Raw genomic sequence first — 52,825 nt, forward strand, 5'->3', positions numbered from 1 at the left:
GCCGGCGGGGCCGCGGCGGGCGCCGGTGCCGGCGCAGCATACGCCGGCTGCGGCTGCGGCGGCGGGTTGGGCGCGTTGCGCGTGATCCGGACCGACTCCTCGCCCTCGGCGATCTCAATCTCGTGGACGCCGGACTCGTCGAGCAGCTCGATAAGACGTTTGATCTTGCGAATATCCATAGATCGACGAAACCCTGTATTCAGGCCTGCCCGCCCATGCGCCGGATGGCTGCACGGACCGCAAATTCATAGCCGTCCGCGCCGAGGCCGGTGACCACCCCCTCGGCGATGTCGGACAGAAAAGAGTGTTGCCGGAACGCCTCGCGGGCGTGGACGTTGCTCAAGTGCACCTCGATGAACGGCAGCGCGACAGCGAGCAGCGCGTCGCGCAGACCGACGCTGGTGTGCGTGAGGGCCGCGGGATTGATGACGATGAACTCGACGCCCTCGTCCGCCGCGGCGTGGATTCGATCGATGAGCTCGCCCTCGTGATTGGACTGGGCGCTGTGCAGCTGTACATCGGCCGCATCGCAGATGGACCGCAAGCGGGTTTCGATGTCCTGAAGCGTCAGCCGTCCGTAGCGTTCCGGCTCGCGGGTTCCCAGCCGATTCAGATTGGGCCCGTGGATTAACAGCAGCTTAGGCATCTGACGCGCTCACCCGACTCGCACCGTCCGCGATTCTGACTGAGCGCCGAAAGATTGTCCAGTTTTACGGCGATCGCAACACATTCGCCGCCGTTTCCCCGGGGATGGCTGCGACGTATTGCCCGCGCCGACCGGCGCTGAACCCTGCCGGCCGGCGCGGATTCCAAAGGAGCCGCGGGCCGGCCGATCAGCCGCCGAAGGCTTCGCGGGTGCGCTCAGCGAACGCCTCGGCATCCTTGAAGCCGGCCACCCGATGCTCCGAGCGCTCCTCGCCCTCGCCGTCATAGAAGAGGATGGCCGGAGGCAGATAGACGCCGTACGCCTCCATCAGCTCGCGGTCCGCGTCGCTCATGTCGGTGACGTCGATGCGCACCTTCTCGGCGCCCTCAAGGGCCTCCTGCACCCGCTCATCCGGGAGCGTGCGTTCCTCGAGCTGGACACAGTAGACGCACCACTCGGCCGAGAAGTCGATGACCACCGGCCGGCCATCCTCGCGGGCCTCGGCGAGCAGCGCCTCGAGTTCGTCGAGGGTCTCGACGTGGTGCCACTCCTCCAGCACGCGAGCCCGGGCCTGGGCGTACGGATCGCCGGTGATCCCGACCCAGGGCCGCAGCGGATCGCCGGCACCGGTAGCCGCCCCCAGGACCTGCGCCCCGCCGGCCACCGCCAGCAGAACGGCCAACGTGGCCCCCGCCGCCCGGATGGGCAGCGAACCGCCCCCACCACGGCTGCGCAGCAGGCGCCAGACGAGCCACGCGGCGGCGGCCAGCAGCAGCGCCGCCCAGCCGGCCAGCACCAGCCAGTCCGGCATCAGACGGGCGGACATCCACCAGGCCACCCCCAGGAAGATGAAGCCGAAGACCTGCTTGACCGACTCCATCCACGGCCCGGAGCGCGGCATCCAGCGCCCCGCGGCCGTGCCCACGGCCAGCAGCGGTGCCCCCATACCCAGCGCCATGACATAGAGCGCCCCGGCACCGAGGACCACCTCGCCGGTGTTGCCGATGAACGCCAGCGCGGCTACCAGTGCCGGCCCTGAGCACGCGCCGACAATCAGCGTGGAGAGCACACCCATGGCCGCCACTCCGGCCGTCTGCCCGCCCGGCAACCGGCTGGAAGCGGCCTGCAGCCGGCCCTGCACCGAGGCCGGCATCTGCAGGTTGTAAAGCCCGAACATGGCCAGCGCCAGGGCGACGAACAAGGCACTGAAGGCCACCGTCACCACCGGCCCCTGCAGGTCGGCCTGGATGGCGCGCCCGGAGAGCCCGGCCAGGGCGCCGGCCAGCGCGTAGGTAATCGCCATGCCTTGGACGTAGACGAAGGACAACCAAAGCGCGCGCCCGGTACCGGGCCGGCCTCCGCCGGGCTGACTGCCGACGATCAGCCCCGAGAGGATCGGGATCATCGGGTAGATGCAGGCGGTGAAGGCGAGCAGCAGCCCGGCGACGAAGAATCCCCCGAGGATGGCCCAGAGGTTGCCGCCGCCGAGCAGCGCCTGCAGGTCCCCCATGGGCCCCTGACCACTGCCGGCCCCGCCGGCGGGGCCGCCGGAGCCATCACTGTACTGCACGGCACCGGAGCCGAGGTCGGCCTCCAGGCTGCTTGGCGGGTAGCAGAGGGAATCGGGCTCGTTGCAACCCTGGAACTCGGCGTAGAGCTGCGCCCCCTCGCCGATCGGCTCCGCGGTCTCCAGGTGCACCTGCAGCGTGCCCCGGTAGATGACCACATCGCCGAAGAACTCGTCGGAGAACGACTCGCCGCTCGGGTACGCGACCTCGACGATCTCGTTATCACCGTCGCGCAACTCGAAGTCGAAGGCGTGGCGGTAGAGGTAGTGGTCCTCAGCCACGTCCCAGCGTGCGACCAGGCGATCCTCGCCCACCTGTTCGACGGTGAACGGGAAGATCTCCTGCTGATCCACCATTCCCTGTGCCGGGGCGGCCGCAATCAGCAGACCCAGCGCCAGCCACAGCGCCGCGATCAGACCGCCTCGGTCGTAACGCATCCTGCCCTTCATCGGCTTACACCCTCCTACCGGGTTTCATCGCGTATCCAGTCCAGGAAGCCTGCCAGGCCCTTTTCGATGCCGACCGCGATGACCTCTGGAAGTTCATACGGATGCCGCTCCACAAGCATCCCCTCCAATCGGGTGTAGGCAAAATCCGATGTCTTGATCACCAACAGGCACTCGGTCTCCGCCTGCGCCTCTCCCTCCCAGTAGAAGACGGAGGTCACCCCCGGGACGATGTTGACGCAGGCGGCCAGCCGCGCCTCCACCACCTCGCCGGCGAGCCGGCGGGCGGTCTCCTCATCGGGGCAGGTGCACAGGACGACCAGTTCTCGACTCGACATGGCTGCACCTCCTCGGTCGTTGAACAGGGGTTGAATTCTACCATCGGCGTCCTCATCCACCGGGTACCGGCAGGGAACGTCACCCGAAGCAGGTGTCGGAAGCCCTTGACGGAGAAGAACCGAACGATATGATTAGCACTCACGGTTACCGAGTGCTAACAGCTAGCAGGCCGCGGGAAGCGCGGCGAACCAGATCCCAGAGTCCACGACCAAAGAGAGAGGGAGAGAGGACCGATGAGCATCCGTCCCCTGCACGACCGAGTGGTCATCCAGCGCCTTGAAGAAGAGCGCACTTCCCCGGGCGGCATCGTCATCCCGGACACCGCGGCCGAGAAGCCGATGAAGGGCAAGGTCATCGCTGTCGGCAACGGCAAGATGCTCGACAACGGCGAGCGTCGCCCCGTCGAGGTGAACGTCGGCGACCAGGTCCTGTTCGGCAAGTACGCCGGCACCGAGGTCAAGATCGACGGCCAGGATTACCTGGTGATGCGCGAGGACGACATCATGGCCGTCTTCGAGGGCTGACGCAGCGCCGACTTCCAACGCGCAGCGAGCCAGACACCCGAGACCCGAACACCGAATCGAGCAGAGGAGCCAACCATGGCTGCGAAGGAAATCCGTTTCTCCGATGATGCGCGCCAGCGCATGATGAGCGGCGTCAACCAGCTGGCCAACGCCGTCAAGGTCACCCTCGGCCCGCGCGGCCGTAACGCCGTCCTCGAGAAGAGCTTCGGCGCCCCCACCGTCACCAAGGACGGCGTCTCCGTCGCCAAGGAGATCGAGCTCGAAGACCACTTCGAGAACATGGGCGCGCAGATGCTCAAGGAGGTCTCCTCGCAGACCTCGGACGTCGCCGGTGACGGCACCACCACCGCGACCGTCCTGGCCCAGGCCATCCTGCGCGAGGGCATGAAGTCCCTGGCCGCGGGCATGAGCCCGATGGAGCTCAAGAAGGGCATCGAGAAGGCCACCGAGACGGCCTCCAACTACCTGGCCAACGAGCTGTCCAAGCCCTGCGAGGACGACAACTCCATCGCCCAGGTCGGCACCATCTCCGCGAACTCCGACGAGGCCGTGGGCCGAATCATCGCCGATGCCATGGGCAAGGTCGGCAAGGAAGGCGTGATCACCGTCGAGGAGGGCTCCGGCCTGGAGAACGAGCTGGATGTTGTCGAGGGGATGCAGTTCGACCGCGGCTACCTCTCCCCCTACTTCGTCACCGATCAGCAGACGATGAAGGCGGAGCTCGAGGACGCGGCGATCCTCCTCCACGACAAGAAGATCTCCAACATCCGCGATCTGCTGCCGCTGCTCGAGGGCGTGGCCAAGCAGAACCGGCCGCTGCTGATCATCGCCGAGGAGGTTGAGGGCGAGGCCCTGGCCACGCTGGTGGTCAACAACCTGCGCGGCATCGTCAAGGTCGCCGCGGTCAAGGCGCCCGGCTTCGGTGACCGCCGCAAGGCCATGCTCCAGGACATCGCCATCCTCACCGGCGGCACGGTCATCTCCGACGAGGTCGGCATGACCCTGGAGAACGCCACGGTCGACGACCTGGGCACCGCCAAGAAGGTGCAGATCTCCAAGGAGGAGACCACCATCGTCGGCGGCGCCGGCCGTCACGACGACATCATGGCCCGCGTCGAGCAGATCCGTGCGCAGATGGAGGAGTCCACCTCCGACTACGACAAGGAGAAGCTCCAGGAGCGCGTGGCCAAGCTGGTCGGTGGCGTTGCCGTGATCAAGGTCGGCGCGGCCACCGAGGTCGAGATGAAGGAGAAGAAGGCCCGCGTCGAGGACGCCCTGCACGCCACCCGCGCTGCGGTGGAAGAGGGCATCGTCCCCGGTGGTGGCACGGCCCTGATCCGCGCCCTGGCCGCCCTCGAGGGCCTGAGCGGCGCCAACGAGGAGCAGACCCAGGGCGTCGCGCTGGTCCGCCGTGCCATGGAGGAGCCGCTGCGCCAGCTGGTGACCAACGCCGGCGAGGACGCCTCCGTGATCGTCAACAAGGTCAAGGAGGGCAGCGGCAACCAGGGCTACAACGTCGCCACCGGCGAGTACGTGGACCTGGTGCAGGCCGGTGTCCTCGACCCGACCAAGGTCACCCGCTCGGCCCTGCAGAACGCTGCCTCCGTGGCCGCGCTGATGCTGACCACCGAGGCCATGGTCGCCGACCTGCCGAAGAAGGACGACGAAGGCGGTGGCGGCGACATGGGTGGCATGGGCGGCATGGGGGGCATGGGCGGCATGATGTAAGCCGTCCGGTTCCCGGCGCCCTGACGCCGCAACCGAACCCCCGTCGGGCCTCGCCCGGCGGGGGTTTTTTCATGGCTACGGGGGCAGCTTGCGAGGCGGCCGCCAGCGGCCCAAACTACGCTCCCGAGCCGCCCCATTCACCCGAAAAGAGCACGGATCGCCGGTGAGCGAGAAGAAAAAGCGCCGCAAGGGCAAGAAGAAAAAACCGCCGACCAACATTTTCCACCCCGCCTACTGGCCGACCTGGCTCGGGCTCGGGGTGCTGCGCCTGCTCGCACTGCTGCCCATCCCACTGATCGGCCGGCTCGGGGACGGGCTCGGCATGCTGCTCTGGGCGGTCGTGCCGAGCCGGCGTCACATCGTGCGCACCAATCTGGGCCTGGCCTTCCCAGAGCTGGGCACACGGGGACGGCGCCGCCTGGAACGCGCCCACTTCCGCTCGGCCGCCCGCGGCATGCTGGAGGGCGCACTGGCCTGGTGGGCACCCATCAACCGCCTGGCGCCCTACTACACCATCGATGGCCTGGAGCACCTAGAAGCGGCCCGCGAGGGCGGTCGCGGGGTTATCCTGCTGGGGCCGCACTACACCAGCGTAGAGATGTGCGGGAAGATCATCGGTGCCCACGTGGCAGATTTCTACCCGGTCTACAAGCCGGCCAAGGACCGCGCCTTCAACACCGCCATGGTGCGCGCGCGCCGCACCGGCGTGGTCGATGTGCTGCCCAATACCGACATGCGTCGCATCCTGCGCGTGCTGCGTGAAGGCAACGTCGTCTTCTACGCCCCGGACCAGGACTTCGGCCGCCAGGGTTCGGTCTTCGCGCCGTTCATGGGCGTCGAGACCAGCACCCTAACCATGACCGCGCGCCTGGCGCGGAGCACCGGCGCCCGGGTGGTGCCGCTGCACTGCCGGCGCCTGGCCGGCAACCGCTGGCACGTCTTCCTGGAGCCGGCGCTGGAGCCGTTCCCGACGGGCGACGACGTCGCTGACGCCACGCGGATCAATTCGGTCATCGAGGCTCAGGTGCGCGACGCCCCGGAGCAGTACCTGTGGCTGCACCGCCGTTTCAAGACGCGCCCCGACCCGGACGCCCCCAACCCGTACGCCCGCGCCGGGCGCAGGGACTAGTCGGCCAGGGGCACGGAACGACGGATGGAGGGGTGGCCGGTGAAACCGGCCCAGAGATCGCGGAAGCACTCCCCGTTGACCGGGTGCCGGGCCTCGGGGGCCAGCTCGGCCAGGGGGCGGAGGACAAAATCGAAGCGGAGGATCTCATCCCGGGGCAGGGTCACCGGATCGCCCTCGAGGACTGCATCCCCCCACAGCAGCAGATCCAGATCCAAGGTCCGCGCGGAGAACTTCTCGCCGGCCCGATGCCGGCCGTGGGCATCCTCCAACTCGCGCAGGGTATCCAGGACGTTCTCCAGCGGCTCCTCGGCCCGGAAGCTCGCCACCAGATTGTAGAAGTCCTCGCCCTCGAAACCCACCGCTGCGGTCTCGTAGACGGTGGAGAACACCATGTCCGGCCAGCGCGTGCGCAGCTCCGCCATGGCGGAGCGGATGTTGCGGTCGCGGTCGATGTTACTGCCGATGCTCAGATACGCCTGTCTCAAATCCGCTCGCCTCGCTCGATGGTCACGCCCACATCGTCCGCGCCGCGCAGCGCGCCGGGCTTGCTCACCGAAAGCCGCAGCCACGCCACGCCGAATTCGTCGCGAACGATCTTCGCCACTTCCTCGGCCAGCGTCTCCACGAGCAGGAACTCACTCTCCCCGACGAACCCAATGATCCGCTTGCCGATGGCCTTGTAGTCGAGGGCGTCGTCGATGGAGTCGGTCGCTGCAGCCCGGGCGATATCGGCGGACATCTCTAGGTCGATGCGCACCCGCTGGTGGATGCGCCGCTCCCACTCAAAGATGCCGATAACGGTCTCGACCTGCAGGCCGCGAATGAAGACGGTATCCATGGCCGCCCAGTCTCCGTCCGCAGCTGGCAAGTTGCAAGCCGGCCCGCCGGGGCGCTCCCAGCAACAACCCGCAGTAGGCAGTTCCGGCTAGAAGCCACCCGGCGACGATGGTACGCTTCCGGCCATTTCCGACACCCGGCTGGCAGAAGCGCATGAACCTCCATCCCAAGAGCCTTTACAACTCCGTCGTCCATGAGCGGCACAAGGCGCGCCAGGCGCTCGGCATCCTGCTGCTGATCGTCATCGTCGTCGTCAGCGCCCCCACCGTAGGCTGGCTCTACGCCTTGGGCGCGGTCATCGCCGGCGCCGGGATCGTGTTCCGGCTGTGGGCGGCCGGCTACCTAAGCAAAGACAAGGAACTGGCCCAGGACGGCCCCTACGCCCTGGTCCGCCACCCGCTGTACGTGGGCAACTTTCTGATCATCGGCGGCTTCCTCATGGCTGGCCAGGTCCTGTGGCTGGTTCCGGTCGCCCTCGCCTTCGCCATCCTCTACTACCCGCCGGCGATCCAGAAGGAAGACGCCAAGCTGCGCAAGAAATTCCCCGAGCAGTGGGAGCCGTGGCATGCCAAGACCTCGGCGCTGATCCCCAATCTCAACCCGGATCGCCCGCTGAACGTCACCAGCTGGTCGTTCCGCCAGAGCCTCCAGCCCAACGGCGAGCCGATCATCGCCACGCTGCTGACCATCGGTCTGATCATCATGGGGCTGCGTCTCGGCTGACGCCCCGCAGCCATGGCCGAGCCCCCCGCCGACGCGACGCCCCCGCTCACCGAAGAGCGCATCGCCGCCCTGCTGCGCAGCGGCGGCGATGCGCCTCGGGGGACCACCGCCAATCAGAGTCAGGTCCATATCTTCGCGGACCACGACCCGCCGCTGGTGATCAAGACACCTCGACCCGGGCTGGCGTATGCGGCCAGCCGCTGGGCGATCCGCCGCGAATACCGCATCTACCAGCGCCTGGCGGGCGTACCCGGCATCGCCCACTGCTACGGCCTGTACGCAGGTGCGTGGCTGGTCCTGGCGTACCAGCCGGGGTGGAAGATCCGCTTTCCCTACGTGCGCACACCGGATGCTGCCACCCCACACCCCGCGGTGGTCGGCCTGCGCCGGACCATCGCCGGCATGCACGCGCGCGGCGTGGCCCACGCCGATCTCAAGCGCCACGACAACATCATCCTCACCCCAGAGCACGAGGCGGTGGTGATCGACTTCGGCACCGCCCTGCTGCGCGACCCGGATCGCCGCGGCGGGCCGCTGTGGCGCTGGGCGGCGCAGCAGGACTGGAACGCCTGGGCCCGCTACGGATGGGGCAAGGATCCGGCCCGCATGCCCCCCGCCGTCGCCCGGCTGCAGCGACGAACGGTCATCGAGCGCGTGGCCAAGGGGCTGCGCCAGCTGGGCCGCCTGGGCCGCCTGGGCCGCTGAGACTGGACACCGCCCCGCCCCGGCGCCGAAACTGCGGGCATGGATGCCCTACCCGATTCCCTGCACGAGCTCGCCGAGCGCCACCTGGCCACCCTGCACGAGGCCGGGGCGGTGCCCGACGACGAACGCATCACCGCCAGCCTGCCCCGGGTCGTCGCCGCCAGCGACTTCGTCGCCCAGGCCGTCGCCGAACGGCAGCCGGAGCTGCTCCACGACCTGGCCGAAAGCGGCGACCTATTCACCGCTTACGGCGAGAGCGGACACCGGCAGCGCCTGCGCCCATGCCTCGACGCCGCCACCGAAGAGGCCGAGCTCTACCGCGCCCTGCGTCGCTTCCGGCGCCGCGAGATGGTGCGCATCGCCTACCGCAGCCTGGCCGGCTGGACCGGACTGGAAGAGACCCTGGAGGAGACCAGCGACCTGGCCGAGGCGTGCATCGATCTGACCCTTGGCTGGCTCCACCGCGCCCTGTCCGAGCGCTGGGGCTCCCCGCGCAGCCCCGACGGCGATCCCCAGCACCTGGTGGTGCTGGGCATGGGCAAGCTCGGCGGACGCGAGCTGAACTTCTCCTCGGACATCGATCTGATCTTCGCCTTCCCCGAGACTGGGGAGACCGACGGCAACCGGCCACGCAGCAACGACGAGTTCTTCGTCAAGCTCGGCCGACAGCTCATCGGCGCGCTCAGCGAGATCACTCCCGACGGCCAGCCCTACCGCGTCGACATGCGCCTGCGCCCCAACGGCGACGCCGGCCCCCTGGCCCTGCCTTTCTCCGCCGTCGAGACCTACTACGAAAGCCAGGGGCGGGAGTGGGAGCGCTACGCCATGATCAAGGCGCGCTGCGTCGGTGGGGATTACACCGCCGGCGACGAGCTGACCCGCAGCCTGCGCCCCTTCGTCTACCGCCGCTACCTGGACTACGGGGCCCTCGAGCAGATCCGCGAGATGAAGGCGATGATCGCCCGCGAGGTGCAGCGGCGCGGGACGGCACGCAATATCAAGACCGGCCTGGGCGGAATCCGCGAGGTGGAGTTCGTTACCCAGGCCTTCCAGCTGATCCGCGGCGGCCGCGATCCGGCGCTGCGCTCGCGGCGGCTGATGACCACCCTCGAGACCATCGCCGATCAGCAGCTGCTGCCCGAGCACGCGGTCGAGGAGCTGCGCGGCGGCTACCGGTTCCTGCGCCGGGTCGAAAACGCCGTGCAGATGCTCGCCGACGAGCAGAGCCACACCGTGCCCGAGGACCCCATCGGCCGTACCCGGGTGGCACTGGCCGCCGGTTACGACGACGCCGACACCTTCGAGGCGGAGCTCGAAACGACCCGGCGGCACATCCACGACCACTTCGACCAAGTCTTCGCCGCCCCGCAGGCCGAGGACGCCGAGGGCGACGAGGACCCCGCCGAGTTGCTGTGGAACGGCCACCTGGACCCCGACGAGGCCGCCGAACGGCTTCACGGTCTTGGCTTCCCCGAGCCCGGACACCTCGCCCGACGCCTTGAGCGCCTTCGCGAGGGCGCCGAGGTGCGCGCGCTGTCGGCCCGCGGCCGCCACCGCCTGGACCGGTTGATGCCCCTGGTGATCAACGCCTGCGTGCGCGCCCGCCGCCCGGATCTGGCCCTGGAGCGGATCCTCGACCTGATCGAGACGGTGGCCCGGCGCACCGCCTACCTGGCCCTGCTGGTCGAGCACCCCATGGCGCTCTCGCAGCTGGTCCAGCTCTGCGACGCCTCGGCGTGGGTGGCGCGCTTCCTGGCGGCACACCCGCTGCTGCTCGACGAACTCCTCGACCCCCGCACCCTCTACGAACCCCTCGGGCGCGAGGCCCTGGAAACGGATCTGGACAGCCGCCTGCGGCGCATCGCCGAGGATGACCTCGAGCAACAGATGGAGGCGCTGCGCCAGTTCAAACAGGCCAACCAACTCAAGGTGGCGGCCGCCGATGTCTCCGGCGCCGCACCGCTGATGGTGGTCAGCGACTACCTCACCCAGATCGCCGAGACCGCCTTGGAGCGAGCGGTATCCATCTGCCGCGCCCACCTGGTCCACCGCCACGGCCGGCCCATGTGCACCGATGACGGCAAGCGCCGCGAGGCCGGGTTCGCCGTGGCCGGCTACGGCAAGCTCGGCGGCCTGGAGCTGGGCTACGGATCCGATCTGGATCTGGTCTTCCTCCACGACAGCCGCGGCGAGGCGCAGCATACCGACGGCGAGCGGTCCATCGACAACCAGGTCTTTTTCGCCCGGTTGGCCCAGCGCGTGGTCCACGTCCTCAACACCGTCACCCCCGGGGGCATCGTCTACGAGGTCGACACCCGACTGCGCCCGTCGGGCAATGCCGGACTGATGAGCACCACCCTGGACGCCTTCCGCCAGTATCAGCACGAGGGTGCCTGGACGTGGGAGCACCAGGCCCTGGTGCGGGCCCGCGGCGTCGCCGGCGACCCCGGACCACGCGAGGCGTTCGAGCGGATCCGCGCCGAGGTGCTCTGCCAGGGACGCGACACAGCGGCGTTGCGCGAGGCCGTCGCCGGCATGCGCGAGCGCCAGCGCAAGGAGAAAGGCAGTCGCCGCGCCGGGCGCTTCGACCTCAAGAACGACCGCGGCGGGCTGACCGATATCGAGTTCATCGTCCAGTACGGCGTCCTCGACGCCGCCCACGACCACCCAGAGCTGACCCGCTACCCGGACAACATCCGCTTGCTGCGCGAGCTCGCCCGGGCCGGTCGGCTGGACGAGGCGGACGCCAACCGCCTGGCCGGCGCCTACCGCGCTTACCGGCGCCGCGTCCACCAGCTCGCCCTGCAGGATCAGGACGCCGCGGTCGACAGCGAGGAGCTCGCCGACGAGCGGGCGGCCGTAAGCGGAATCTGGGAGCGGATCATGGAGGGTTAAAGGCGCCTTCGCGCCGGCAGCGGGCGGCATCGGCCGGGCAAGTATGGCAAACTGCGGCGCTGCACCCAGGTCCCGATGACTACCGACGGAGATTCATTCCATGTCCTTCGCCGATCGCGACGGTTCCATCTGGCTCGATGGTGAGATGCTGCCCTGGCGCGAGGCCCGGGTCCACTGCCTGACCCACACCCTGCACTACGGCATGGGCGTCTTCGAGGGGCTGCGGGCCTACACCACCGATCAGGGGCCGGCGATCTTCCGCCTGCACGAGCACACCCGGCGGCTTTTCAACTCCGCCAAGATCCTCGGCATGGAGATCGCCCACACGCCCGAGACGATCAACCAGGCATGCATCGACGCGGTCCGCCGCAACGGCCTGAGCAGCGCCTACATCCGGCCCATGTCGTTCTACGGCTCCGAGGGCATGGGGCTGCACGCCGACGGCCTGCGGACCCACACCATGGTGGCGGCCTGGCACTGGGGCGCCTACCTCGGCGACGAGAGCCGGGAGCGGGGCATCCGCGTGCAGACCAGCTCCTTCACCCGCCACCACGTGAACATCGCCATGTGCCGGGCCAAGGCCAACGGCAACTACATGAACTCGATGCTCGCCGTGCAGGAGGCCGCCCGGGCCGGGTGCGACGAGGCGCTGCTGCTCGACGTGGACGGCTTCGTCTGCGAGGGCTCCGGCGAGAACTTCTTCATGGTCCGCGACGGCGTGCTCCACACCCCGGCGCTCACCTCGGCGCTTGAGGGCATCACCCGGGACACCATCCTGCGCCTGGCCGCCGAGGAGGGCATCGAGGTGCGCGAGCGGCGGATCACCCGCGACGAGGTCTACATCGCCGACGAGGCCTTCTTCACCGGTACCGCCGCCGAGGTCACGCCGATCCGCGAGCTCGACGGCCGCACCATCGGCCCCGGGCACCGCGGACCGATCACCGAGCGGCTGCAGTCGCGCTACTTCGCGGCGGTGGAGGGACGCGACCCGGCACACACCGACTGGCTCACCTTCGTCTGAGCCTGGCAGCGGTCACCGCCATGCCGGAACAGCCGCACTTTGTCTGGCACCAGACCCGCATCCGCCCCGAGGACCGCGCCGCGGCCCTCGGGCAACGGCCCGTGGCGGTCTGGCTGACCGGCCTCTCCGGCTCCGGCAAGTCGACCCTGGCCAACGCCCTGGAGCACGCCCTGCATGAGCGGGGGCGCCACAGCTTCCTGCTCGACGGCGACAACATCCGTCACGGGCTCAATCGGGACCTGGACCTCTCCGCCGCCGGGCGGCAGGAGAACATCCGCCGCATCGGCGAGGTCACCCGCTTGCTGCTCGATGCCGGCCTGATCGTGATCACCGCCTTCATATCGCCTTATCGCGAGGACCGCGCCCGGGTGCGCGAGGCCATCGGCGCCGAACGCTTCCTGGAGGTCCACGTCCGCGCCCCGCTGGCCACCTGCGAGCAGCGCGACCCCAAGGGCCTCTACGCCCGCGCGCGGCGCGGCGAGCTCCAGGGGATGACCGGCATCGACGACCCCTACGAGGCGCCGGACGACCCGGACCTGATCATCGACACCGACCGGGACAGCGTCGAGACCGCCACCGCACACCTCCTGCAGGCCCTCCAGCAGCGCGGGGCGATCTAGCGCCATGGGCTGGGAGGCGTACCTGACGGCCGCCGTCGTCGTCGCCCTGCTGACCACCCTAATCACAACGCGCCTGGCTCCGGACATGGCCTTCCTCGGGGCGGTGACCGTGCTCCTGGTCAGCGGCGTGATCGGGCCCAGGGAGGCCTTCGAGGGCCTCTCCAACCCCGGCGTGCTCACCGTGGCCGCGCTCTACGTGGTGGTGGCCGGCATCCGCGAGACCGGCGGGGTCCAGTGGGTCAGCACCCGCCTGCTGGGTCGCCCGCGCTCCCTGCTCGATGCCCAGCGCCGGCTGACCCTGCCGGTGGCCGGCTTCTCGGCGTTCCTCAACAACACCCCGGTGGTGGCCATGCTCATCCCGGCGGTGGGGGATTGGGCACGCAAGCACAACCTCGCCGAGTCGAAACTCCTCCTGCCGCTGTCCTACGCCGCCATGCTCGGCGGCACCTGCACGCTCATCGGCACCAGCACCAACCTGGTGGTCAACGGCGCGCTGGAGCAACGCACCGGCGAGGGGCTGATGCTCTTCGAACTCGCTTGGGTCGGCATCCCGGTGCTGATCGTCGGGCTGGCCTTTATGTTCGCCACCAGCCGCTGGCTGCTCCCGGATCGCCGACCGGCGGCGGAGACCCTCGAAGATCCGCGCGAGTACACGGTCGAGATGATCGTCGAGCCCAGCGGGCCGCTGGTCGGCCGGACCATCGAACGGGCCGGGTTGCGCCATCTGCCCGGCTGCTACCTGATGGAGATCGACCGCGGCGGCGAGATCCTGCCCGCGGTCTCGCCCCGGGAGAAGCTGCGCGCCGGCGACCGCCTGGTCTTCGTCGGCGTGGTGGACTCGGTGGTGGAGCTGCAGAAGATACGCGGCCTCCAACCGGCCACGGATCAGGTCTTCAAGCTCGACGGCCGCCGCTCCGACCGCCGGCTCGTCGAGGTGGTGGTCTCCGAGACCTGCCCGGTGGCCAACCGGACGGTCCGTGACGGCCGCTTCCGAACCCGCTACGACGCCGTGGTCATTGCCGTCGCCCGCAATGGCGAGCGGGTCGACGGCAAGATCGGTGACATCGTCCTGCGCCCCGGCGACACCCTCCTGATCGAGGCCGGCGAGGGGTTCGTCGAGCGCCAGCGCAACGCCCGCGACTTTCTGCTCGTCCGCGGCATCGAGGGCTCCGCCGTGCCGCGCCACGACCGGGCTTGGCTGGCGCTGGGGATCCTCGGCGTGATGCTCGGGGTCGTCGGCGTCGGATGGCTAAGCATGCTGGAGGGGGCACTGGCTGCCGGCGCCGCGCTGCTGGCCACCCGCTGCATGACGCTCAACGCCGCGCGGCAATCGGTGGACTGGTCCGTGATCCTGACCATCGCCGCCGCTTTCGGCATCGGCGCGGCGATGGACCAGACCGGGCTGGCCGCCGTCATTGCCGGGGGCCTCCTGCAGCTTGCCGGCGAGGTGCCCTGGCTCAACTTGGCAGTTGTCTACCTGGTCACCGTGCTCTTCACCTCCGTGATCACCAACAACGCGGCGGCCGTTCTGATGGTCCCCATCGCCGCGTCCGTCGCCGCGGATCTGAGTGTCAGCGTGGTCCCCTTTGCCGTGGCGATCATGCTAGCCGCCTCGGCGAGCTTCGCCACCCCCATGGGCTACCAGACCAACCTGATGGTTTACGGCCCCGGCGGCTACCACTTTACCGACTACCTGCGCGCCGGCCTGCCGCTGAACCTGGTCACCGGCGCCGTAGCGCTGGCCGTGATCCCGTGGGTGTGGCCCTTCTGAGCCGACCTCACGCCGGCCGCCCTGTCCCAACGCCCGCCGCTCGCTGGTCATATACTGGCCCTATGACCACTCGCAAGATCGGCACCGCTTCGGCCCCTTTGCCGGCGGGCCCCGGTGATGCGGCCCTGCTCAGCGCTTTCAACGACATCCTGGTGCCCGCAGCGGACTGGTTCCAGCCGGACCTGGTGCAGGTCTCGGCCGGCTTCGACGCACACCAGTTCGACCTGGCCCTCAACGCCACCTTCGCCGGCTTCGGCGCCCCGACCGGTGTGGTACAAGGGATCGCCGACCGGCACTGCGAGGGCCGACTGGCCTTTGTGCTGGAGGGGGGCTACCACCTGGAAGCCCTCGCCGGCGGCGTCCGGACCGTCCTGGAGGTGCTCGCCGGCGCCCCGCCCCCGATCCCCAGGGAGTGCGGCCTGCAGGGGGTCTCCGAGGCGGCGGCGTTCCATCTGCCGGGCTTCGCGCAGGACTGAATCCGCTCCTGCGCACCGGGTAATTGGCGGGACTCAGAATAGGCTCAATGAGGCCGTGGCTTTCAGCCACGGAATTCAGCCCCCTTGGAGACCCGCATACTGGGCGGTTTACAGCGGTGCCTTGCGAGCGGTCCCGCATACGACACTCTTCCGGGCTGCCCGGGGGATCGCCCACCACTTGACCCCTCGCCCGCCAGAGGCGCGTTAGCGCCCAGACCGACGCGTGGTTGCCGAGTAAAAGAGCAATGTCCCTTCCAGTGCGAGCAGGCAATCCCAAGGGTTAGTGGTAAGATCCCCGGAGTACCCCGCACCCTGGTTTGGGCCTCCAGCCATATCCGGGGCAAACTGACCTGGCAATTGGTCTGTCTGGGCATCCGGGACGCTAGCTCCAAGCAGGGCCGCATCCAGCGCTGTGTCGTGGACTCGCTTGTGCAGGCAATCCACGACCATCTGCCCAAAGCCGAAGAGGTAGCTACCGCTTCCCTCATTGCCGCCCGTCTCGAGCAACGGCGGAAAACGGCGCCAGTCAGCGGTCAGCGTGTAGCACGCATCCAACCACTGCACGAGCTCTTCGGGAAGCTCTGCACGGCAGAGACGCAGTAGCTCCAGCTTGCGATCGTCGCCGGGCTTTTCTGAAAACCCGTACCGCTTCAATAAGGCACGGACGTCCTGAATAGATTGGCGGAAGAATTCCAGGCGGGCGTCCTCGGTTGCCTCGATCGTTTCCAGGATCTTCCGCGCTCCCGATTCCGCCGACCCGGGGTAGAAGCCCGAACGGGCGCCCCAGGGGGCGAGCAGCGGCGTCGGCCGATATTCCTCCAGAAAGAACCGCTTCAGTTCCTCCGCATCCAGCCGGCTCTCCAGGACGAACTGCTCGTTCTGCCAGCAGCCGCGGGCCTCCGGATCCGCCTGCTCGACGACCAGGCGCAGAATGCCCAGGGCCTTGAGGTAACTCGCCAGAGGGACCGGCGTGCAGCCGGAGAGGACAAGGCTATGCTCCCTCGAGACAGAGATCCCGTCATAACCCGAAGACGGTTCGTTGACACTCCGTGAGGTACTTGCCTCCGTTGTGCTCGCGCGGGGTACAGCGGCCAGGTATTTTGCCGTTTGTTCGAGCTCGATCATGGCTTCCAGACGGCGCCGCGGAGACAGCCGCATGCTCCGCCGGATCTGGGCGCGGCGGGCGCCTTCAAAGGTGGCGGACTCCCAGGGATCTTTCGTATTCCTAGTCATCACCCGGCTCCTGGCGACGCTCCTCGATGATCCATTGCAAGTGCTGGATGTCATCGCGATCCCGGTCCCGATCAGCGATGCGCTTCATAGCGATCAGTGTTTCCGGGGTGACGGCGCGGATCTCGACACCCGACTCGATGGTGTAACGATCAGCCCGCTGGTACTCGTCCTCGAAGGAGAACGGTTCCGTAACGAATACATCGATGGTGGTTTCAGGGTGGGTATCGCTAAAGAGCGAGAACACCTGCATGTGTTTGTTCTGGATCCAGTCGTCGCGCTGCACCGGGTCCGCAAAGCTTTCCATGGACACAGGCACCCTTGGTCGGTAACCGAGCCACGCCAGGGCCTTGGCCAGCGCCCGCGCAGCCGCAGCGACGTGGTCCAGATGGTCGGCCAGCGCGACCCCATCCTGGCGGTGGCGGCGGAAGTCCACGGTATCGAGCCACTCCGCCTGCAGGGTGGCGGAGACCCAGATGCTGCGCGACGGGCCGGTCGTGCCCAGATCGCGCCGGAATGCCTCCAGCTGCGCGGTGGTGGGCAGGGCCGGACCCATCAGCTGGACCTCGTCGAACACCCACAGGGCGTCGTTGTGCAGCAGGGCATGGTGGACCGGCCACTGGTAACGGCTCATGCCGTAGCCGCGCATCAGCGCGCGGGAGAGGAGCATGTCCTGGGTGCCCACCAGCACGGCGTCCTGCTCCGGATAGGCCGCCCAAGCCCCGCGGCGCAGATCCGCCTCACCGCCCATCAGCGCATGCACGGCCACCCGATCCGGTTCCCCGGCATCGCCGAGCACGCCCAGGCGGCTGAGCCAGTCCCGGATGTTTCGGGCGGTCTGCTCGACCCGCACCCAACCCCCTGTGGGATCCACATTACCACCCACCGTCACAGGGATTAAGAACGCTTGCCCAGCAACGCAGCGGCTGCGGCGCGCAGGTCGTCCTCGGCGACGCCGAGCTCCTGGATCTCCTCCTTGACCCGCTCCTCTTTCTCCTGCGGGTTCACCGGCGAGAGCAGCAGCCGGCCCTTGCGGGTCACCACCACCTCGAAGTAATCGACATCCGAGAACTGCCCGGCGATCTCCGGCGGCAGGCGCACCTCGTTCCACTCCGTCTTGCGTGCGAGCACGGTCATGACGGCCTCTCCTGTTTCTGACCTGATCCTGCATCAAAACTTGGCACACCGCGCGCCGGCCGGGAAGTCCCCTGAGCCGGGGCACACTTGCTGGGGACACCCTTTCTTCAGACAATATTTATCGTATTGTTGTCTGAGGAAAGGACCGAAGAGGTGCCAATCATGGCTACCCAAGCGCCGCAAGAAGCCGACCCGGACCGCCGTGTCCTGACCGAAGCCGTGACCAACGCCGCCGATCTCCTCGGTTTGTCCAACCGCCAGCTCGCCGAGGTGATTGGCGTGAGTGCGTCGACCGTCTCGCGGATGCAAAGGGGGGCCTACCACCTCCAGCCCGGCACCAAGGCGTGGGAGCTGAGCCTGCTGCTTGTCCGGGTGGCGAGGTCGCTCGGGGCGATTTGCGCTGGCGACGAGCGGGTCATGCGCCAGTGGATGCAACACCCCAATCACGATCTGGGTTGTGTACCGTCAACCAGGATTCAGCACGTGGACGGCCTCGTGGAAGTCGTCGACTATCTTGATGCCCACCGTGCCGTGCTTTGAACGCCATGCCTCCAACGCTGACACTCCACACCGAAGACCTTCTCCAAGAAGCCGCGCCCCGCAGTGGCTGGGTGTGGCGGGCTGTTGAGAGCCAGCACTACCCCGCCACGCGGAGACTCGTCAGAAGCCATTCCGATCAGGAGCGCCTGGAGGCCCTTCTGGAGCAGAGCAAGCCAGCTTACCCGGCGGGCACCGAACAGCTGGACTACCTGCTCAAGACCCCTTTCCGCTATCGCCCCCCCAACCCCAACGGCAGCCGTTTCCGCCGACCGTTCTCGCCTTACGGTGTGTTCTACGCGGCTGAAGCGATCCACACGGCCCTGGCGGAGTTCGCCTTCCACCGCTTCCGGTTCTTCTTCGTCTCCGAGGGCACGGAGCCTCCGGCACAGGAGGCTCAACTGACCGTCTTTTCAGCAGGCTACCGAACCTCACTGGGCCTCGACCTCACCGCCGGCAATCTGGCTACGCATCGGGCCCTATGGACCGATCCGACCGACTACTCCGCGACGCAGTCCCTCGGAGAAACAGCGGCCCAGGCCGGAATCGGGGCAGTACGCTACGAATCTGTGCGTGCCCCCGGGACAGACGACCAGGGCCGTGGCGCGGGGCGCAACGTCGGGATCCTCGACCCGGCGGTGTTCCAGCCACGGCACCACTGCTCGCCGCAGGCCTGGTATCTGTACCTGGGCGAACAGGAGGCCAACGCCCGTCGAGCATTCGCCAACCCGGACGAGCAGCTAACCTTTCCGAAGACCGTCTTCCAGATGCCCGGCCCGGCCGGATAGACGACGCGACACGCTGACCCGGAACGGACACCATAAGGACATGGCCATCGGCTCTGACGCGACCGCCGAGCGATCCTTTACAATACTCGACCAACGCGGGCTTTCGGTCAGGTGATCAAGGGTATGGAGATCAGCGAGGCACGGCTCACCCACCTCAAGGAGCTTGAGGCGGAGAGCATCCACATCATCCGCGAGGTCGCCGCGGAGTTCGACAACCCGGTGATGCTCTACTCCATCGGCAAGGACTCCTCGGTGATGCTGCGCCTGGCGCTCAAGGCGTTCTACCCGGGCAAGCCGCCCTTCCCCCTGATGCACGTGGACACCACCTGGAAGTTCCGCGAGATGATCGCCTTCCGCGACCGCATGGCGCGCGAGTCGGGCATGGAGCTGATCGTCCACATCAACCAGGAGGGCGTCGAGCAGGGCATCGGGCCGTTCAGCCACGGCTCCAAGGTGCATACCGACGTCATGAAGACCCAGTCGCTCAAGCAGGCGATGGACCGGCACCGCTTCGATGCGGCCTTCGGCGGCGCCCGCCGCGACGAGGAGAAATCCCGCGCCAAGGAGCGCGTCTACTCCTTCCGCGACCGCCACCACCGCTGGGACCCCAAGGGGCAGCGCCCGGAGCTCTGGCAGCTCTACAACGGCCGCGTCCACAAGGGCGAGAGCATGCGCATCTTCCCCCTGTCCAACTGGACGGAGCTGGATATCTGGCAGTACATCTATCTGGAGGACATCCCCATCGTCCCCCTCTACTACGCCGCCGAGCGCCCGGTGGTCGAGCGCGACGGCACCCTGATCATGGTCGACGACGAGCGCATGCCGCTGGAAGAAGGCGAGCAGCCGCGCTACGAGAAGGTCCGCTTCCGCACCCTCGGCTGCTACCCGCTCACCGGCGCGATCCGCTCCGAGGCCGATACCCTGCCGGAGATCATCCAGGAGATGCTGCTCACCCGCACCTCCGAGCGGCAGGGGCGGGTCATCGACCACGACTCGGCGGGGTCGATGGAAGAGAAAAAACGCCAGGGGTATTTCTGATCATGTCCCACGCCTCCGATCTGATCGCCACCGACATCGAAGCCTATCTCAAGCAGCACGAGCACAAGGATCTGCTGCGTTTTATCACCTGCGGCTCGGTGGACGACGGCAAGAGCACCTTCATCGGGCGGCTGCTCCACGACTCGGCGCTGGTCTACGAGGACCAGCTGGCCGCGGTACGCCAGGACTCGAGTCGCTACGGCACCACCGGCGACGACGTGGACCTGGCGCTGCTCGTCGATGGCCTGCAATCCGAGCGCGAGCAGGGCATCACCATCGACGTCGCCTACCGCTACTTCTCCACCGACAAGCGCAAGTTCATCATCGCCGACACCCCGGGCCACGAGCAGTACACCCGCAACATGGCCACCGGTGCCTCGACGGCGCAGCTGGCGGTGATCCTGGTCGACGCCCGCCACGGGGTGCAGGTGCAGACCCGCCGGCACAGCTACATCTGCGCGCTGCTGGGCATCCGCCATGTCGTGCTGGCCATCAACAAGATGGATCTGGTCGACTGGGATCAGGGCGCGTTCGAGCGCATCCGTGACGAGTACACGGCCTTCGCGCGCCGGCTCGGCATCCCCGACGTGCGCTGCGTGCCGCTGTCTGCGCTTAAGGGCGACAACGTCGTCCACCGCAGCGAGCAGATGCCGTGGTACGACGGCCCGACGCTAATGGAATTTCTGGAGACGATCGAGGCCAAGGCCGACCGTAACCTGCGTGATCTGCGCCTGCCGGTGCAGACCGTGATCCGCCCCTCCCACGACTTCCGCGGCTTCGCCGGCACCCTGGCCGCCGGCACGGTCCGCCCCGGTGATGAGGTCGTCGCCCTACCCTCCGGGCTGCGCAGCCGCGTGGAGCGCGTGGTCACCTACGACGGCGACCTAGACGTGGCCTTCCCGCCGCAGTCGGTGACCGTCACGCTGGCCGACGAGATCGATATCTCCCGCGGCGACGTCCTCGCCAGCCCACGGCGACCGGCGACGGTGGACGACACCCTGGATGCGCGCATCGTGTGGATGGCCGAACAACCCCTGCTGCCCGGACGCCAGTACGACATCAAGCTGGGCACGGCCACCGTCCCGGCGGTGGTCGAGCGCATCCACCACCGCATCGACGTCAACACCCTCGAGCACCACCAGGCGGAGGAACTCGGGCTCAACGAGATCGGCCTGTGCCGCGTCCAGCTCTCGGCGCGGGTGCCGTTCGACCCCTATGAAGAGATCGCCAACACCGGTGCGTTCATCGTCATCGACCGGATGAGCCTGCACACCGTCGGCGCCGGCATGGTCACCCGCGCCGCCACCGAGGCCGCCGGCGCCGAGACCGACGTGCCGCGCCGCCAGCTGGCGCTGAGCAAGGCCCAGCGCGCCGGGCAGAAGGGCCAGCGGCCGTGCATCGTCTGGCTCACCGGCCTGTCCGGCTCGGGCAAGTCGAGCCTGGCCAACGCCCTGGAGCAGGCACTGTTTCGCCGCGGCTACCACAGCTACCTGATCGACGCCGGCAACGTCCGCCACGGCCTGAGCCACGACCTGGACTTCAGCCGGGACGCCCGGGCCGAGAACATCCGCCGCATCGCCGAGACGGCCACCATGTTCGTCGACGCCGGGCTGATCACCGTCTGCGCCAGCCTCTCGCCCTACCGCGACGACCGCGCCATGGTCCGCGAGCGGGTGGAGCCCGGCGAGTTCATCGAGGTGTACGTGGACGCCCCCATCGAGGCGTGCCGCGCTGCGGACCTGGACGGCCTCTACACCCGCGCCGACGCCGGCGAGATCCAGGGGCTGCCAGGCGTGGACATCCCCTACGAGGCGCCGGAGCAGCCCGAGGTCCACGTCGATACGGTGGCGGAGGATCTGGAGACCTCGGTTCGCCGGATCCTTGCCGCCCTGGAGGAGCGCGGGGTGCTGCGCTAGCCCGCCCCGCGCCTACCTACCCTTTGAGCACGCCGAGCGGACGCAGCCGGGCCACCCGGCGGCCGATGCCGGCGTGGGCGACCACGTCCACCACGTCGGCCACGTCCTTGTAGGCCTCGGCCAGCTCCTCGGCCACCGTATCCCGCGACGAGGCGCGCACCTCGATGCCGGCGGCGGCCAGCTCGGCATCCAGGTCCCGCCCCTTGGCCGCCCGCTTGGCCTGACGGCGGCTTAGCCGGCGCCCGGCGCCGTGGGCGCAGGAGCCGAAGGTCTCGGCGTAGGCGCCCTGGGTACCGAGCAGGACGTAGGAGTAGCGGGTCATGTCGCCGGGCAACAGCACCGGCTGCCCCAGCCCGCGCAGGTCCTCGGGCAGCTCCGGATGCCCCGGCGGGAAGGCGCGGGTGGCCCCCTTGCGGTGGACGCACAGCTCGCGCTCCTCGCCGTCGATCCGATGGCGCTCGAACTTGGCGATGTTGTGCGAGACGTCGTAGACCAGCTCCAGGTGTGCGGTCTCGCCGAGGACCTCGGCGAAGACCTGGCGCACTCGCTGGGTCATGGCCTGGCGGTTGACGTAGGCGAAGTTGGCGGTGGCCTGCATGGCCCCCAGGTAATCCCGGGCGGCGGAGCAGCTCAGCGGCGCACAGGCCAGCTGTCGGTCGGGCAGCTCGATGCTGTTGCGCCCGGTGATCCGCTCCATGGTCACCAGGAAGTCATCACAGACCTGGTGGCCGAGCCCGCGCGAGCCAGAGTGGATGAGCACGGTCAGCGTCCCCGCCTCCAGCCCCAGGCGCCGGGCAGCGGGCTCGTCGTAGACGGCGTCAACGCAGCCGATCTCGATGAAGTGGTTGCCGGAACCGACGGTGCCCACCTGATCCCGGCCGCGCTGGATGGCCCGATCGCTGACCGCCTCGGGGTCCGCACCGGGCAGCCGGCCACCGTCCTCGATCCGCCCCAGATCCGCGGGCTCGCCCAGCCCCACCTCGACGGCCCACTCCGCCCCCTCGCGCAGCAGCCGGCGCATGTCCCGGTTGCGCAGCAGGGTATCGCTGTACCCCCGCCCCACGCCGGCCGGAATGCGCTCGAAGAGCCGATCCATCAGGCGCGGCAAGTGGGTGCCGAGCTCCTCGGCACGCAGGGGCGTGCGCAACAACCGGACCCCACAGTTGATGTCGTAGCCCACACCTCCGGGCGAGATCACGCCCCCCTGTGCCGGATCGAAGGCCGCCACGCCGCCGATGGGAAAACCGAACCCCCAGTGGATATCCGGCATGCCGATGGAACGACCCACCACCCCGGGCAGGCAGGCCACATTGGCCACCTGGCGGACGGCCTCGGTGTCGCGGATATCCTCGATCAGGGCGTCGCTGGCGAAGATCAGCCCGTCGACCTGCATGCGCCCCTGCCGCGGCAGCCGCCAGCGGCACCCGTTGAGCCGTTCCAGCACCAGGCCATCGGTAGCCTCGATGTGTTTCGCCATGCCCGCCTCCTCAACGGTTGCTGCCGTGCCCCGTGATCCCGGGCCGATCCCAGCCCCCAAGGTCGCATGCCCGGCCAGCCTCGTCCTCCCCCCTCCGCAAGGTTAGACCCTCGGGCGCGCACCATGGCGGTGCATTCGCCCCGGGGCGGTGCCCCCGCATCGGGCGCGCGGACCGGGCTGACCGGGACGACCCGGCTGCCTCGGCCCGTAACTGACTGTTTCCCCATGCCTCGCCGACCTGGCCCGCGTCTTGCTTGTGGTACAGGCAGCGGCAGTATCGACCGCGAAGGGCTACGGCTCGGAGGATCCGGCCCGACGCGTCACCGCAGACAATCTGGCCAAAAGGGCGACTAGGGTTCCGTCCGCTCATCCGCGGGGCCTGGTCCGAGAGTCGCCGACCTCTCTCAGGGGGGTTACACGGAGGGACAAAAGCCCGGGAGATCGCGATCGATGCTCCCGCTTTGTACCCAACGGCAACCCCGAGGGAGAGATCCCATGAGCCGCAACCAGCACCCCCTGCGCCAACGACTCACCCACCTGTGTGCCGCCGCGGCCCTGTTTAGCACCGCCGCACTGCCCCTGGCCGCCTCGGCGGATGAACGCGACTCCTTCCGCATCGCCTGGAGCATCTACGTCGGCTGGATGCCCTGGGACTTCGGCGAGGCCGAGGGCATCGTCGACAAGTGGGCGGACAAGTACGACATCGAGATCGATGTGGTCCAGATCAACGACTACATCGAGTCGATCAACCTCTACACCGCTGGGTCCTTCGACGGCGTGACCCTGACCAACATGGACGCCCTGACCATCCCGGCGGCCAGCGGTGTCGACACCACCGCGCTGATCGCCGGCGACTTCTCCGACGGCAACGACGGCCTGGTGCTGAAAGGGACCGACGACCTGGCCGACGTCGAAGGGCAGCGCATCCACCTGGTGGAGCTGTCCGTCTCCCACTACCTGCTGGCCCGTGCCCTGGACTCGGTGGGGCTGAGCGAGCGGGACGTGCAGGTGGTCAACACCGCCGACGCCGACATCGTCGGTGCCTTCCGCTCGGACGACGTCCGCGCCGCCGTGGCGTGGAACCCGCAACTGGGGGAGATCCGCAACCACGAGGACGCCCACGTGGTGTTCGACTCCTCGGACATCCCCGGCGAGATCATCGACCTGCTCGGCGTGCGCACCGAGGTGCTGGAAGAGCACCCGGAGCTCGGCAAGGCACTGACCGGGGCCTGGTACGAGATCATGGACGTCATGTCCGGCGACGATGCCGCCGGTGAGGCTGCCCGCACCGCCATGGCCGAGGCGGCCGGCACCGATCTGGCCGGCTACGAGGCGCAGCTCGCCTCCACCACCTTCTTCTACGACCCCGCCGAGGCGGTGGACTTCGTCACCAGCGAACAGCCCGCCGAGACCATGGAGAACGTCCGCCAGTTCGCCTACAAGCACGGGCTGCTCGGCGAGCGTGCCCCCAGCCCCGACTTCGTCGGGATCGAGCTGGCCGACGGCTCCACCCTGGGCGATGAGGCCAACGTCCAGTTGCGCTTCACCGACCGCTTCATGCGCAAGGCCGCTGAAGGCGAGCTGTAACGCCCCGCCCGGGGCGGATCAGCCCGCCCCGGGCCCCATCGGCAGCAGGAGCGTCATCCATGAAACGCCTGATCAACCGCCACCCGGGCCGGGTGGGAGGGGTCGCCTTGGCGATGCTCCCCTTCGTCCTCGCCCTGGTCGCCTACACCATCGCATCGTCCCAGCGCCTGGCCGAGAACCCCAACGACCCGGTGCTGCCGTCGCTGATCACCCTGACCGAGTCCTTCCTGCGCCTGGCCACAGAGCAAAGCCGGCGCACCGGCGAGGTGCTGCTGTGGCTGGACACCGGCGCCAGCCTGACCCGGCTCGGGCTCGGCGTGGCCCTGGCGGCCGCCGCCGGCCTGCTGGTCGGCATCCTCAACGGCTCGCTGCCCTACGCCCGGCGCACCTTCTCCCCCTTCGTCACCGCCGTGGCCATGATCCCACCGCTGGCGGTCCTGCCCATCCTGTTCATCGCCTTCGGCGTCGGCGAGCTGGCCAAGGTGATGCTGATCGTCTTCGGCATCGCGCCGTTCATCATGCGCGACCTCCAGCAGCGGGTCGAAGAGCTGCCCCGCGAGCAGCTGATCAAGGCGCAGACCCTGGGCGCCTCCACCTGGCAGATCGTGCTGCGGGTGGTCCTGCCGCAGACCCTGCCGCGGCTGATCGACGCCACACGGCTGAGCCTCGGCGCCGCGTGGCTCTTTCTCATCGCCTCGGAGGCGATCGCCGCCACCGAGGGGCTCGGCTACCGGATCTTCCTGGTCCGGCGCTACCTGGACATGGAGACGATCCTCCCCTACGTGGCGTGGATCACCCTGCTCGCCTTCCTCATCGATCTGACCCTGCGCGGCGTCAATCGCTGGCTCTTCCCCTGGTATGCCGGAAGGAGCGCCCGCTCATGAGTGCCACCATCCGCCTGGAGAACGTCTGGAAGTCCTACGGCCAAGACGTCGTCCTGGAGAACCTCTCGCTGGAGGTCGCCGCCGGCTCCTTCGTCACCCTGGTGGGGGCCTCGGGCTGCGGCAAGACCACCTTCCTCAAGATGCTCCTCGGCGAGGAGGCGCCGAGCCGCGGCCGCCTGCTCATGGACGAGGCCCCACTGCCCGGCGAGCCCGGTCCGGACCGCGGCGTGGTCTTCCAGCGCTACTCGGTCTTCCCGCACCTGACCGCCGTGCAGAACGTGCTCCTCGGCCTGGAGCTGGCCGGCGCCCCGTGGCTGGGGCGGCTCTTCGGTGCCGCACGGCGCAACGCCCGGGCCGAGGCGGTGGCCGCGCTCGAGTCGGTGGGCCTGGAGCAGGCCCTGGACAAGTACCCGCCGGAACTCTCCGGGGGCATGCAGCAGCGGCTGGCCATCGCCCAGACCCTGATCAAGAACCCCCGGGTGCTGCTCCTCGACGAGCCCTTTGGCGCCCTCGACCCGGGCATCCGGCAGGACATGCACGCCCTGGTGCAAAGCCTGTGGCAGCGCACCGGGGTCACCGTCTTCATGGTCACCCACGACCTGCAGGAGGGCTTCACCCTCGGCAGCCGGCTGCTCGTCTTCGACAAGGTCCGCCACGACCCCCACGCCCCCGAGGCCTACGGGGCCCAGATCACCTACGACATCCCCCTCGACCGCAACGCGGAGGATTCCCCATGAGCACCCCCTCGCTGCCCCCGGAGCGCATCGTCTACCAGGAGCACGTACCGGGCGCCCGCTACGCCTCGCTGATCCTCCGGCGCGGCTTCGCCCTGCGCCTGACCGACGCCGACGGCACCGCCAACGCCGCGGTGCTGCTCTACAACCCGCACAACCTGCTCGAGCGCTACAACGCCCCGGACACCCTCAAGGGGCAGCACACCGCGCGGCTGACCGCCGGCCACATGCTCTACTCGGACATGGGCCGGGTGATGCTCTCAATCACCGCCGACAGCCTCGACTGGCACGACCCGATCGGCGGCATCAGCGACGCCGACGCGGTGCGCGGCACCTACGGCCAGGCCCGCTACCAGGAGCGGCTCAACGACTTCCACCGCAGCGGCCGCGAGCTCTTTCTCATCGAGCTGGCCAAATGGGGGCTGGGACGCGCCGATCTGCTCCCCAACGTGAACTTCTTCAGCAAGGTCCAGGCGGATGAGGCGGGCAACCTGCGCTACCGCCCCGAACACAGCCACGCCGGCGCCCGCGTGGACCTGCGCGCGGAGATGGACACCCTGATCATCCTGCAGACCGCCCCCCACCCCATGGCCCCGGGCCCGGAGTACGCCCCCGGCGCGGTGGATCTGACCGTCTATCGGGCGGAGCCGGTGGCGGCGGAGGATCCGTGCCTGGTCAGCCACCCCGAGAACGCCCGCGCCTACGCCAACACCGCCGCCTACCACAGCCAGGAGTAAGCGCCATGACCGGCATGAACCTCGTCGAGAGCCCGCTCGATCCCTGCGACGCCCTCTCCCGCGTCACCGTCCCCGCCGGCGAGCCGTGGCTGGGGGAGCTGCGCCGCGGACAGACCCTGCGCATCGTGGACCTGGAGGGCAACCAGGCCGCCGACACCCTCTTCTACAACCTCGACAACCCGCGCGGGGAGCGCTACAGCGCTGTGGACACCGTCCGCGAGCAGGGCAACGCCTACCTGAGCACCGGCAGCTGCCTGCGCTCCACCGCCGGGCGGCCGATGCTGACCATCACCGCCGACACCTGCGGACGCCACGACACCCTGGGCGGGGCCTGCGCGGCGGAGTCGAACCAGGTGCGCTACGCCCTGGACAAGAAACCGATGCATAACTGCCGGGACAACTTCCTCATCGCCCTGGCCGAGAGCGACTACGGCCTGGGCAAGCGGGATATCGGCCCGAACATCAACTTCTTCATGAACGTCCCGCTGACCCCCGAGGGCGGCCTGAGCTTCCAGGACGGCCTCTCCGGGCCGGGCAAGTACGTCGAGATGCGCGCCGAGATGGACGTCCTCGTCCTGCTCTCCAACTGCCCGCAGCTCAACAACCCGTGCAGCGACTACAACCCCACCCCCCTCGAGATGATCGTCTGGAAGTGACCGCCATGTTCAGCAAGGTCCTGATCGCCAACCGCGGCGCCATCGCCTGCCGGATCCTGCGTACCCTGCGCCGGCTGGGCATCGCCTCGGTGGCCGTCCACTCCGAGGCCGACCGCCACTCCCTGCACGTGCGCCAGGCCGACGAGGCCATCTGCATCGGCCCTGCGAGTGCCGCCGAGTCGTACCTCAACCACGAGGCCATCCTCGCCGCCGCGCGGCAGACCGGCGCCGAGGCCATCCACCCGGGCTACGGCTTCCTGTCGGAGAACGACGCCTTCGCCGAGGCGTGCGAGGCGGCGGGGATCGCCTTCATCGGCCCGACGCCGCAGCAGATGCGCGACTTCGGCCTCAAGCACACCGCCCGCGCCCTGGCCGAGGCCAGCGACGTACCGATGCTGCCCGGCACCGGGCTGCTGGGCAGTGTGACCGAGGCGGTGGCCGAGGCCGAGCGGATCGGCTACCCGGTGATGCTCAAAAGCACCGCCGGCGGCGGCGGGATCGGCATGCAGCTCTGCCACGACGCCGCCGCGCTGCAAGAGGCCTACGACTCGGTGCGCCGCCTGTCGGCGAACAACTTCTCCAACGACGGCCTCTTCCTGGAGAAGTACGTCGAGCACGGCCGCCATATCGAGGTGCAGCTCTTCGGCGACGGGCAGGGCACCGTCATCGCCCTGGGCGAGCGCGACTGCTCGCTGCAGCGGCGCAACCAGAAGGTGGTCGAGGAGACCCCCGCCCCGGGCCTGGATGCGGAGACCCGCCAGGCCCTGCTCGACGCCGCCGAGCGGCTGGGCCGCCAGGTGGCCTACCGCAGCGCCGGGACCGTGGAGTACATCCTCGACGCCGACACCGGCGCCTTCTACTTCCTGGAGATGAACACCCGGCTGCAGGTCGAGCACGGCGTCACCGAGGCGGTCACCGGCATCGACCTGGTGGCTTGGATGCTCGAGGCCGCCGCCGGCACCCTGACCGACCTCGCCGCCCGCCGCCCCGCGCCCCGCGGCCACGCCATTCAGGCGCGGGTCTACGCCGAGGATCCCGGCAAGGGCTTCCAGCCGTGCACCGGACTGCTGACCGAGGTCCGCTTCCCGGAGACGGCCCGCATCGAGACCTGGGTGGAAGGCGGCAGCACGATCACCCCGCACTACGACCCGATGATCGCCAAGCTCATCGTCCACGGCACCGACCGGGCCGACGCCCTGACGCGCCTGCGCAAGGCCCTGGCCGAGACCGCCCTGCACGGCGTCGAGACCAACCTGCCCTACCTGCGCGCCATCGCCGCCGACGCCACCTTCGCCGCCGGGCGGGCCACCACCCGCTACCTGGACACCTTCGCCTACCAGCCGGCGAGCATCGACGTCCTCCAGCCGGGCACCCAAACCACGGTGCAGGACTGGCCCGGGCGCGTGGGCTACTGGGAGGTCGGCGTCCCGCCCTCGGGCCCCATGGACGCGCTGGCCTTCCGCCTGGGCAATCGGATCGTCGGCAACGCCGAGCAGGCCGCCGGGCTGGAAATGACCGCCAGCGGGGCCGACCTGCGCTTCCACACCGAGGCCACCATCGCCCTGACCGGCGCAGCCATGGCCGCCGAGCTCGACGGCGCCCCGGTGCCGTTCTGGCAGGCGGTGAGCGTCCCGGCCGGAGCGCGGCTGCGCCTGGGCACCGCCGAGGGCCCCGGGGTGCGTACCTATCTGCTCGTGCGCGGCGGCATCGACGTCCCCCGCCACCTGGGCAGCCGCGCCACCTTCACCCTGGGGCGCATGGGCGGCCACGGCGGCCGCGCCCTGCAGACCGGCGATGTGCTGCACTTCGGCCCGGCGCCGGAGCACCCGCCGACCCCTCTGCCCGCCGAGGCCATCCCCGCCCACGCCACCGAGTGGACCGTGCGCGCGGTCTACGGCCCCCACGGCGCGCCGGATTTCTTCACCGAGGCGGACATCGAGCGCTTCTTCACCACCGCCTGGCAGGTCCACTACAACTCCAGCCGCACCGGCGTGCGCCTGATCGGACCCAAGCCCGAGTGGGCGCGAGCGGACGGCGGCGAGGCCGGCCTGCACCCGTCGAACATCCACGACAACGCCTACGCCATCGGCACGGTGGATTTCACCGGCGACATGCCGGTGATCCTCGGCCCCGACGGGCCGAGCCTGGGCGGTTTCGTCTGCCCGGCGACCATCGTCAGCGCCGACCTTTGGAAGGTGGGGCAGCTGCGCCCCGGCGACCGGGTCCGCTTCCAGGCCGTCGACGCCGCCACCGGGCAGCGCCTGGCCGAGGCGCAGGAAGCGGCCATCGCCGCCGGCCAGCCGGCCGACCCGCCCCTGCCCGCCACCAACCCGGGCCGGGTCGATCCGGCCCGCGCCCCGGCGAACGCCACCACGACCCCGGTCTCGGTGACCTACCGCAGCGCCGGGGAGCGCTACCTGCTGGTGGAGTACGGCCCCATCGTGCTCGATTTGAACCTGCGCTTTCGCGTCCAGGCCCTGCTCGAGTGGCTGACCGAGCAGGCCATCCCGGGGATCCTCGAACTCACCCCCGGCGTGCGCAGCCTGCAGATCCACTACGAGCCCCGGCGCCTGCCCCAGGAGCGGCTGGTGGCGATCCTCGAGCAGGCCGAGGGCGAGCTGCGCGATCTCTCCGAGGCCGAGATGCCCTCGCGCATCGTCCACCTCCCGCTGGCCTGGGACGACTCCCAGACCCGCCTGGCCACGGAGAAGTACATGCAGTCGGTGCGCGCCGACGCCCCCTGGTGCCCGGACAACATCGAGTTCATCCGGCGCATCAACGGCCTGCCCGACGAGGCCGCGGTCAAGCGGACGGTCTTCGACGCGGCCTACCTGGTCATGGGCCTGGGCGACGTCTACCTCTCCGCGCCCCTGGCCACGCCGGTGGACCCGCGCCACCGACTGGTGACCACCAAGTACAACCCGGCGCGGACCTGGACGCCGGAGAACGCGGTGGGCATCGGCGGCTCGTACCTGTGCATCTACGGCATGGAGGGGCCCGGCGGCTACCAGTTCGTGGGCCGGACGCTGCAGATCTGGAACCGCTACCACGTCACCCCGGCCTTCGAGAAGCCGTGGCTGCTGCGCTTCTTCGACCAGATCCGCTTCTATGAGGTGAGCGAGGCAGAACTGCTGGAGATGCGTGATGCCTTCCCCCGCGGCGGCCTGGCGCTGGAGATCGAGGAGACCACCTTCTCGCTGCAGCGCTACAACCGCTTTCTCACCGAGCACCAGGCCTCCATCGAGGCGTTCAAGACCCGCCAGCAGGAGGCCTTCGAGGCCGAGCGCCAGCGCTGGATCGCCAACGGCCAGGCGGATTACGACGCCGAGAGCGAACCGCCGCCGCCCGCCACCGAGGGCGTCGAACTCGCCGCCGACGAGCAGGCCGTCAACGGCCACGTGCACGCCAACCTGTGGTCGCTGCAGGTGCGCGAGGGCGAACGCGTGGAGGCCGGCCAGACCCTGCTGGTGCTCGAATCGATGAAGATGGAGATCCCCATCTGCGCCGAACAGGACGGCACGATCCGCCGCCTGCTGTGCAACGAAGGGGCCCAAGTGGCCCCGGGGCAGACCCTCCTGACCCTGAGCAGCGACGGGAGCACGCCATGACCCCGCTGACCGTAACCGAACGGCTGGCCGCCTACCGGGACGGCACCCTGGATCCGCGCAGCGAACTGCACCGGGCCCGGGCCGCCGCCCTGGCCGACACCCACCACAGCTGGATCCACGTGCTGGACGAGGCGCAGCTGGCCCCCTACCTGGACCGCCTGGAGGGGCTCGACCCGGCGTCGCTGCCGCTCTACGGCATCCCCTTCGCCATCAAGGACAACATCGACCTGGCCGGCGTCCCTACCACCGCCGGCTGCCCGGACTACGCCTACACCCCGGCGGAGTCCGCCTTCGTCGTCCAGCGGCTGATCGACGCCGGGGCGGTGCCCCTGGGCAAGACCAACCTGGATCAGTTCGCCACCGGCCTGGTGGGCACGCGCTCGCCCTACGGCGCCTGCCCCAACGCCTTTCACCGGGACTACGTCGCCGGCGGCTCCAGCTCCGGCTCGGCGCTGGCCGTCGCCCTCGGCCAGGTCCCCTTCGCCCTGGGCACGGACACCGCCGGCTCGGGCCGGGTGCCGGCGGCGTTCAACAACCTCATCGGCCTCAAGCCCACCTGCGGGCGGCTGAGCACCCGCGGCGTGGTCCCGGCGTGTCGCAGCCTCGATGCGGTCTCGATCTTTGCCGGCACCGCCGCCGACGCGGGGCGGATCCTCGCCGTGGCTGGCGCCTACGACGACGCCGACCCCTACGCCCGCGCGGATCAGCCGCCGACCCTGGGGCCAGGGCGGATCCCGGCCCACGGCTTCCGCTTCGCCGTACCCCCGGCCGAGCAGCGCGCCTTCTTCGGCAACGCGCACACGCCGGCGCTCTTCGAACGGGCCGTTGCACGCCTGCAGGCGCTCGGCGGCGTGCCGGTGGAGCTGGACTTCAGCCCCTTCCTCGAGGCCGCGCGGCTGCTCTACGAGGGCCCCTGGGTGGCCGAGCGCTACGCCGCCATCCGCGCCTTCATCGACCGCCAGCCGGAGAGCCTGCTGGCGGTCACCCGCACGATCATCGGCGCCGGCAGAGAACCCCGGGCCGCCGACGCCTTCGCCGCGGCCTACCGCCTGCAGGCCCTGCGCCGCCAGGCGCAAGCGGCCTGGCAGCAGGTGGATCTGGCCATCACGCCCACCGCCGGCACCCTCCCCAGCCAGGCGGCGGTGGCCGCCGAGCCCGTGGCCCGCAACAGCGAGCTGGGCTACTACACCAACTTCATGAACCTGCTCGACTGCAGCGCCGTGGCCGTGCCCGCCGGATTCCAGGACGAGGGCCTGCCCTTCGGGGTCACGCTCTTTGCCCCGGCGTTCTACGACACCGACCTGCTCGACCTGGCGGCACAGCTCCATCAGACCGGCGTCGACACCCTGGGCGCCACCGGCCGGCCGCTGCCGCCGAGCGAGCCGCCGCCCCCCGATCCGGGGCACGCCGTGGAGCTGGCCGTCTGCGGCGCCCACCTCAGCGGTCTGGCACTGAATCACCAGCTCACCGAGCGCCGCGGCCGCCTGCTGGCCACCATGCAGACGGCGCCCCGCTACCGGCTCTACGCCCTGCCCGGCGAGGCGCCGCAGCGCCCCGGACTGATCCGCGACCGGCGGGAGGGCAGCGCCATCGAGGTGGAGGTGTGGAGCCTGCCGGCCCAGGAAGTGGGCGCCTTCATCGCCGGCATCCCCGCGCCGCTGGGCATCGGCCGGGTGGAACTGGCCGACGGGCGCTGGATCCCGGGCTTTCTGTGTGAGGCCGCCGGGCTCGAGGGCGCCGAGGAGATCACCCACCTGGGCGGGTGGCGGCGCTACGTGGGCGGCTGAGGCGGTGGTACCATGCCGGCGTTCAACCACCCGCAGACGCCGAAGGGCCTGCCGTGCGAGTCCTGTATCTGTTCGACACCACCGACCGCGCCGAGAGCGAGAGCGTCATCGAGATGGCCAGCCACGGCGTGGTGCCGACCATCGTCTGCCAGCCCGATGCGCCCATGCGCAGCCGCTTCGAGGCGGCCGGGCTGGAGGTCATCCCGGTGCGCATGCGCAGCAAGGCCGACCGCGCGGCCATCGCCACGCTGCGCCGCCTGCGGCGGGAGCGCACCTTTGACCTGGTGCACGCCTACTACAAGATCGCCCTGACCAACTACAACCTGGCGGCCATGGGTCTACCGCGGCTGCCGGTGGTGGCCTACCGGGGGATCATCGGCAACCTCAGCTACTGGGATCCGTTCTCCTGGCTCTCGTTCCTCGACCCGCGCATCGAGCGCATCGTCTGCGTCTGCGAGGCGATCCGCCAATACTTCCTGGATAAGCCCTTCCTGCCCGGGACCCGGCTCTTTCGCCCGGAGCGGGTGGTGACCATCCACAAGGGCCACCGCCCGGCCTGGTATCAGCAGCCCGATGCCCAGCGACCGGCCGATCTCGCCATCCCCGAGGGGGCGCCGGTGATCGGCTGCGTGGCGCGGATGAAAAAACGCAAGGGCATCGTCGAGCTGATCCGCGCCTTCGAGCAGATCCCCGCCGAACACAACGCCCACCTGGTGCTGATCGGGCCCATCGAGTACCCGGCCATCGAGCGGGCGGCGGCGGCCAGCCCGGCGGCGGAGCGGATCCGCATCACCGGCTTCCGGGCCGACGCGCCGAAGATCGCCGGCGCCTTCGACATCGCCACCCTGCCCTCGTTACGCCGCGAGGGGCTGCCGCGGGCGATCATCGAGGCCATGGCGCAGGGGATCCCGGCGGTGGTCTCGGACTCCGGCGGGAATCCGGAACTGGTGGAGGACGGCGTCAGCGGCCGGGTGACCCCGGCAGGCGACGTGGCCGCCCTGGGCGAGGCCCTGCACAGCCTGGTCGCCGATGCGCAGCTGCGCGCGCGGATGGGCGCGGCGGCCCACGAGCGCATCGCCACACGTTTTACCGTCGAGCGCACCGCCCGCGAGACCCTGGCCCTCTACGCCGACGTGCTGGGCACACGCGAGGAGCGCCCGGCGCACTGAGCCCGGCGCGGGGCAGGCGCCGGGGCCACTGCACCCCGACACCGCCCCGCGGACGATCCTCAGCGCCCCCCGCCGCCCTCCGGGGCGTCGATCATCTCGTCGTGCTCCTCGGATGCGCTCGCCGATCAGCGGGTAGAACGCCGAGCGGCTTAGAAGTTCGCCCGACCGCCGACCGTCAGGGTCTCCATGGTGTCCCGCGCGCCGTAGTCGGTATTGTCGTACTCGACGAACAGGGCCGCGTCGCGGCTCACATGGAACAGCGCATTGACCGTGGTACCGCTGGCGTCATCCAGAAGCGTATCCCCCTCGTCCCCGGTGAACAGGGACCGCGCCTCAAGCCCGACCTCCAGGCGGTTCAGCCGCTGTCGGAAACCGATCCGTGCCCCAAGCTCGTACTCGCTGCTAACCCCCTGACGATCCGCGTACTCCAGGGCCGGCGCGACGTAGATGTCGGCCTCCCGAGTGACCCCGTAGCGGAAACCGAGGGCGATGGCGCCGTATTCCGCGTGCGTTTCGGACCGAGAATGCCCGATACGCGCATCCTGATGGCGATAGAGACCCTCCACGAATACATGGCGGTGTAGCCAGGCGGAGGCGCGCAGATCAACACCTTCGAAGTCTTCGGAGAACCCGTAATCGGTCACCGAATAACCCACCTGGACCCAGTTGTAGTTGACCCCCGCCATCCCCGCAGCCGGCGCCAGGGCCAACACGGCGGCCATCAGGTACGAGCGGATGCTGTGAGGACGCATGAGGGGCTCCTTCTTCGCCGGGTTCGGTCAGTCAGCTTGCTAACCGGCGTATCGGCGGGCCAGCGGGAATCCTGAGGGCACGATCCGACCGGAAGTAAACCTGATCGCCTTGCTGTTAGCGGCCGTTCGTTGTAGCTTCCGCGCATATCCCTGACACCCGATCCCACCAAGGCCCATGAACGAACAGAACACCCCCGGCACCCGGCCTCCCAGCCACCGCGGCGATGCAAACTTCCCAGAGGAGTCACGCCGGGTCCCGGATGACGAGATCAGCCTGATCGACCTGTGGCTGGTTCTGGTGCGGCGGCGCTGGTGGCTGTTCGGCATCGCCCTGATCGTCTTCGCGCTGGGCACCACCTACGCCCTGCTGCAGAAACCGAGCCAGGCCTACACCACCACGCTGGAGTTCGCCGCCAAGGATGAGGAGCCGCTGATCTCCTCCGACGCTGTCATGGCCCGCCTGGAGCGGGTGGTGCTGCCGGAGCTTAAAAGGCGGTTTGAGGCGGAGCACGAGGTGGGGGCACCGTCCATCGAGATGGACCGCGTCGAGGACTCTCGACTCTTGGTCCTCGAGAGCAGTGTCAGCGAGGATCGCCTGCCCCGGGTAGAGGCCCTCCACGGCGCGGTCCGGGACTGGTTCCTATCAAGCCAGGACTCTGCTTACGACCGGAACCGCTCCCGCTTTGAGCGTGACCTCGAGCAAGTGGAGGAGCGCCTGGCGTCGGAGGTTTCGGGGATCGAAGAGGATCTCGCTGCGACCCGCGATGAGCTGGAACGCGCCCGCGCCGAACGTGAGCGGCTGCAGGAGGCGCGGGGCCGTCTGCAGGAGGATCTGGAAGACGAGAACCTTGCGGAACAGTCCGAGGATTTGCTGCGTATCCGACTGGAAGCGGTGCGCGAGGACCTCTCGATGGCCAATTCGGAAGTGCGCGAGCTACAGCGGGTCATTAGCGAACTGCGCACGGAACGCCGGGAGACGGTCCAGGAGCTGAGCATCGACAAGGCGGAACTTGAGGATAGGCTGGCCGACCTCCAGGCCCCTGACGCGCCTGCCACCGCTGCGGAAGGCGATATTGAGGACGCGGGCGCCAGCCTGATCATGGCCCTGTCCGCGGTACTCGGCGGCATGCTGGGGATCTTCGGCGCCTTCTTCCGGGAGTTCCTGGCCCATGCACACCAGGCGGCTACCCGGACGGGACTGGAAGGCGAATAGGCGGCTGGCGCCGGCTCCTCTCCGCGCGCCAGCCTACTGCCGGCCCGGCGCTGACGCCGAGCCGGCAGCCAGGGCGAGCTGCGAGGCAGTCAAGCCGGCGCGAAGACGTCGCACCAGCCGTCGCCGTTGACCAGGACGTCGGCGAAATCCGGGTGGGAGCATTCGCCGTAACCGTCCTCGACCTCCCCCTCCCAGAACCGGCAGTCGGCGCACCGCTGCCCGGACTCGTAACGGGCGTGGTCCTCCGCATCCGCCGCATCGCTCACGTAGTCGTGGGCGTGGCCGTCGTCGGCCTGCGGCATGGCGGTGGCTGTGCGCTGGTGCACCAGCGCACTGAGCGGGATGGCGGCGGCCGCCAGCGTCGTGGCCTGCAGCAGCCGGCGGCGGTTGGGATCGATGGCGTCAACCATCTTTTTCTCCTCCATGGCTCTCTCTCCCCGTCGTGTCGCAGTGCGCCCGCGCCCAGTCAGGCCGGTCAGAAGGTGTACCCCACCGAGCCGACCACCATGTGGGCCGTGTAGTCGTAGTTGTCGCGGCCCATGAGCACGTAGTCGTCCATCTCATCCACCGGACCGGGCCCGAAGCCCAAGGCCCAGTTGTCCTCCTCGAAGCGCTGGCCCAGGTAGGCCAGGCGGTAGTGGAACTGTTCCGAGGCCCGGTACTTGCCGTAGAGTTCCAGCTGTGTGAGCCGGGTGGTCAGCGTCGGGTAGTCGGTGTCCTGGGCGCGATCGAAACCGATGTCGACATCGGTGCTGGCGTAGAGCACCTCCGCGCCCAGGGACCAACGCTCGTCCTCGGTGACGGTGGCCTCCGTCCCCAGCCCGACGGTCAGCGTCTCCTCGTCCTGGAGCAGGCTGCGCTGCTCGCCGGCGAGCTGCCGCTCCCCGTCGTCCCAGGTGACGAAGCCGTAGCCGGTCCACTGCTCGGTGGGGAAATAGTCCAGGGACAATGTGTAGGAAGCGCGGTTGCGCTCCTGCAGCCCCATATCCGAGTCGGTGAAGTCGTCCTCGCTGTAGGTCAACTCCGCGCCCAGGGCCAGCTCGGGGATCACGCTGTAGGTGCCGCTGACGCCCAACTGGGTCTGTTCCAACTCGGCCAGGTGGTAGACCTCCGCGGGCAGGATGGTGGCTGCCTCGGACGCCGGACCGACGTACTCGGCACCTTCGCGGTAGAGCCTGCTGGCGAACACGGTCCCCTCCAGCTGGGGAGTGATCCGGCTGCGCAGCCGCGTGCGGAAGGTATCGTCCCGGGTGCTGCCGTCGGTGAAGTCGCGGTCGGTGTAGCGGTGCTCGTAGCCCAGCACCAGGTTGGAGCGCGCCGGCAGGCGGATATCCGCGTCGACGTCGGCGATGTGCCGCGTCCAGCCGTGGGGCCGCGTCCGGTCTTCCAAATCATCCTCCGTGAAGTACTGCGGCGTGCGGTTGTCCCGGTCGTCGTAGCGGTAGCTGCCGCGCACCTGCAGACGCGGATGGAAGCGGTGCGTCCCGCGTAGGGTTGCCCGGGTGGTGTCGATGCGCCCATCCAGCGACGAGGGCAGGTCGTCGTCGTCTTCAACGAAGCGTTCATCCTGCAGCGCACGGCCCAGCTGCAGGTCGGCGCTGACATTCGTCCCCGGCTGGATGGCGTAGGCGCCAGAGGCGAAGACCTGGTGGTAGAGGTTGTCGGGCTCGCGATAAACCTCGCCAAAATAATCCGGGTCACCGGGTTGAGCCGGATCTTCTACAGTTAGTACCTCATCCGCGAGTTGCTGGAAGCTGGAAAGGTGGTAGCCAATACGGCCCTGTAGCTGATCACCTCCGTATTCCAGGCTCACGCGGTATTGATCCGTGCGCTGATCGATCGGCACGGGGATTTGCAACCCGGTATTTGTAAAGCCGCCAGGATCCGGGGTTTCTACACGGCCGAACCGATAGGCGTCGGTCTCCTCCCGGCTAAAGGAGAAGTTCGCTCGCCAATCGTCAGTCAGGTGACCCACGGCATCGAAGGCAAGACGCTCGCGGTGGCGCTCCACCTTCCAGTCGCGCAGCAGTTCCGGGCTGTCCTCGAAATCATCGACACCGTCCCATCCGTCGGGGAGCGAGAGCCGGTCGGTGCCGTCACTGCGCAGGGGGCTCTGCACGTCGCGGTCGTAGAAGCGCGGGCGTTCGTCGTACTCCAGGGAGAACCCGTAGGTTCCCTGGACGCCGTAGCGACCGCGCAGGCGGCGGGAGTCGAGCCCGAGGTCCCGCCCCTCGAGGCGGCCGTAGCGGGCGTCTTCATCGCCCTCGCCGCGGTAGCGCAGGTCGAGGTGGGCCTCCGGGTAGAAACCCTCGTCCACCGGCCCGGTATAGCGGCGGAAGTGGTAGTTGTCCTCGCTCAGGTAACCGACCCCCAGCCACAGCTGCGAGCTGGCCGGGCCGACGAAGGTGGCCGAGGACTCCGGCGTGCCCGCGCCAGCGGCGGCGGGCAGGCCGAAGGCCGTCAGCACCAGGGCGCTGCTCAGGGCGCGCTGCTTGGTCATGATTCCCTCCTCCTTCTGCTTCTGTGCCGCCACCGCTTTACGGATGAGGCCGGAAGCTGTCGCCGCCCGGGTGGTTGGAGCCGTGGATGTCCGAGTGGCAGTTCAGACAGCCGCGGCCGAGGAACTCCGCCCCGTCCGCCCAAGGACCACTGGTATCGAAGTCATGCGGATCCATTCCGGGATGAGGTCCTGGGCCAGCCCCATGCTGATGACACGACTGGCACAGCTGTGTGGTCCGCGCCTCGAGCAGATTGGGATGCACCGAGCCGTGGGGGTCGTGGCAGTTGGTGCAGTCCTCGCGGACCGGCATGTGCTCCCACAGGAAGGGGCCGCGGTACTCGGCGTGGCAGTTGTAGCAGGTCTCGTTGACCTGGCCCTCGCGCAGGAGACTCTCGCCGCCGGTGCCGTGGGGGTTATGGCAGTTGGTGCAGGTCACCTGCCCCTCCTCCACCGGGTGGTGGTGGGGGCGGTTGAAGTCGACGCGGCGCTCCTGGTGGCAGCTGGCGCACAGCTGCAGCTCATTCTCGGTGTGCAGCAGGCGCTCGTTCTCGCCGTGCATGTTGTGGCAGTCGACGCAGGCCATGTCCTGGAACTCGTGGGCGCCGCCGTGCCAGTGCATGCGATCGCCCCCGCTGTGGCAGTCCAGGCAGGTCTGGTTGGCCTCATCGGTGCTGATGTCCTCACCGATCTGGTAGAAGTGCTCCCAGCCGTCGCCGTGGCACTGGTAGCAGTAGTTGCCGTCTTCCGGCGTCTGTCCCGCCGGGGTGCGCGGGTCCGAGGCGACGGCGTGAGGGGTCTCCTCCATGCGACCGATGTGCGCGCGCAGGTCATCGACCCGGCGCTCGGCCATCACCGGCGAGAGGCCACGCACCTCCTCGACAAACTCTTCGATCTCTTCGGGGTCGAGGTCTTGAGCCGGGGCCGTGGCGGCGAACAGCAGCAGTGCGAAGAGGGCCGCGACGCCGCCGGCCGAGATCGCAAGCCGGTTGAGTGGTTGTCTGAACAAGGCACCCTCCTCCCCTTCGGTGCAGGTTTGATCGTTATCAAACCTGCACTTAGCAAAAGGCAGGCCAGGTCAAACGGGCCGCGATCAAAGCCCCGCGATTCCGGGAGTTCAGCGGGAGGCCGGGGTTGCGGACGGGGGGTCGGCGGGGCCTGCCAGCGGTCAACGGCTGCGCAGCCTGGTCGCAGCCTGCGCAGCGCCCCCCCGGTGGTCGGCGGCTCGCCCTTGTGCCATGGTGACTGGGTTGATTAATGTCAAATCATAAAAAGCAGGGCACGCTGCGCCCACCAGGGCCAGACACGCCCTGCCGGGCGCCGGGAGGAGAGGCATGCGCGGATGCGTTCTGGTCGTGGATGACCACCGGGAGATCGTCTACGCCGTCCGGCGGCTGCTGGAAAGCCGCGGCCTGGAGGTGATCAGCGCCGCCTCGGCCGCCGAGGCCGAGCCGCTGGTCGCACGGGCGGATGCGCTGATCCTCGACATCCAGCTGGAGCAGGACAACGGCCTGGCGCTGCTCCAGCGCCTGCGCAGCGCCGGGGACGAGACCCCGGCGCTGGTGCTGTCGGCCCACACCTTTCCGGACAACGTGGTGGAGGCCAGCAAGCGCGGCGCGCTGCAGATCCTCGCCAAGCCCATCGAGGCGGAGGCCCTGGTGGCGGCGGTGGAGGAGGCCCTGAGCCAGACCCCATCCGGTACCGAGGCCTCCGGGCTGAGCGCCGAGGCCCACGAGGTGCTCGGTACCTCGGCGGCGATGATGGAGGTCTTCAAGGCGTTGGGGGTGGCCGCGGCCAACGACCTCAACGTCCTGCTCACCGGCGAGACCGGTGTCGGCAAGGAGGTCTCGGCGGAACTCATCCACCGCCACTCCCACCGCGCGCACGGGCCGTTCGTGGCCATCAACTGCACCGCCATGCCGGAGAGCCTGCTCGAGGCGGAGCTCTTCGGTCACGCCAGCGGCGCCTTTACCGGCGCCAACCGGGCCGCCGAGGGCAAGGTGGAGGCAGCCACCGGCGGCACCCTGTTCCTGGACGAGATCGGCGACATGCCGCTGGCCTTCCAGGCCAAGCTGCTGCGCTTTCTGGAAGACAAACGCTTCTACCGCCTGGGGGAGTCGACCCCGCGCCAGGCCGATGTGCGGGTGATCGCCGCCACCAACCGCCAGCTCCTCGGCGCGGACGCGGGTCAATTCCGCAGCGACCTCTACTACCGCCTGGCGCAGATCCCGGTACACATCCCGCCGCTGCGCGAGCGACTTGAGGACGTCCCGTCGCTGATCGAGGCCTTCATCCAGTCGGCCAATCAGGAGATGGACCTGGATATCCACGGCATCACCCCGGCGGTGCGCCGCCAGGCCCAGGGGCACGGCTGGCCGGGCAACGTCCGCGAGCTCAAGAACGCCGTCTACCGGGCCGCGGCCAAGCGGCAACGCGGGCTGATCGACAGCCTGGAACTCGCCACCGGACAGGGCGAGCCGACCGGCGACGGCGACTTCGAGGCGGCGCTGGACGGCGCGCTCGACCGCGCGCTCCACCAAGGCGAGCTGCCGGAGCTGCTCAACGAGATCGAGCGCCGTGCCGTGCAGCGGGCGCTGAAGCATTACAACGGCAACAAGAGCCGGGTGGCCGAGGCCCTGAACGTCTCGCGCAACACGCTCCGCGCGCGGTTGCAGGCCATGGAGGAGACGACGGAGTGAGGTGCTGGCTGCCGCGCAACATGGCGGTACGCCTGGGTGCCACCTTCCTGCTGGTGACCCTGCTGGTGGCGCTGCCACTGACACTGTGGTTCGACCACTACGCCCGGGGCATGATCGAGGCCGCCGTCGAGCGGGCCGTCGAGGGGGCGGACGCGCGCATGATCCTCGACGCCGCGGTGGTCTCCGAGGCGTTCGACCGGGTGCGCGGCCTGGCAATCTTGGTGGTCGGCCTGAGTGCGCTGCTGGCCGCCGGCATCGGCGCCCTCATCGCGGCGCGCTGGCGGGCACGGATGCGCGGTATCGTCGAGCAGGGCCACCGCCGCGCACGGCGCGCCCAGGGCGGTGGCGAGCAGCCGGCGCGCTGCCCGGGCAGCCCCCGCCCCAGGCCGGGCGAGGACGAGCTCGACACCGTCGAGCGGCAGCTGCTCAACACCGTGGACCAGCTGGGGCGTTCGCAGTGGCTGCTCGACAGTGTCGAGGACATGGTCATGTTGGTCGATGCCCACGGCACCATCCGCCACGGCAACGCGGCCATCGGCACGCGCTGCGCCAGCTGCCCGGTCGCCGACTGCCAGGGCGCCAGCGTGCCGGACATCCTCGGCAACGGGCTATGGCTGCGCATCCGCAACGGCATCGAGCGCAGCGGGTCCGGCACCTTCGAGCAGGAGCTCCCGTTCGAGGGGCGACATTGCCCCGCCCTGGTCTCCTACCGGGTGTTGGGTGAGCTGATCCTGATCAAGATCACCGACCTGAGCGAATACCGCAGGCTCCACGAGCATCTGGAGAAGCTCCAGGCCCTATCCACGCTGGGGGAAATGGCCACCGAGCTGGCCCACGACATCAAGAACAGCATCGTGCCGGTGCGCCTGCTCTGCGAGGTCGCCCCGCTGGAGACGGAAGACCGGGAGGCGATCTTCCGCTCGCTGGATCACATCCACGAGCTGGTCAACGATTTCATGGCATTCGGCTGCGGGCGCAGCAGCGAGCGGCGCAGCGGCGCGCTAACCGAGATCCTGCAGAGCTGGACGACGGTGCTGCGCAACGAGGCCCAGACCAAGGGTGTGAACCTGAGCGCGGAGATCGCCGACGCCCCGGTGGAGCTGCCCGGGGGCTTTCGCATCGTCTACGCCAATCTGGTGCGCAACGCCGTCCAGGCCGTGCCCGCCGGCGGCCGGGTGCAGGTGGATGCCCGTGTGGATGAGCGCGGCACGCTGGTTCTGGAGGTGACGGACGACGGCCCGGGCATCCCACCGTCGCTGCGCGAGCGGCTGTTCGAACCCTTTGCCACCAGCCGCACAGACGGCACCGGGCTGGGGCTGGCGCTGGTCCGGCGCTACGTGGAGGAAGCCGGCGGCGAGGTCGCCTGCGACTCGACGCCCGGAGCCGGGACCACATTCACGGTGCACTGGCCAGGGGCCGGCGAAGCAACGGGCCGCTCACCGACCCCGTACCCAGGCCAGGCCTCGCCCGCCTGATCGCGGCGCCTGCGGTTGCACGGGCCACTTGCCGCGCATAGGCTCGGGGTCCACCCGGAACGCCCCACGGCCCATCCACCGTGCCACTGCCACGAGCGCCAGCCCATGAGGATGCACCCGCCCCTATCCGCCACCCCGATGCTGGTCCCCGGGGCGCCGCAGCGGACCGAAGAGGCAGCCTGCTCATGAGGGGGTGGCGGCCAGCCGTCTGGGTCTGCTTACTCGTGGCCTGCGGCCCGGCCGGCGCCGGGGATGAGCGATCCTACGGCGGCGTGCTGGACGACGGCTGGCGGGTGGCGGTGGCCACCGGCACACTCGAGGTGGCCGACGGCACAGAGACCGGCACCGCGCACACCCTGGCCCTAGCCAATGGCGCCCACGTGATCAACGACCGCGGGCGGTACTGGGACTTCGAGGTCGGCCTGGCCTACACGCAGACGGCCTCGCATCCGGAGGGCGCCGGCGGGGCGTCGGTGCAGGCCAACCAGACCGACATCTATTACCAGGCGCGGCGACTGCTCGGTGAGTCGCCCTGGTTCCTCGGCTGGCACGTGGCACTGACGCGCACCAGTATCCAGCCGGCAGACGACGCCTCAGACCGCGATCTGGGCTTTACCGGCGGCGTCATCGCCGGCTACCGCGGCCCGGGCCGGTTGGGTGTACAGGTCGAGGGCCTGCTCACCGACCCGGAGCCCGACGGTCTGTCGCTGGGCTACGAGACACGGCAACTGCGCGGCGGCATCGTCCTCCGCTTCTAGAAGATGTCGCCTCCGGGCGACACGCCGGTCACAACCCAATTCAGCAGGTTACGGCACTACCCCACCTTGCGGTGTCGCCCTCAGACGACATCCGACCGCTGCACGCGGTGGGCCAGACCCACCCACGAAGCGCGCAGGTCACTGATCGGAAGGGGTTTTGGTCATGTTGGCACGCACCGTGCTTGGTGAGTGGGCGAGTGATCGAGGTTGATCACGACGGGCAACCCAAGCAATCCAAAGCGGAGGTCACGTATGCAACACAAGCACTGGATCGCCGGTCTCCTGGCCCTGATGGTCGGTATGGGTTCCACCGCCGCCATGGCGTTCGACACCGAGGGCGAGGCAGACGACCAGTGGGAGGAGCCGGCTGACGACGGCTTCGAGGATGACGGCTTCGACGACGACGGCCTCGAGTTCGAGGAGCAGGACGACGAGATCGATCCCTGGGACGAGGATGCCGACGACGCCGATGCCGGCGATGAGGAGCTTGACTGGTAAAGGCTCCGTGTAACCCCTATCGGGCTCTCTATGGGGAGGCCCCATCCAGGAGGGATGGGGCCTCCTTTTTTATGGACGGCGGCACGACTAGTCAAAAAAAACCCCGGACCCTGGGGGGTAGGATCCGGGGCAACAGCCAACCCGGCCTTGGGGGGAACCGGGTTGTGTGCGCCACGCTAGAGAGGAGGTTGTGGACCGCACATCAGCGACGCTCACTAGGTGCGACCATCCGTCACGCCGAAGAGTTCCCCACCGCGAACCACGCATCGAGGACCTCCGTCAGCTCATCGATCCCCTCGCCCTTGAGCGCCGAGAACAGCTGCACGCTCGGCAGCGTGACGCCGGCCTCGGCGGTGGCCCGCTGCACCGCCTGCAATCGGTTGCGTGCGGCGCCGCGCTTGAGCTTGTCCGCCTTGGTCAGCACCCCGTGGAGCACCAGCCCGGCATCGGCGCACCAGCGCAGCATCTGCAGGTCCAGCTCGGTGGGCGCGTGGCGGACATCCATGATCACCACCACGCCGTAGAGCGCCTGGCGGTTGCGCAGGTACTCGGGCAGGGCCTGCTCCCAGCGCCGCTTCACCGCCTGGGGCACCTTGGCGTAGCCGTAGCCGGGCAGGTCGATGAGTCGGCGGGTCTCGTCGAGGTCGAAGCAGTTGATCGTCTGCGTCCGCCCCGGGGTGCCGCTGGTGCGTGCCAGCTTGCGCTGGCCGGTCAGCGCGTTGAGGACGCTGGACTTGCCCACGTTGGAGCGCCCGGCGAAGGCCACCTCGATCCCCTCGTCCGGCCCGAGGTCCGCCGGGGTGGGCGCGCTGAGCCGGAATTGCGCCCGCCGGTAGATACGGTCTGCTGTCATGCCTGCCTCTTGTGTCACGATTCGGTCCTTTCATGGTTTCATAGGCAGCGCGAATCGTCGCCGGTCTGCGCGTGGCCGGACAAATTGACGCTTGCGGACGCTGCTGCTATAAGTGGCAGCGTTCTGCGTCCAAGGTACGCACAAGGAAAGCCCACTCCATTAGCGGAGCGAACACAAGTCATGCACAAGCGCACCCTGACCGGCTTTACGGTCGCCGCCCTCGCGCTCGGCGCGACCACCGCCCAGGCCGAGGTCGACCTGGATGCGGGCGAGCAGCTGAACAACGAGGTCTGTCTGGCCTGCCACGGTGTCACCGGTGTCAGCGATGTCCCCGAGTGGCCCAGCCACGCTGGGCAGCACAAGGACTACATCGTCTACCATCTGGAGCTTTTCCGGGACGAGAACCGCTGGGACCCGGAGCTCCTGATGACACCCAACGCCACCGAGCTCTCGGATGAGGACATCCGCAACGTGGCGGCCTGGCTCGAGAAGCAGGACCCGCCGCCGGCACAGGACGTGGACGAGGAGCTGGCCGAGCAGGGCCGTGAGATCTACCACAGCGGCATCGGCGAGCGGAACGTGCCCTCCTGCGCCTCCTGCCACGGGCCCAACGGCGAGGGCATCAAGGGTGGCCAGTTCGCCGCGGTGGCCGGTCAGCAGGAGGTTTACCTCAACGATGCGCTGACCGCGTTCAAGAATGAGGACCGCGCCAGCGACCGCAACCGCATGATGCGCGACACGGCCGGTCGCATGACCGAGGAGGACATCGAGGCCGTCTCCGCCTACATGGCGAGCATGACGCTCCTCGACGACGACGACGAGTGATCGCAACGCCTCGCTGTCCCGACCAGGTCACGGATAAGCCCGCCTCTCCCCCGCATCCGCGGGGGTAGGCGGGTTTTTTTATACCCGGCAGGAACGACGCCACTCCGTCGCCCGAGGCTTCGGCACCCATGACCAACATCTCCTACCGTCTGCGCGAGGGCGTCTACGCCACCCTCCACCCGACGCTCTCGCCCGAGGCGCCGGCCACCATCCGGGTGGTCAGCTACAATATCCAGAACGCCATCGCCACCTCGCGCTACCACCACTACTTCACGCGGGGCTGGAAGCACGTGCTGCCCGACCGGCAGCGGCAGATGAACCTCGAGCGCATCGGCGGCTGGATCGAGCCCTACGACCTGGTCGGGCTGCAGGAGGTGGACGCCGGCAGCTTCCGCACGGGCTTCATGAACCAGGTGGAGCACCTGGCCTACAAGGCGGATTTCCCCTACTGGTACATCCAGACCAACCGCAACATGGGTCGCCTGGCACAGCAGAGCAACGGCCTGCTGGCCCGCTACCGCCCGGCGGAGATCCGTGAGCACCGCCTGCCCGGGCTGATCCCCGGGCGCGGGGCACTGCAGATCCGTTTCGGCGCGGGCAGCGAGGCGCTGAATGTCATCCAGGTGCACATGGCCCTGGGCCGGCGGACCCGGATCCGGCAGATGGACTTCCTGGCCGAGCTGGTCAACGCCCACCGGCACGTGATCGTCATGGGCGACCTGAACTGCCGGACGGACAGCCCGGAGCTCGACCGCCTGGGGCGGCGCACCGACCTCTCCGAGCCCATCCACGGGCTGCACACCTTCCCCAGCTGGCGCCCGCGCCACAACATCGATCACATCCTGATCAGCTCCACGCTCCGGGTGCAGCGGGCCCGCGTGCTGGAATATCCCCTCTCGGACCACCTGCCCATCGCCATGGAGCTGGGCCTGCCCGAGGCAGTCCGGCTGCCTGCGGCATAACGCGCAGGGGTTTGTTGCCGCCCGCGGAACTGTATTACGCTCCCGCGTCAAGTTCCGACGGGGAGCATGGCCATGACGGATTTGCGGCAGTCGATCCATGGAGAGTGGGGATCGCGGTGGGCCTTCATTCTGGCGGCAACCGGCTCCGCCGTGGGCCTGGGCAACATCTGGCGCTTCCCCTACGTCGTCGGTGAGTACGGCGGCGGCGCCTTCATCCTGATCTACCTGGCCTGCATCCTCGCCATCGGCATCCCGGTGATGATGGCCGAGATCCTCATCGGCCGCCGCGGCCGCCAGAGCCCCATCAACACCATGCGCGCCCTGCCCGCCGAGTACGGCGGCGGACGCTGGTGGCAGATCCTTGGCTGGCTGGGGGTCTGCGCCGGCTTCCTGGTGCTCTCCTTCTACTCGGTGGTGGCGGGCTGGTCGCTCGCCTACGTCCCCTACACCGCCACCGGCACCTTCACCGGCGCCGAGACCAGCCAGGTGGAGGAGGTGTTCGGCAACCTGCTGGCCAGCCCGTGGCAGATGCTCTTCTGGCACACCCTGTTCATGGGGGCCACCGCCTACATCGTCCTGCGCGGGGTGCAGAACGGCCTGGAGCGCGCGGTGCGCCTGCTCATGCCGATCCTCTTCCTGCTGCTGCTGGTGATGGTCGGTTACGGCATGGGCGCCGGGGCGTTCGTCGAGGCGATGGACTTCATGTTCTCGCCGGACTTCAGCGCCATCGGCGGCGATGCGGTGCTGGTGGCGATGGGCCAGGCCTTCTTCACCCTCAGCCTAGGGCTTGGCGCGATCATGGCCTACGGCTCGTATCTGTCCAAGCGCTCCTCGATCCCCGGCAACAGCGGGCTGATCGCCGGCGCCGACACGGTCATCGCGCTGCTCGCCGGTCTGGCCATCTTCCCCATCGTGCTGGCCGCCGGGCTCGATCCGGACAGTGGGCCGGGCCTGGTCTTCGTGACCCTCTCCTACGGCTTCGGGCAGATGCCGCTGGGCGCGCTGTTCGGCACGCTGTTCTTCCTGCTGCTCTCCTTCGCCGCGCTCACCTCGGCGATCTCCATCATGGAGCCGGCCACCGCCTACTTGGTGGAGACGCGCGGCTGGAGGCGGCCCAAGGCGGCCGCAGCGGTGGCTGCCGCGGCCTGGCTGGTGGGCATCGGCTCGCTGCTGGCATTCAACGTCTGGGCCGGGTTCACCATCGCCGGGCTGAACTTCCAGGAGCTGGCCGAGTACCTCTCCACCAGCATCATGCTGCCGCTCGGCGGTCTGCTGATGGCGGTGTTCGCCGGCTGGGTGCTGCCGCGCAGCGTCACCGGCCAGGAGCTGGCGCTGCCCGGGTGGCTGTACCGGACCTGGCTGGTGCTGGTGCGCTACATCGTGCCGGCAGCGATCCTGGTGGTCTTCGCCAACAGCCTCGGGCTGCTCGGCTAGCCCGTGGGCGCCGGAGCCCGGCTCCGCCGGGCCACGGGATGAACGGACACCGCGCGGCGCCTAGGCGCTGCCGCGGTGTCGCTCTTTCAGGCCCACGTAGTGGTTGGCGGAGTAGCGCAGGTGCTCGCGCTCGGCGTCGGTCAGCTCGCGCACCGGCTTGGCCGGGTTGCCCAGGTAGAGGTAGCCCCCGGGCAGCTCCTTGCCCGGCGGCACCAGGGCGCCGGCCCCGATGATGCTCTCGGCGCCGACCACGGCCCCATCGAGGATCACCGAGCCGATCCCCACCAGGCAATGATCGCCCACGCGGCAGGCGTGGATCACCGCCTTGTGGCCCACCGTCACCTCGGCCCCGATCAGCGCCGGGAAGCCGCCGGGGCAGTAGGGACCGTCGTGGCCCACATGGACCACCGCGCCGTCCTGGATGTTGGTGCGCGCACCGACCTCGATGCGGTGGACGTCCCCGCGCAGGACGGCCGTGGGCCAGACCGAGACCTCCTCCTCGAGGGTCACGTCGCCGATGACCAGGGCCGTGGCATCGACCCAGGCCCCGGGACCGAGCTGCGGGCGGATGCCTCCGAATTCGCGGATCATGTCGGCTCCCGTTTGATTACAGGGTCACCAGTTCCTCGGCGCTGGTGGGGTGAATGGCCACCGTGTTGTCGAAATCGGCCTTGGTCGCCCCCATGCGCACCGCCACGGCGAAGCCCTGGAGCATCTCGTCGGCGCCCTCGCCGAAGAGGTGCACACCGACCACCCGCTGCTCGGCACCGACGGTCACCAGCTTCATGGCCGTGCGCCGCTTCACCTCTTGGGGGGCCAGGGCGTAGTTCATGGGGAAGAAGCGGGTCTGGTGGCAGGTGACCTGGTCGGCGCCGTAGGCGGCCTCGGCCTCCGGCTCGGTCATGCCCACGGTACCCAGCGGCGGGTGGGTGAAGACCACCGACGGGATATCCCGGTAATCCAGGCGGCTATCGCTCCGGCCGGCAAAGAGCCGATCGGCCAGGCGCCGCCCGGCGGCGATGGCCACCGGGGTGAGTGGGAAGTCGTTGCCGGTGACATCACCCACGGCCAGCACCGAATCCACCTCGGTGCGCTGGTAGTCGTCCACCGGGATGGTGCCGTCGGCCCGTGGGGTGATACCGGCACGCTCAAGACCCAGGCCGCCGGTGGCGGCGTCGCGGCCGATGGCCCAGATGACGGTATCGACGCCCTCGATGCGCCGGCCGTCCTCGGCCACCAGGGTGTGCCTGCCGTCCGCCTGGCGCTCGCAGGCGGCGGGGACGAAGTGGGTGCGCAGGTCGAAGCCGTCCACCTCCAGGCTCTCGGCCAGGGCCTCGCGCAGCAGCGGGTCGAAGCCGCGCAGGGGACCATCCCGACGCACGGTCAGCGTGGTCTCGGTGCCCAGGTGGTGCAGCACGCCGGCCAGCTCCACGGCGATGTAGCCGGCCCCGACGACCACGGCCCGACGGGGCTGCTCACGGAGTTGAAAGAAACCGTCGGAGTCGATGCCGTGCTCGGCCCCGGGGATCTCCGGCCGGCTCGGCCGCCCGCCGGGGGCGAGGAGGATGTAGCGCCCGTGCAGGGCCCGGCCGTCCACCTCGACGGTGTGGGCGTCACGCAGCTGCCCGGTTCCCCGGTAGAGCTCGATCCCGGCACGCTCGACGTTGGTGGCGTAGATCCCGTTGAGCCGCTCGACATAGGCGTCGCGGGCCCGGCACAGGGCCGCCCAGTCGAAGCCGGGGGCCTGCCCCAGGCTGAAGCCGAAGTCGGCGGCGCGCTCGAGCGCGGCGGCCGTCTCGCTGGCGTACCACATGACCTTCTTGGGCACGCAGCCGACATTGACGCAGGTGCCACCGAGCCGGTCGCGCTCGACCATGGCCACGCGGGCCCCGTGAGCCGCAGCGCGACGCGCCGTGGCCATGCCACCGCTGCCGCCACCGATGACGATCAGATCGTACTCGTCCGTCATGGACCCTCCTCGAAAACCGGCATCGGGCGAACCCCCCGCTCCCCCGGATCCGGTGCAGGGATCGTTCGCCGCACGCGTGCTAGAGTGTAACGCGTCCGCTGCTGAGGTGGTGATATGTCGCAAAACCCGCTGCTTGACGATCACTTGCTGCCGCCGTTTCCACGCATCCGCGCCGAGCATGTCGAACCCGCTGTGGAGACCCTCATCGAGGGCAGCCGCGAGGCCCTCGAGACGGCCCTAGCAGCCGGCCCGCCCTACACTTGGGAGGGCCTGATGCTGCCCCTGGAGGAGGCCGACGACCGGCTGGCCCGGGTCTGGGCACCGGTCGCCCACCTGCACGCCGTGGCCGATTCGCCGGAGCTGCGCCAGGCCTACAACGCCGCCCTCCCGGCACTCAGCGCGCACTACGCCGAGCAGGGCCAGGATCCGCGGCTCTACCGGGCGATCCACGATCTCTCGGAACGCGCCGCTGCGCTGGGCCTGGATCCAGCGCAGCGCAAGGTGATCGCCGACACCCTGCGCGATCTGGAACTCGCCGGTGTGGGGCTCGAAGAGCCGGCACGCAGCCGGTTCCGGGCCAACGCACAGCGCCTGGCCGAGCTCGGTGCCCGCTTTCAGGAGAACGTGCTCGACGCCACCCAGGCCTGGCACCTGGACGTGGACGAGGCGGCACTGGCCGGATTGCCCGGCTCGGCCCGCTCCATGGCCCGCCAGGCGGCGACCGAGGCCGGCGTCAGTGGCTACCGCCTGACCCTGCAGATGCCCAGCGTGCTGGCCGTGCTACAGCACGCCGAGGACCGCGAACTGCGCCGCGAGGTCTACACCGCCCACGCCACACGGGCCTCCGACGCCGGCCCCCACGCCGCGCACTACGACAACACCCCGGTGATGGAGGAGATCCTGCGCCTGCGCGCCGAGCAGGCCGATCTGCTTGGCTACCCCAGCTACGCCCACCAGGCCCTGGCACGGCGCATGGCCGACTCCCCCGAGGAGGTGCACGGCTTCCTCACCGATCTGGCCGAGCGCGCCCGCCCACGCGCCCAGGACGAGTTCGACGAGCTGCAGCGCTTCGCCTACGAGCGCGACGGGATCGATCACCTGGAGGTCTGGGACGTCCCCTACTACAGCGAGCGGCTCCGCGAGGAGCGCTTCCAGCTCTCCGACGAGACGCTGCGCCCGTACTTCCCGGCCGAGCACGTGGTCGAGGGGCTGTTCACGATCGCCGAGCGGTTGTTCGGGGTCCGCTTCCGGCTCCGCAACGACGTCGAGAGCTGGCACCCGGATGTCCGCTATTACGAGCTGCTCGATGCCGACGGGGCCGCGCGCGGCGGCCTCTACGCCGACCTCTACGCACGCACGGGCAAGCGCAGCGGCGCCTGGATGGGCGAGTGCTGCAGCCGGCGCCGCCGCGGCGACGGCGTTCAGCCCCCGGTGGCCTTCCTGACCTGCAACTTCATGCCCACCGCCGAGGGTGAGCCAGCGCTGCTGACCCACGACGAGGTGGTCACCCTGTTCCACGAGTTCGGCCACACCCTGCACCACCTGCTCACCCGCCAAGACTGGCGCCCGGTGGCGGGGATCCACGGGGTCGAGTGGGATGCGGTCGAGCTGCCCAGCCAGCTGCTGGAGAATTGGTGCTGGGAACGCGAGGGGCTGGATCTGCTGGCCGCTCACCACCAGACCGGCGAGCCACTCCCGCAGCCACTGTTCGAACGGCTGCGGGCCTCCCGCGACTTCCAGGCCGGGCTGCAGATGCTCCGCCAACTGGAGTTCTCACTGTTCGATCTGGAACTCCACCAGCGCCGGGACGCCCCGGAGGCGGCCGGCATCCTGAGCACCCTTGAGGATGTCCGCCGGCGCGTGGCGGTGGTCCACCCGCCGGCCTGGCAGCGCTTCCCGCACAGCTTCGCGCACATCTTCGCCGGCGGGTACGCCGCCGGCTACTACAGCTACAAGTGGGCGGAGGTGCTCTCCGCGGACGCCTTCGAGCGCTTTCGCGAGGAGGGGCTGCTCGAGCGCAGCGTGGGCCAGTCGCTGGCCGAGAACATCCTGGAGATGGGCGGTGCGGCCCCGGCCCGGGAGCTGTTCCAGGGCTTCCGCGGCCGGCCGCCGAGCATCGAACCGCTGCTACGCCAGAGCGGACTCAGCGACGACCCGGCCCCCTCCCGCGGGTAATC

At 69.3% G+C, this 52,825-nt stretch carries 47 protein-coding genes, 1 pseudogene and 1 riboswitch; of the genes and pseudogenes, 31 read left to right on the plus strand and 17 right to left on the minus strand.

The window, feature by feature from the left end; all coding sequences use genetic code 11:
• From CCR79_RS12390 to cutA, 4 genes and pseudogenes are all read right to left on the minus strand, one after another.
• Positions 1–179 (minus strand): annotated as a pseudogene (locus CCR79_RS12390) (acetyl-CoA carboxylase biotin carboxyl carrier protein); the annotation flags it as partial.
• 20 nt (positions 180–199) lie between these two features.
• Complete coding sequence (gene aroQ, locus CCR79_RS12395) at positions 200–646, minus strand: type II 3-dehydroquinate dehydratase (RefSeq protein WP_201173403.1); 447 nt, start codon at positions 644–646, stop codon at positions 200–202.
• Positions 647–833: 187 nt separating this feature from the next.
• Positions 834–2,663, minus strand: a complete 1,830-nt coding sequence (gene dsbD, locus CCR79_RS12400) for a protein-disulfide reductase DsbD (RefSeq protein ID WP_201173408.1) — start codon at positions 2,661–2,663, stop codon at positions 834–836.
• A gap of 14 nt (positions 2,664–2,677) precedes the next feature.
• Complete coding sequence (cutA, locus tag CCR79_RS12405) at positions 2,678–2,998, minus strand: divalent-cation tolerance protein CutA (protein WP_201173409.1); 321 nt, start codon at positions 2,996–2,998, stop codon at positions 2,678–2,680.
• Between the two features lie 234 nt (positions 2,999–3,232).
• On the opposite strand from cutA, the gene groES reads away from it, so the two are divergent.
• From groES to CCR79_RS12420, 3 genes are all read left to right on the plus strand, one after another.
• A complete protein-coding gene (groES, locus tag CCR79_RS12410; RefSeq protein ID WP_201173410.1) occupies positions 3,233–3,523 on the plus strand; it encodes a co-chaperone GroES in 291 nt (96 codons plus the stop codon).
• Between the two features lie 75 nt (positions 3,524–3,598).
• Positions 3,599–5,251 (plus strand): chaperonin GroEL, encoded by a 1,653-nt coding sequence (gene groL, locus CCR79_RS12415; RefSeq protein WP_201173411.1) that lies wholly within the window; start codon positions 3,599–3,601, stop codon positions 5,249–5,251.
• A gap of 163 nt (positions 5,252–5,414) precedes the next feature.
• The gene (locus CCR79_RS12420) at positions 5,415–6,380 is read left to right on the plus strand and encodes a lysophospholipid acyltransferase family protein (RefSeq protein WP_345941501.1); all 966 of its coding nucleotides are present in this window, start codon (positions 5,415–5,417) and stop codon (positions 6,378–6,380) included.
• Here CCR79_RS12420 and folK read toward each other — a convergent pair.
• Positions 6,377–6,865 (minus strand): 2-amino-4-hydroxy-6-hydroxymethyldihydropteridine diphosphokinase, encoded by a 489-nt coding sequence (gene folK, locus CCR79_RS12425; RefSeq protein WP_201173417.1) that lies wholly within the window; start codon positions 6,863–6,865, stop codon positions 6,377–6,379. The genes CCR79_RS12420 and folK overlap by 4 nt on opposite strands.
• Complete coding sequence (gene folB / locus CCR79_RS12430; RefSeq protein WP_201173425.1) at positions 6,862–7,218, minus strand: dihydroneopterin aldolase; 357 nt, start codon at positions 7,216–7,218, stop codon at positions 6,862–6,864. The genes folK and folB overlap by 4 nt, the downstream gene beginning before the upstream one ends.
• 152 nt (positions 7,219–7,370) lie before the next feature.
• Here folB and CCR79_RS12435 point away from each other — a divergent pair, with 152 nt between their 5' ends.
• The 7 genes from CCR79_RS12435 (at position 7,371) to CCR79_RS12465 (ending at position 15,428) form a co-directional block, all read left to right on the plus strand.
• Complete coding sequence (locus tag CCR79_RS12435; protein WP_201173427.1) at positions 7,371–7,940, plus strand: methyltransferase family protein; 570 nt, start codon at positions 7,371–7,373, stop codon at positions 7,938–7,940.
• Positions 7,941–7,952: 12 nt separating this feature from the next.
• The gene (locus CCR79_RS12440) at positions 7,953–8,645 is read left to right on the plus strand and encodes a hypothetical protein (RefSeq protein ID WP_201173429.1); all 693 of its coding nucleotides are present in this window, start codon (positions 7,953–7,955) and stop codon (positions 8,643–8,645) included.
• A gap of 39 nt (positions 8,646–8,684) precedes the next feature.
• Positions 8,685–11,540 (plus strand): bifunctional [glutamate--ammonia ligase]-adenylyl-L-tyrosine phosphorylase/[glutamate--ammonia-ligase] adenylyltransferase, encoded by a 2,856-nt coding sequence (gene glnE / locus CCR79_RS12445; protein WP_201173431.1) that lies wholly within the window; start codon positions 8,685–8,687, stop codon positions 11,538–11,540.
• 100 nt (positions 11,541–11,640) lie between these two features.
• Complete coding sequence (locus tag CCR79_RS12450) at positions 11,641–12,561, plus strand: branched-chain amino acid transaminase (protein ID WP_201173433.1); 921 nt, start codon at positions 11,641–11,643, stop codon at positions 12,559–12,561.
• Between the two features lie 20 nt (positions 12,562–12,581).
• Entirely contained in the window at positions 12,582–13,181 is a 600-nt protein-coding gene (cysC, locus tag CCR79_RS12455) for an adenylyl-sulfate kinase (RefSeq protein WP_201173434.1), read from the plus strand.
• Between the two features lie 4 nt (positions 13,182–13,185).
• Positions 13,186–14,952 carry an SLC13 family permease gene (locus tag CCR79_RS12460; protein ID WP_201173435.1) on the plus strand — a complete coding sequence of 589 codons (1,767 nt, stop codon included), beginning with the start codon at positions 13,186–13,188 and terminating at the stop codon, positions 14,950–14,952.
• A 62-nt stretch (positions 14,953–15,014) separates the two neighbouring features.
• Positions 15,015–15,428, plus strand: coding sequence for a hypothetical protein (locus CCR79_RS12465; RefSeq protein WP_201173437.1), 414 nt, complete (start codon positions 15,015–15,017; stop codon positions 15,426–15,428).
• 204 nt (positions 15,429–15,632) lie between these two features.
• Here CCR79_RS12465 and cas8g1 read toward each other — a convergent pair whose 3' ends face one another.
• From cas8g1 to CCR79_RS12480, 3 genes are all read right to left on the minus strand, one after another.
• A complete protein-coding gene (gene cas8g1 / locus CCR79_RS12470) occupies positions 15,633–16,553 on the minus strand; it encodes a type I-G CRISPR-associated protein Cas8g1/Csx17 (protein ID WP_201173439.1) in 921 nt (306 codons plus the stop codon).
• Positions 16,554–16,653: 100 nt separating this feature from the next.
• Positions 16,654–17,532 carry a hypothetical protein gene (locus CCR79_RS13735; RefSeq protein WP_238635024.1) on the minus strand — a complete coding sequence of 293 codons (879 nt, stop codon included), beginning with the start codon at positions 17,530–17,532 and terminating at the stop codon, positions 16,654–16,656.
• A gap of 23 nt (positions 17,533–17,555) precedes the next feature.
• Positions 17,556–17,795, minus strand: coding sequence for a hypothetical protein (locus tag CCR79_RS12480; RefSeq protein ID WP_201173441.1), 240 nt, complete (start codon positions 17,793–17,795; stop codon positions 17,556–17,558).
• A gap of 162 nt (positions 17,796–17,957) precedes the next feature.
• Here CCR79_RS12480 and CCR79_RS12485 point away from each other — a divergent pair, with 162 nt between their 5' ends.
• The 4 genes from CCR79_RS12485 to cysN all read left to right on the plus strand — a co-directional run bounded on the left by CCR79_RS12485 (position 17,958) and on the right by cysN (position 22,074).
• Entirely contained in the window at positions 17,958–18,335 is a 378-nt protein-coding gene (locus CCR79_RS12485) for an MbcA/ParS/Xre antitoxin family protein (protein ID WP_201173443.1), read from the plus strand.
• A 5-nt stretch (positions 18,336–18,340) separates the two neighbouring features.
• Positions 18,341–19,120, plus strand: a complete 780-nt coding sequence (locus CCR79_RS12490; RefSeq protein ID WP_201173445.1) for an RES family NAD+ phosphorylase — start codon at positions 18,341–18,343, stop codon at positions 19,118–19,120.
• 123 nt (positions 19,121–19,243) lie between these two features.
• A complete protein-coding gene (cysD, locus tag CCR79_RS12495; RefSeq protein ID WP_207190396.1) occupies positions 19,244–20,158 on the plus strand; it encodes a sulfate adenylyltransferase subunit CysD in 915 nt (304 codons plus the stop codon).
• Positions 20,159–20,160: 2 nt separating this feature from the next.
• Complete coding sequence (gene cysN, locus CCR79_RS12500; RefSeq protein WP_201173448.1) at positions 20,161–22,074, plus strand: sulfate adenylyltransferase subunit CysN; 1,914 nt, start codon at positions 20,161–20,163, stop codon at positions 22,072–22,074.
• Positions 22,075–22,090: 16 nt separating this feature from the next.
• Here the strand turns inward: cysN and CCR79_RS12505 are convergent, their stop codons facing one another.
• Complete coding sequence (locus CCR79_RS12505) at positions 22,091–23,551, minus strand: RtcB family protein (protein ID WP_201173450.1); 1,461 nt, start codon at positions 23,549–23,551, stop codon at positions 22,091–22,093.
• Positions 23,552–23,890: 339 nt separating this feature from the next.
• Positions 23,891–23,993, plus strand: a riboswitch (guanidine-I (ykkC/yxkD leader).
• A 53-nt stretch (positions 23,994–24,046) separates the two neighbouring features.
• Here CCR79_RS12505 and CCR79_RS12510 point away from each other — a divergent pair.
• Genes CCR79_RS12510 through CCR79_RS12545 form a run of 8 tightly spaced genes read left to right on the plus strand, consistent with a single transcriptional unit; the run spans position 24,047 to position 34,713 of the window.
• Positions 24,047–25,138, plus strand: a complete 1,092-nt coding sequence (locus tag CCR79_RS12510; protein ID WP_238633411.1) for a putative urea ABC transporter substrate-binding protein — start codon at positions 24,047–24,049, stop codon at positions 25,136–25,138.
• 59 nt (positions 25,139–25,197) lie between these two features.
• Complete coding sequence (locus CCR79_RS12515; protein ID WP_201173456.1) at positions 25,198–26,022, plus strand: ABC transporter permease; 825 nt, start codon at positions 25,198–25,200, stop codon at positions 26,020–26,022.
• Positions 26,019–26,759 (plus strand): ATP-binding cassette domain-containing protein, encoded by a 741-nt coding sequence (locus CCR79_RS12520; RefSeq protein WP_201173464.1) that lies wholly within the window; start codon positions 26,019–26,021, stop codon positions 26,757–26,759. Before CCR79_RS12515 ends, CCR79_RS12520 begins: the two co-directional genes overlap by 4 nt.
• Positions 26,756–27,493 (plus strand): urea amidolyase associated protein UAAP1, encoded by a 738-nt coding sequence (locus CCR79_RS12525; protein ID WP_201173469.1) that lies wholly within the window; start codon positions 26,756–26,758, stop codon positions 27,491–27,493. Before CCR79_RS12520 ends, CCR79_RS12525 begins: the two co-directional genes overlap by 4 nt.
• A gap of 14 nt (positions 27,494–27,507) precedes the next feature.
• Entirely contained in the window at positions 27,508–28,149 is a 642-nt protein-coding gene (locus CCR79_RS12530; RefSeq protein WP_370645244.1) for an urea amidolyase associated protein UAAP2, read from the plus strand.
• 5 nt (positions 28,150–28,154) lie between these two features.
• Positions 28,155–31,757 (plus strand): urea carboxylase, encoded by a 3,603-nt coding sequence (gene uca, locus CCR79_RS12535; RefSeq protein ID WP_201173475.1) that lies wholly within the window; start codon positions 28,155–28,157, stop codon positions 31,755–31,757.
• A complete protein-coding gene (atzF, locus tag CCR79_RS12540; RefSeq protein ID WP_201173492.1) occupies positions 31,754–33,544 on the plus strand; it encodes an allophanate hydrolase in 1,791 nt (596 codons plus the stop codon). Before uca ends, atzF begins: the two co-directional genes overlap by 4 nt.
• Before the next feature lie 53 nt (positions 33,545–33,597).
• Positions 33,598–34,713, plus strand: coding sequence for a glycosyltransferase (locus CCR79_RS12545; protein ID WP_201173494.1), 1,116 nt, complete (start codon positions 33,598–33,600; stop codon positions 34,711–34,713).
• Positions 34,714–34,862: 149 nt separating this feature from the next.
• Here CCR79_RS12545 and CCR79_RS12550 read toward each other — a convergent pair whose 3' ends face one another.
• The gene (locus CCR79_RS12550) at positions 34,863–35,465 is read right to left on the minus strand and encodes a hypothetical protein (protein ID WP_201173496.1); all 603 of its coding nucleotides are present in this window, start codon (positions 35,463–35,465) and stop codon (positions 34,863–34,865) included.
• 175 nt (positions 35,466–35,640) lie between these two features.
• Between CCR79_RS12550 and CCR79_RS12555 the strand changes: the two genes are divergently transcribed.
• A complete protein-coding gene (locus CCR79_RS12555; RefSeq protein ID WP_201173498.1) occupies positions 35,641–36,678 on the plus strand; it encodes a Wzz/FepE/Etk N-terminal domain-containing protein in 1,038 nt (345 codons plus the stop codon).
• Between the two features lie 89 nt (positions 36,679–36,767).
• Here CCR79_RS12555 and CCR79_RS12560 read toward each other — a convergent pair whose 3' ends face one another.
• The 3 genes from CCR79_RS12560 to CCR79_RS12570 all read right to left on the minus strand — a co-directional run bounded on the left by CCR79_RS12560 (position 36,768) and on the right by CCR79_RS12570 (position 40,184).
• Positions 36,768–37,088 (minus strand): high-potential iron-sulfur protein, encoded by a 321-nt coding sequence (locus tag CCR79_RS12560; protein ID WP_201173555.1) that lies wholly within the window; start codon positions 37,086–37,088, stop codon positions 36,768–36,770.
• A 65-nt stretch (positions 37,089–37,153) separates the two neighbouring features.
• The gene (locus tag CCR79_RS12565; RefSeq protein WP_201173507.1) at positions 37,154–39,178 is read right to left on the minus strand and encodes an MtrB/PioB family decaheme-associated outer membrane protein; all 2,025 of its coding nucleotides are present in this window, start codon (positions 39,176–39,178) and stop codon (positions 37,154–37,156) included.
• 37 nt (positions 39,179–39,215) lie between these two features.
• Positions 39,216–40,184 (minus strand): DmsE family decaheme c-type cytochrome, encoded by a 969-nt coding sequence (locus CCR79_RS12570; RefSeq protein ID WP_201173509.1) that lies wholly within the window; start codon positions 40,182–40,184, stop codon positions 39,216–39,218.
• 325 nt (positions 40,185–40,509) lie between these two features.
• On the opposite strand from CCR79_RS12570, the gene CCR79_RS12575 reads away from it, so the two are divergent.
• The 4 genes from CCR79_RS12575 (at position 40,510) to CCR79_RS12590 (ending at position 44,605) form a co-directional block, all read left to right on the plus strand.
• Positions 40,510–41,874 (plus strand): sigma-54-dependent transcriptional regulator, encoded by a 1,365-nt coding sequence (locus CCR79_RS12575; RefSeq protein ID WP_201173511.1) that lies wholly within the window; start codon positions 40,510–40,512, stop codon positions 41,872–41,874.
• The gene (locus CCR79_RS13920) at positions 41,871–43,349 is read left to right on the plus strand and encodes an ATP-binding protein (protein ID WP_201173513.1); all 1,479 of its coding nucleotides are present in this window, start codon (positions 41,871–41,873) and stop codon (positions 43,347–43,349) included. The genes CCR79_RS12575 and CCR79_RS13920 overlap by 4 nt, the downstream gene beginning before the upstream one ends.
• Positions 43,350–43,534: 185 nt before the next feature.
• On the plus strand, positions 43,535–44,107 hold the full coding sequence (locus CCR79_RS12585; RefSeq protein ID WP_201173516.1) for a hypothetical protein: 573 nt from the start codon (positions 43,535–43,537) through the stop codon (positions 44,105–44,107).
• 252 nt (positions 44,108–44,359) lie between these two features.
• The gene (locus CCR79_RS12590) at positions 44,360–44,605 is read left to right on the plus strand and encodes a hypothetical protein (protein WP_201173519.1); all 246 of its coding nucleotides are present in this window, start codon (positions 44,360–44,362) and stop codon (positions 44,603–44,605) included.
• A gap of 232 nt (positions 44,606–44,837) precedes the next feature.
• Here CCR79_RS12590 and yihA read toward each other — a convergent pair whose 3' ends face one another.
• Positions 44,838–45,458 (minus strand): ribosome biogenesis GTP-binding protein YihA/YsxC, encoded by a 621-nt coding sequence (gene yihA, locus CCR79_RS12595; RefSeq protein WP_201173522.1) that lies wholly within the window; start codon positions 45,456–45,458, stop codon positions 44,838–44,840.
• A 180-nt stretch (positions 45,459–45,638) separates the two neighbouring features.
• Between yihA and CCR79_RS12600 the strand changes: the two genes are divergently transcribed.
• From CCR79_RS12600 to CCR79_RS12610, 3 genes are all read left to right on the plus strand, one after another.
• The gene (locus CCR79_RS12600) at positions 45,639–46,283 is read left to right on the plus strand and encodes a c-type cytochrome (protein ID WP_201173525.1); all 645 of its coding nucleotides are present in this window, start codon (positions 45,639–45,641) and stop codon (positions 46,281–46,283) included.
• A 128-nt stretch (positions 46,284–46,411) separates the two neighbouring features.
• Positions 46,412–47,245 (plus strand): endonuclease/exonuclease/phosphatase family protein, encoded by an 834-nt coding sequence (locus tag CCR79_RS12605; protein WP_201173534.1) that lies wholly within the window; start codon positions 46,412–46,414, stop codon positions 47,243–47,245.
• Positions 47,246–47,317: 72 nt separating this feature from the next.
• Positions 47,318–48,679 (plus strand): sodium-dependent transporter, encoded by a 1,362-nt coding sequence (locus CCR79_RS12610; RefSeq protein ID WP_201173537.1) that lies wholly within the window; start codon positions 47,318–47,320, stop codon positions 48,677–48,679.
• A 60-nt stretch (positions 48,680–48,739) separates the two neighbouring features.
• On the opposite strand, the gene CCR79_RS12615 is transcribed toward CCR79_RS12610, so the two are convergent.
• Both CCR79_RS12615 and gorA read right to left on the minus strand, forming a co-directional pair.
• Positions 48,740–49,270 carry a gamma carbonic anhydrase family protein gene (locus CCR79_RS12615; RefSeq protein ID WP_201173540.1) on the minus strand — a complete coding sequence of 177 codons (531 nt, stop codon included), beginning with the start codon at positions 49,268–49,270 and terminating at the stop codon, positions 48,740–48,742.
• Positions 49,271–49,286: 16 nt separating this feature from the next.
• On the minus strand, positions 49,287–50,648 hold the full coding sequence (gene gorA, locus CCR79_RS12620) for a glutathione-disulfide reductase (RefSeq protein WP_201173543.1): 1,362 nt from the start codon (positions 50,646–50,648) through the stop codon (positions 49,287–49,289).
• 114 nt (positions 50,649–50,762) lie between these two features.
• Here gorA and CCR79_RS12625 point away from each other — a divergent pair, with 114 nt between their 5' ends.
• Positions 50,763–52,823: a M3 family metallopeptidase gene (locus CCR79_RS12625; RefSeq protein WP_201173546.1), complete on the plus strand. Its 2,061-nt coding sequence runs from the start codon at positions 50,763–50,765 to the stop codon at positions 52,821–52,823.
• Positions 52,824–52,825: the final 2 nt, after the last annotated feature.

This window comes from Halorhodospira halophila, from assembly GCF_016653405.1.
GTDB classification, from domain to species: domain Bacteria; phylum Pseudomonadota; class Gammaproteobacteria; order Nitrococcales; family Halorhodospiraceae; genus Halorhodospira; species Halorhodospira halophila_A.

Coding starts and splice junctions, on each gene's coding strand:
- CCR79_RS12480 (WP_201173441.1), bottom strand. CDS start 17,795: ATGACCGTGCTCGCACGCAAGACGGAGTGGAACGAGGTGCGCCTGCCG.
- CCR79_RS12590 (WP_201173519.1), top strand. CDS start 44,360: ATGCAACACAAGCACTGGATCGCCGGTCTCCTGGCCCTGATGGTCGGT.
- CCR79_RS12450 (WP_201173433.1), top strand. CDS start 11,641: ATGTCCTTCGCCGATCGCGACGGTTCCATCTGGCTCGATGGTGAGATG.
- CCR79_RS12530 (WP_370645244.1), top strand. CDS start 27,508: ATGAACCTCGTCGAGAGCCCGCTCGATCCCTGCGACGCCCTCTCCCGC.
- CCR79_RS12565 (WP_201173507.1), bottom strand. CDS start 39,178: ATGACCAAGCAGCGCGCCCTGAGCAGCGCCCTGGTGCTGACGGCCTTC.
- CCR79_RS12550 (WP_201173496.1), bottom strand. CDS start 35,465: ATGCGTCCTCACAGCATCCGCTCGTACCTGATGGCCGCCGTGTTGGCC.
- CCR79_RS12435 (WP_201173427.1), top strand. CDS start 7,371: ATGAACCTCCATCCCAAGAGCCTTTACAACTCCGTCGTCCATGAGCGG.
- CCR79_RS12575 (WP_201173511.1), top strand. CDS start 40,510: ATGCGCGGATGCGTTCTGGTCGTGGATGACCACCGGGAGATCGTCTAC.
- CCR79_RS12515 (WP_201173456.1), top strand. CDS start 25,198: ATGAAACGCCTGATCAACCGCCACCCGGGCCGGGTGGGAGGGGTCGCC.
- CCR79_RS12625 (WP_201173546.1), top strand. CDS start 50,763: ATGTCGCAAAACCCGCTGCTTGACGATCACTTGCTGCCGCCGTTTCCA.
- uca (WP_201173475.1), top strand. CDS start 28,155: ATGTTCAGCAAGGTCCTGATCGCCAACCGCGGCGCCATCGCCTGCCGG.
- CCR79_RS12525 (WP_201173469.1), top strand. CDS start 26,756: ATGAGCACCCCCTCGCTGCCCCCGGAGCGCATCGTCTACCAGGAGCAC.
- CCR79_RS12485 (WP_201173443.1), top strand. CDS start 17,958: ATGGCTACCCAAGCGCCGCAAGAAGCCGACCCGGACCGCCGTGTCCTG.
- CCR79_RS12555 (WP_201173498.1), top strand. CDS start 35,641: ATGAACGAACAGAACACCCCCGGCACCCGGCCTCCCAGCCACCGCGGC.
- CCR79_RS12465 (WP_201173437.1), top strand. CDS start 15,015: ATGACCACTCGCAAGATCGGCACCGCTTCGGCCCCTTTGCCGGCGGGC.
- groL (WP_201173411.1), top strand. CDS start 3,599: ATGGCTGCGAAGGAAATCCGTTTCTCCGATGATGCGCGCCAGCGCATG.
- groES (WP_201173410.1), top strand. CDS start 3,233: ATGAGCATCCGTCCCCTGCACGACCGAGTGGTCATCCAGCGCCTTGAA.
- CCR79_RS12520 (WP_201173464.1), top strand. CDS start 26,019: ATGAGTGCCACCATCCGCCTGGAGAACGTCTGGAAGTCCTACGGCCAA.
- CCR79_RS12505 (WP_201173450.1), bottom strand. CDS start 23,551: ATGGCGAAACACATCGAGGCTACCGATGGCCTGGTGCTGGAACGGCTC.
- CCR79_RS12605 (WP_201173534.1), top strand. CDS start 46,412: ATGACCAACATCTCCTACCGTCTGCGCGAGGGCGTCTACGCCACCCTC.
- aroQ (WP_201173403.1), bottom strand. CDS start 646: ATGCCTAAGCTGCTGTTAATCCACGGGCCCAATCTGAATCGGCTGGGA.
- CCR79_RS12600 (WP_201173525.1), top strand. CDS start 45,639: ATGCACAAGCGCACCCTGACCGGCTTTACGGTCGCCGCCCTCGCGCTC.
- CCR79_RS12615 (WP_201173540.1), bottom strand. CDS start 49,270: ATGATCCGCGAATTCGGAGGCATCCGCCCGCAGCTCGGTCCCGGGGCC.
- gorA (WP_201173543.1), bottom strand. CDS start 50,648: ATGACGGACGAGTACGATCTGATCGTCATCGGTGGCGGCAGCGGTGGC.
- yihA (WP_201173522.1), bottom strand. CDS start 45,458: ATGACAGCAGACCGTATCTACCGGCGGGCGCAATTCCGGCTCAGCGCG.
- dsbD (WP_201173408.1), bottom strand. CDS start 2,663: ATGAAGGGCAGGATGCGTTACGACCGAGGCGGTCTGATCGCGGCGCTG.
- glnE (WP_201173431.1), top strand. CDS start 8,685: ATGGATGCCCTACCCGATTCCCTGCACGAGCTCGCCGAGCGCCACCTG.
- cas8g1 (WP_201173439.1), bottom strand. CDS start 16,553: ATGATCGAGCTCGAACAAACGGCAAAATACCTGGCCGCTGTACCCCGC.
- atzF (WP_201173492.1), top strand. CDS start 31,754: ATGACCCCGCTGACCGTAACCGAACGGCTGGCCGCCTACCGGGACGGC.
- CCR79_RS12610 (WP_201173537.1), top strand. CDS start 47,318: ATGACGGATTTGCGGCAGTCGATCCATGGAGAGTGGGGATCGCGGTGG.
- cysC (WP_201173434.1), top strand. CDS start 12,582: ATGCCGGAACAGCCGCACTTTGTCTGGCACCAGACCCGCATCCGCCCC.
- CCR79_RS12510 (WP_238633411.1), top strand. CDS start 24,047: ATGAGCCGCAACCAGCACCCCCTGCGCCAACGACTCACCCACCTGTGT.
- CCR79_RS12560 (WP_201173555.1), bottom strand. CDS start 37,088: ATGGTTGACGCCATCGATCCCAACCGCCGCCGGCTGCTGCAGGCCACG.
- folB (WP_201173425.1), bottom strand. CDS start 7,218: ATGGATACCGTCTTCATTCGCGGCCTGCAGGTCGAGACCGTTATCGGC.
- CCR79_RS12585 (WP_201173516.1), top strand. CDS start 43,535: ATGAGGGGGTGGCGGCCAGCCGTCTGGGTCTGCTTACTCGTGGCCTGC.
- CCR79_RS12440 (WP_201173429.1), top strand. CDS start 7,953: ATGGCCGAGCCCCCCGCCGACGCGACGCCCCCGCTCACCGAAGAGCGC.
- cysD (WP_207190396.1), top strand. CDS start 19,244: ATGGAGATCAGCGAGGCACGGCTCACCCACCTCAAGGAGCTTGAGGCG.
- CCR79_RS12490 (WP_201173445.1), top strand. CDS start 18,341: ATGCCTCCAACGCTGACACTCCACACCGAAGACCTTCTCCAAGAAGCC.
- cutA (WP_201173409.1), bottom strand. CDS start 2,998: ATGTCGAGTCGAGAACTGGTCGTCCTGTGCACCTGCCCCGATGAGGAG.
- cysN (WP_201173448.1), top strand. CDS start 20,161: ATGTCCCACGCCTCCGATCTGATCGCCACCGACATCGAAGCCTATCTC.
- CCR79_RS12460 (WP_201173435.1), top strand. CDS start 13,186: ATGGGCTGGGAGGCGTACCTGACGGCCGCCGTCGTCGTCGCCCTGCTG.